At 33.7% G+C, this 57,671-nt stretch carries 47 protein-coding genes and 1 tRNA gene (1 of these 48 running past the window's edge); 28 read left to right on the top strand and 20 right to left on the bottom strand.

Features of this window, described 5'->3' with window-relative positions; translation table 11 throughout:
* Nucleotides 1-86 precede the first annotated feature (86 nt).
* The 3 genes from glsA to AAYQ05_RS20295 form a co-directional block, all read right to left on the bottom strand.
* Nucleotides 87-1,097, bottom strand: coding sequence for a glutaminase A (glsA, locus tag AAYQ05_RS20285; RefSeq protein ID WP_343545099.1), 1,011 nt, complete (start codon nt 1,095-1,097; stop codon nt 87-89).
* Nucleotides 1,098-1,155: 58 nt separating this feature from the next.
* Nucleotides 1,156-1,941, bottom strand: a complete 786-nt coding sequence (locus AAYQ05_RS20290; protein WP_343545100.1) for a DNA/RNA non-specific endonuclease — start codon at nt 1,939-1,941, stop codon at nt 1,156-1,158.
* Between the two features lie 93 nt (nt 1,942-2,034).
* Nucleotides 2,035-4,218: a carboxy terminal-processing peptidase gene (locus AAYQ05_RS20295; protein ID WP_177211147.1), complete on the bottom strand. Its 2,184-nt coding sequence runs from the start codon at nt 4,216-4,218 to the stop codon at nt 2,035-2,037.
* Between the two features lie 212 nt (nt 4,219-4,430).
* Between AAYQ05_RS20295 and surE the strand changes: the two genes are divergently transcribed.
* The 5 genes from surE to AAYQ05_RS20320 all read left to right on the top strand — a co-directional run bounded on the left by surE (nt 4,431) and on the right by AAYQ05_RS20320 (nt 9,230).
* Nucleotides 4,431-5,210: a 5'/3'-nucleotidase SurE gene (gene surE, locus AAYQ05_RS20300; protein ID WP_278019697.1), complete on the top strand. Its 780-nt coding sequence runs from the start codon at nt 4,431-4,433 to the stop codon at nt 5,208-5,210.
* On the top strand, nt 5,203-5,472 hold the full coding sequence (locus AAYQ05_RS20305; RefSeq protein ID WP_177211148.1) for a hypothetical protein: 270 nt from the start codon (nt 5,203-5,205) through the stop codon (nt 5,470-5,472). Before surE ends, AAYQ05_RS20305 begins: the two co-directional genes overlap by 8 nt.
* Before the next feature lie 63 nt (nt 5,473-5,535).
* Entirely contained in the window at nt 5,536-6,657 is a 1,122-nt protein-coding gene (gene lpxB, locus AAYQ05_RS20310; protein WP_343545101.1) for a lipid-A-disaccharide synthase, read from the top strand.
* Between the two features lie 6 nt (nt 6,658-6,663).
* Nucleotides 6,664-7,149 carry a C40 family peptidase gene (locus AAYQ05_RS20315; protein WP_343545102.1) on the top strand — a complete coding sequence of 162 codons (486 nt, stop codon included), beginning with the start codon at nt 6,664-6,666 and terminating at the stop codon, nt 7,147-7,149.
* Between the two features lie 50 nt (nt 7,150-7,199).
* A complete protein-coding gene (locus tag AAYQ05_RS20320; protein ID WP_343545103.1) occupies nt 7,200-9,230 on the top strand; it encodes a ComEC/Rec2 family competence protein in 2,031 nt (676 codons plus the stop codon).
* A 4-nt stretch (nt 9,231-9,234) separates the two neighbouring features.
* Here the strand turns inward: AAYQ05_RS20320 and AAYQ05_RS20325 are convergent, their stop codons facing one another.
* The 6 genes from AAYQ05_RS20325 to AAYQ05_RS20350 form a co-directional block, all read right to left on the bottom strand.
* Nucleotides 9,235-9,684, bottom strand: coding sequence for a thioredoxin family protein (locus AAYQ05_RS20325; RefSeq protein WP_343545104.1), 450 nt, complete (start codon nt 9,682-9,684; stop codon nt 9,235-9,237).
* 262 nt (nt 9,685-9,946) lie between these two features.
* Nucleotides 9,947-10,399, bottom strand: a complete 453-nt coding sequence (locus AAYQ05_RS20330; protein WP_281634664.1) for a thioredoxin domain-containing protein — start codon at nt 10,397-10,399, stop codon at nt 9,947-9,949.
* A gap of 214 nt (nt 10,400-10,613) precedes the next feature.
* Entirely contained in the window at nt 10,614-11,081 is a 468-nt protein-coding gene (locus AAYQ05_RS20335) for a thioredoxin family protein (RefSeq protein ID WP_343545105.1), read from the bottom strand.
* A gap of 47 nt (nt 11,082-11,128) precedes the next feature.
* On the bottom strand, nt 11,129-12,613 hold the full coding sequence (locus tag AAYQ05_RS20340) for a peptide MFS transporter (RefSeq protein WP_281634663.1): 1,485 nt from the start codon (nt 12,611-12,613) through the stop codon (nt 11,129-11,131).
* 3 nt (nt 12,614-12,616) lie between these two features.
* Nucleotides 12,617-14,293 (bottom strand): peptide MFS transporter, encoded by a 1,677-nt coding sequence (locus AAYQ05_RS20345; protein WP_343545106.1) that lies wholly within the window; start codon nt 14,291-14,293, stop codon nt 12,617-12,619.
* 38 nt (nt 14,294-14,331) lie between these two features.
* Nucleotides 14,332-16,503 (bottom strand): S9 family peptidase, encoded by a 2,172-nt coding sequence (locus tag AAYQ05_RS20350; RefSeq protein WP_343545107.1) that lies wholly within the window; start codon nt 16,501-16,503, stop codon nt 14,332-14,334.
* A 180-nt stretch (nt 16,504-16,683) separates the two neighbouring features.
* Here AAYQ05_RS20350 and AAYQ05_RS20355 point away from each other — a divergent pair, with 180 nt between their 5' ends.
* Nucleotides 16,684-17,997, top strand: coding sequence for a hydroxymethylglutaryl-CoA reductase, degradative (locus AAYQ05_RS20355; protein ID WP_343545108.1), 1,314 nt, complete (start codon nt 16,684-16,686; stop codon nt 17,995-17,997).
* A gap of 95 nt (nt 17,998-18,092) precedes the next feature.
* Nucleotides 18,093-19,001: a GYDIA family GHMP kinase gene (locus tag AAYQ05_RS20360; RefSeq protein ID WP_343545109.1), complete on the top strand. Its 909-nt coding sequence runs from the start codon at nt 18,093-18,095 to the stop codon at nt 18,999-19,001.
* Between the two features lie 18 nt (nt 19,002-19,019).
* On the opposite strand, the gene AAYQ05_RS20365 is transcribed toward AAYQ05_RS20360, so the two are convergent.
* The 6 genes from AAYQ05_RS20365 to AAYQ05_RS20390 form a co-directional block, all read right to left on the bottom strand.
* Complete coding sequence (locus AAYQ05_RS20365; protein WP_343545110.1) at nt 19,020-19,460, bottom strand: hypothetical protein; 441 nt, start codon at nt 19,458-19,460, stop codon at nt 19,020-19,022.
* Nucleotides 19,461-19,719: 259 nt separating this feature from the next.
* Nucleotides 19,720-21,819, bottom strand: a complete 2,100-nt coding sequence (locus AAYQ05_RS20370) for a peptidylprolyl isomerase (protein WP_343545111.1) — start codon at nt 21,817-21,819, stop codon at nt 19,720-19,722.
* Nucleotides 21,820-21,926: 107 nt separating this feature from the next.
* Nucleotides 21,927-23,183, bottom strand: a complete 1,257-nt coding sequence (locus AAYQ05_RS20375) for a hemolysin family protein (RefSeq protein WP_343545112.1) — start codon at nt 23,181-23,183, stop codon at nt 21,927-21,929.
* A 202-nt stretch (nt 23,184-23,385) separates the two neighbouring features.
* The gene (gene lptC / locus AAYQ05_RS20380; protein ID WP_343545113.1) at nt 23,386-23,943 is read right to left on the bottom strand and encodes an LPS export ABC transporter periplasmic protein LptC; all 558 of its coding nucleotides are present in this window, start codon (nt 23,941-23,943) and stop codon (nt 23,386-23,388) included.
* A 51-nt stretch (nt 23,944-23,994) separates the two neighbouring features.
* Nucleotides 23,995-25,224 (bottom strand): BamG family beta-barrel-assembly machinery protein, encoded by a 1,230-nt coding sequence (bamG, locus tag AAYQ05_RS20385; protein WP_343545114.1) that lies wholly within the window; start codon nt 25,222-25,224, stop codon nt 23,995-23,997.
* Nucleotides 25,217-25,951, bottom strand: coding sequence for a type III pantothenate kinase (locus AAYQ05_RS20390; RefSeq protein WP_343545115.1), 735 nt, complete (start codon nt 25,949-25,951; stop codon nt 25,217-25,219). Before AAYQ05_RS20390 ends, bamG begins: the two co-directional genes overlap by 8 nt.
* 99 nt (nt 25,952-26,050) lie before the next feature.
* Here AAYQ05_RS20390 and AAYQ05_RS20395 point away from each other — a divergent pair.
* The 3 genes from AAYQ05_RS20395 (at nt 26,051) to AAYQ05_RS20405 (ending at nt 28,164) form a co-directional block, all read left to right on the top strand.
* A tRNA-Phe gene (locus AAYQ05_RS20395) sits at nt 26,051-26,123 on the top strand.
* Nucleotides 26,124-26,423: 300 nt separating this feature from the next.
* Nucleotides 26,424-27,917, top strand: a complete 1,494-nt coding sequence (locus AAYQ05_RS20400; RefSeq protein ID WP_343545116.1) for an MFS transporter — start codon at nt 26,424-26,426, stop codon at nt 27,915-27,917.
* A gap of 10 nt (nt 27,918-27,927) precedes the next feature.
* A complete protein-coding gene (locus tag AAYQ05_RS20405; protein ID WP_177211167.1) occupies nt 27,928-28,164 on the top strand; it encodes a DUF6814 family protein in 237 nt (78 codons plus the stop codon).
* Between the two features lie 106 nt (nt 28,165-28,270).
* Here the strand turns inward: AAYQ05_RS20405 and AAYQ05_RS20410 are convergent, their stop codons facing one another.
* From AAYQ05_RS20410 to AAYQ05_RS20425, 4 genes are all read right to left on the bottom strand, one after another.
* Nucleotides 28,271-31,147, bottom strand: a complete 2,877-nt coding sequence (locus tag AAYQ05_RS20410) for an alpha-amylase family glycosyl hydrolase (protein WP_343545117.1) — start codon at nt 31,145-31,147, stop codon at nt 28,271-28,273.
* 80 nt (nt 31,148-31,227) lie between these two features.
* Entirely contained in the window at nt 31,228-32,043 is an 816-nt protein-coding gene (locus AAYQ05_RS20415) for a SusE domain-containing protein (RefSeq protein ID WP_343545118.1), read from the bottom strand.
* A gap of 26 nt (nt 32,044-32,069) precedes the next feature.
* Entirely contained in the window at nt 32,070-33,677 is a 1,608-nt protein-coding gene (locus AAYQ05_RS20420; RefSeq protein WP_343545119.1) for a RagB/SusD family nutrient uptake outer membrane protein, read from the bottom strand.
* 37 nt (nt 33,678-33,714) lie between these two features.
* On the bottom strand, nt 33,715-36,696 hold the full coding sequence (locus AAYQ05_RS20425) for a SusC/RagA family TonB-linked outer membrane protein (protein ID WP_343545120.1): 2,982 nt from the start codon (nt 36,694-36,696) through the stop codon (nt 33,715-33,717).
* 236 nt (nt 36,697-36,932) lie between these two features.
* Between AAYQ05_RS20425 and AAYQ05_RS20430 the strand changes: the two genes are divergently transcribed.
* From AAYQ05_RS20430 to AAYQ05_RS20495, 14 genes are all read left to right on the top strand, one after another.
* Nucleotides 36,933-37,964 (top strand): LacI family DNA-binding transcriptional regulator, encoded by a 1,032-nt coding sequence (locus AAYQ05_RS20430; RefSeq protein ID WP_281634647.1) that lies wholly within the window; start codon nt 36,933-36,935, stop codon nt 37,962-37,964.
* A gap of 177 nt (nt 37,965-38,141) precedes the next feature.
* A complete protein-coding gene (locus AAYQ05_RS20435) occupies nt 38,142-39,497 on the top strand; it encodes an MFS transporter (protein ID WP_281634646.1) in 1,356 nt (451 codons plus the stop codon).
* A gap of 18 nt (nt 39,498-39,515) precedes the next feature.
* Nucleotides 39,516-40,169 (top strand): beta-phosphoglucomutase, encoded by a 654-nt coding sequence (gene pgmB, locus AAYQ05_RS20440; RefSeq protein WP_343545121.1) that lies wholly within the window; start codon nt 39,516-39,518, stop codon nt 40,167-40,169.
* Between the two features lie 139 nt (nt 40,170-40,308).
* Nucleotides 40,309-42,612, top strand: a complete 2,304-nt coding sequence (gene mdxK, locus AAYQ05_RS20445; protein WP_343545122.1) for a maltose phosphorylase MdxK — start codon at nt 40,309-40,311, stop codon at nt 42,610-42,612.
* 30 nt (nt 42,613-42,642) lie between these two features.
* Nucleotides 42,643-44,757, top strand: coding sequence for a glycoside hydrolase family 97 protein (locus AAYQ05_RS20450; protein ID WP_343545123.1), 2,115 nt, complete (start codon nt 42,643-42,645; stop codon nt 44,755-44,757).
* Nucleotides 44,758-44,863: 106 nt separating this feature from the next.
* Nucleotides 44,864-46,729, top strand: a complete 1,866-nt coding sequence (locus AAYQ05_RS20455) for a glycoside hydrolase family 13 protein (protein WP_343545124.1) — start codon at nt 44,864-44,866, stop codon at nt 46,727-46,729.
* Between the two features lie 197 nt (nt 46,730-46,926).
* Entirely contained in the window at nt 46,927-48,588 is a 1,662-nt protein-coding gene (locus AAYQ05_RS20460; RefSeq protein WP_343545125.1) for an alpha-amylase family glycosyl hydrolase, read from the top strand.
* A gap of 182 nt (nt 48,589-48,770) precedes the next feature.
* The gene (locus AAYQ05_RS20465; protein ID WP_343545126.1) at nt 48,771-49,448 is read left to right on the top strand and encodes a glycerophosphodiester phosphodiesterase; all 678 of its coding nucleotides are present in this window, start codon (nt 48,771-48,773) and stop codon (nt 49,446-49,448) included.
* 110 nt (nt 49,449-49,558) lie between these two features.
* The gene (locus AAYQ05_RS20470; protein ID WP_343545127.1) at nt 49,559-50,767 is read left to right on the top strand and encodes a BaiN/RdsA family NAD(P)/FAD-dependent oxidoreductase; all 1,209 of its coding nucleotides are present in this window, start codon (nt 49,559-49,561) and stop codon (nt 50,765-50,767) included.
* Between the two features lie 6 nt (nt 50,768-50,773).
* A complete protein-coding gene (locus AAYQ05_RS20475) occupies nt 50,774-51,421 on the top strand; it encodes an HAD family hydrolase (protein ID WP_343545128.1) in 648 nt (215 codons plus the stop codon).
* Nucleotides 51,422-51,994 (top strand): Crp/Fnr family transcriptional regulator, encoded by a 573-nt coding sequence (locus AAYQ05_RS20480; protein ID WP_343545129.1) that lies wholly within the window; start codon nt 51,422-51,424, stop codon nt 51,992-51,994. It abuts the gene before it with no gap.
* Nucleotides 51,995-52,056: 62 nt separating this feature from the next.
* Entirely contained in the window at nt 52,057-52,722 is a 666-nt protein-coding gene (locus AAYQ05_RS20485) for an MBL fold metallo-hydrolase (RefSeq protein ID WP_343545130.1), read from the top strand.
* A gap of 85 nt (nt 52,723-52,807) precedes the next feature.
* Nucleotides 52,808-53,530 (top strand): BamP family beta-assembly machinery protein, encoded by a 723-nt coding sequence (locus tag AAYQ05_RS20490; protein WP_343545131.1) that lies wholly within the window; start codon nt 52,808-52,810, stop codon nt 53,528-53,530.
* 9 nt (nt 53,531-53,539) lie between these two features.
* On the top strand, nt 53,540-54,262 hold the full coding sequence (locus AAYQ05_RS20495; RefSeq protein WP_343545132.1) for a BamP family beta-assembly machinery protein: 723 nt from the start codon (nt 53,540-53,542) through the stop codon (nt 54,260-54,262).
* 43 nt (nt 54,263-54,305) lie between these two features.
* On the opposite strand, the gene AAYQ05_RS20500 is transcribed toward AAYQ05_RS20495, so the two are convergent.
* Nucleotides 54,306-54,782 carry a TspO/MBR family protein gene (locus AAYQ05_RS20500; RefSeq protein WP_177211192.1) on the bottom strand — a complete coding sequence of 159 codons (477 nt, stop codon included), beginning with the start codon at nt 54,780-54,782 and terminating at the stop codon, nt 54,306-54,308.
* A 152-nt stretch (nt 54,783-54,934) separates the two neighbouring features.
* Here AAYQ05_RS20500 and AAYQ05_RS20505 point away from each other — a divergent pair, with 152 nt between their 5' ends.
* From AAYQ05_RS20505 to AAYQ05_RS20520, 4 genes are all read left to right on the top strand, one after another.
* Nucleotides 54,935-56,023: a diphosphomevalonate decarboxylase gene (locus tag AAYQ05_RS20505; protein WP_343545133.1), complete on the top strand. Its 1,089-nt coding sequence runs from the start codon at nt 54,935-54,937 to the stop codon at nt 56,021-56,023.
* Nucleotides 56,024-56,051: 28 nt separating this feature from the next.
* Complete coding sequence (locus AAYQ05_RS20510; RefSeq protein ID WP_343545134.1) at nt 56,052-56,402, top strand: four helix bundle protein; 351 nt, start codon at nt 56,052-56,054, stop codon at nt 56,400-56,402.
* 30 nt (nt 56,403-56,432) lie between these two features.
* Nucleotides 56,433-57,371, top strand: a complete 939-nt coding sequence (locus AAYQ05_RS20515) for a mevalonate kinase family protein (protein ID WP_177211194.1) — start codon at nt 56,433-56,435, stop codon at nt 57,369-57,371.
* A 70-nt stretch (nt 57,372-57,441) separates the two neighbouring features.
* Nucleotides 57,442-57,671, top strand: partial view of a DUF502 domain-containing protein gene (locus tag AAYQ05_RS20520; protein WP_343545135.1) — the 5' end (the start) only. Its footprint extends 361 nt past the window's final position; 230 of the gene's 591 nt are visible here — the first part of the coding sequence; it begins with the start codon at nt 57,442-57,444; its stop codon lies beyond the right edge, outside the window.

The following is a 57,671-nucleotide window of genomic DNA, read 5'->3' on the forward strand; positions in this document are numbered from 1 at the left end:
AAAACCAGCCAAGAAAACCTGACTGGTTAATATAAATTTTTATTGTAAAATCTGTCAATCTATTTTAGGACGACTCAATATAAAACCTACTTAGGTTCAATCCAATAAGGATTCTCTTTAAGTTTTTCTACAACATATTGAATAACTTTCTGAGCTTTTAAACTATTTCCAGATTCATCTAATGGCGGCGAAATAACAGCAATTCCAAATTTACCAGGACATATCGCCAGCATTCCTCCTCCTACACCACTTTTTGCTGGAAGTCCCGAATTAAAAAGCCAAATTCCAGAATTGTCATATAGCCCCGCAGTTGCCATTACAGGTAAAGTATACATTACAGTTGCCTGACTAACCACCTTATTTTTTGTAATAGGATTAACGCCTCCATTTGCCAATGTGGCCGCCATCGTAGCAAGATCCTTTACATTTACATTCAATGCACATTGTTTAGTATAAATGTCTGTTGCTTGTACTGGATCAAAATACATTCTATTATAAGCCAATAACAAATGTGCAATAGCTTGATTTCTCAAATTATCACCAGCTTCACTTATATAGACAGGACGATTCATAGAAAGCTGCCTTCCGGCAAAGTCGCTCTGAACTTTCTGGATTTCTTTCCATTTTGCTACAGAATCATTACCTCGAATAAGACTTGTAGTTGCAATCGCTCCAGGATTTACGAGAGGATTTATTTTATCGCCTTTATGCATTTCTACTGCAACAATAGAATTAAATGGCAATCCAGTGGCATTTACGCCTACTTTGTCTTGCAAAAACTGCGGCCCTTCTTGTTCAATTACTTTTGCCATCGTAAATACTTTCGATATACTTTGAATTGAAACCATTGATGTTATATCTCCTTTTGTATAGACAGCTCCTTCTGAAGTAACAATTGCAATACCAAAAATATTAGGATCAACATTGGCTAGTTCTTTAATATAGTCAGCATTTTTTCCTTCTTTTAAATCTTTAAATTTATTAAAGGCCTCGTTAAGCGTATTTTCTATATTTTGTTTATTCAGTATTGTTTGGCTATAGCCGTGGTTTATGATAAAAGCAATCATTAAACCAGCAAAAATCAATTGCTTGTTCATTTTAAAAAAAGGCATTCTTATTTCTATTCTAGATTAATTATAGGTAAACAGTATTTAATTAAAAATCTTTACTGCTTTTTAAGTTTTTAAGATTTGGAAAGAAATCAATTCCAGTCATTTTTTCTAAAGTTTCGATTGGAACAACAAAATCATAAATGGATTTATCACTTTTTTCATTTGGTACTAAGAAAGCAATTGCCTTATGATCTTTTCCTGATTTAGCTAAAACAATTTTATAAAAATATTTAGGAACCGCAACTTTCTCTGTTCCAATTTTTTTATCCGAATCTTTCGCAATTCCACCAGTTACGACATAAATATCATTGTATTTTCCTGCCCAATAGCGAGTCTTCTGCTCGATTCTATTCCAAATTCCTGCATTAAATTCTTTTTTCTGTGGAGAAATATTCGACGTATAAAAAGTATCATTATATGCATCTTTATTGAACTCCATATCACCAGCAGGACAAAGATGCCCTTTATCATAACCTGATTTTTTATAATTTCTCCAATCAGCCGAACCTGTTGTTACTTTTGGATCTTCTATAAAATAAGGTCTTTTGTAATCATTGTTTTTTAAATACTCCTTTTTCAATTCGTAAGCAACCCACTCTGCCTGTTCAAACTTTTCATTATAAGAAAGCGTGTAATATTGGTGCTTTACAATCTGTTTAGTTGTCGAAGTCGGGAGATAAGCAATTGTGTATAAAGAATCTTTGTGAGTAGAAATCCCTTTAAAAGAAACCACTTCATTACCATTTATCTCTTCCTTAATTTGCGCATTTTCTTTTTTACATGATAACAATGCAAAACTCAGCAAAATTAAACCTACACAACCTTTCATATTTCTATTTTTAAAAGCGAACTTACAAAAAAAAACGCTCCATAAATTCAAAATTTATAGAGCGTTTTTAAACAAATTAAATTCTTCTCGAACTTAAGACTTCACTAGTTTGTCCTTTTTCATTTTAGGATTAACTGTAGTTTTTACCAAACTTTTTGTTTGCAAATCATCTAATACATTTAAAGCCTCTTCTACATAAACATCTTTAGATAATGCTTGGTGCCATGCGTCTCTTTTTTCTTTTAAAGAAGCATCAGCTTTCATTTCTTCTTCTTCATAAGGAAGTGATGTAAAAATCAGATCGTTTTTGTAATCAGAAATTGGCTTATATTTTTTTCCTTCGTTTTCAACTTGTTCCTGAGTCTCTTTAAAACTCTTAATATTCAAGCTATAAACGTTTTCTTTATTTTTAACATCAATCCATTTTGCATTATCATCAATTAATTTAAACTGAGGATTTTGTGCAATTCTGTTTCTACTGTTATTGATTGCTTTAGAAAAATTCTCATTAGAAGTCCATGTGCTGTAATCAGCTGGATCAATTTTATCCCAAGGCATTGCATTATCAATATCTCGCTCGCCCATTTTAAGGTAAGCATAACGATCTGGCATTACAACATCGCTATGAACTCCTTCAAGCTGAGTAGAACCACCGTTTATTCTGTAAAACTTCTGTCCTGTAATTTTCAATGCACCAAGATCTCCATAATTTGCATTACGCACAAATTGATTCAAATCTAGTACATTTTGAACAGTTCCTTTTCCGTAAGTCTGTTTACTTCCGATAATTACACCACGTTTGTAATCCTGAATTGCCGCTGCTAAAATCTCAGATGCCGAAGCAGAAAAACTGTTTACCATGATAACCAATGGACCATCCCATTCGATTTTTTTGTCTTTATCGTATAAAACTTCTTTCTTTTTACCAGCAGATTTTACCTGAACGATTGGTCCGTCTTCGATAAATAAACCTGCAATATCAACCACTGTAGAAAGAGATCCTCCACCATCATCACGAACGTCTAAAACAATACCGTTAACGTTTGCTTGTTTCAATCTTTCTACTTCACGAGCAATATCTTTTCCTGCATCACGTCCGTCTTTATTTTCAAAATCGATATAGAACTTAGGAAGATAAATTACGCCGTATTTCAAACCATTTTTCTCAACAACACTAGACTTAGCATATGTTTCTTCAATTTCAACAACATCTCTAATAATAGAAATCACTTTGATAGAACCGTCAACTTTCTTAACTGTCAGTTTTACTTCGGTTCCTTTGTGACCTTTAATTTTTTTCACAACATCATCCAAACGCATTCCAACAACATCTACCGGCTCTTCGTTTCCTTGAGCCACTTTTAAGATTAAATCTCCAGCTTCAAGCTGTTTTCCTTTCCAAGCTGGACCTCCAGAAATCAATTCATCTATTTGAGTAAAATCGTTTTTCTTAGTCAAACGAGCTCCGATACCTTCAAGTTTTCCACTGATATTTACATCAAAACGATCTTTTTCTTCTGGTGCAAAATAACTTGTGTGTGGGTCAAAACGAGCCATAATAGAGTTTAAATACACAGAAAACCAGTAGTCTCTATTCAAATCCTTAATTACGCTAAAATTATCATCTAGAGATTTTAAAGAGCTTTCACGAGTTTCTTTTTCTAAAGTTTCAAAAGATTTTTCTTTGTAAGCTGGATCTTTTTTCTTCTTTTCTTCTTCAATTTTTTGTTTTGTAACTAAAGAAGAAAGAGTAGATAATTTAATCTGTTTTCTCCATCTTTCATTAATCTCATTTAAATTCTTTGCATACGGGATTTTCTCATAATCCGCATCAAAAGTCTCATCTACATTATAGTTAAATGGCTGACTTAAAATCGTTTTATAACGTTTTTTACTTTCTTCCATACGCTTCATTAACCTTGTATAAGTAAGGTTAAAAAACGTAATATCTTTATTTAAAAACTGATCATCCAACATTAATTCATACTGTTTGAACTCATCAATATCAGACTGAAGAAAGAACCTTTTTGAAGGGTCTAAAGCATCAATATAATCCTTAAAAATACCTTTTGAAAACTCATCATTTATTTCTGCTGGACTATAATGTCCTTTTTCAATAACAAATGCTAATAATTCTAAAAGTGTCTTGTCTCTGTTCGGATCTGGGTCGATTGTCCTATCGGCATTCATCTTAAATGCAAATAATGTAAGCGATAAGCACAATACGGCTATGAGTATCTTATAATTTCTTTTCATAAACTTTATAATAGCATTCATCAATTTTTTTATCTAAGTTACGTTAAAAACTATGCCACGAGAGCTAACGCTTCGATAATTTTTTGTTAAAGATATAAAAATGTTTAATTCGTAAAAAAGTTCTTTACCTTAGTTGACAAATTTTACAGTATTTGTGACTTATCGCAAATAATTGTGATTAATTTTGTTCTTAAAATCTTACAATTGTTAAAACTACACATAATATTTATTAAATGAAAGCTGAGAAACCACTTATATTAGTAACTAACGATGATGGTATTTTGGCTCCCGGAATTAGAGCCCTAATTAGCGTTATGGAAACAATAGGCGATGTCATTGTTGTTGCGCCAGACAAACCTCAAAGTGCAATGGGACACGCAATCACAGTCAACAATACTTTGTTTATAGATAAAATTTCAAAAGACGATGACACAATTGCAGAATACAGCTGTTCTGGAACTCCTGTAGATTGCGTCAAATTGGCCGTAAACGAAATCTTGAAACGCAAACCCGATTTATGTGTTTCTGGAATAAATCACGGATCGAATTCTTCGATCAATGTCATTTATTCTGGAACCATGAGTGCTGCTGTCGAAGCTGGAATAGAAGGCATCCAAGCAATAGGATTTTCTCTTTTAGATTTTGACTGGAATGCAGATTTTGAGCCTATAAAATCTTTTGTAAAAAAAATCACTTTAGAAACTTTGGCTAACAAACTCCCCCCTGGAGTGGTTTTAAACGTTAATTTCCCTAAATTAAAGGAATCTGAAATTAAAGGCATTAAAGTTTGCCGTCAAGCGAAAGCGTATTATGCGCAGAAATTTGACAAAAGACAAACTCCATTCGGGAAAGATTATTACTGGCTTGCGGGCAAATTTGTAAACGAAGATAAAGGTGAAGATACCGATGAATGGGCCTTGGCAAACGGATATATTTCGGTAGTTCCGGTACAATTTGACTTGACTGCCCACCACTCTATTCAGCAACTTAATACTTGGAAATTAAATGACTAAAGAAATACTGATCGGTTTTATAATCGGAATTTTTACGGCTCTTTTAGGAAGTTATCTCTTCATCACTTTTTTTACCACATTTGACATTTCACAAGGATTTCAAATGATACGAGAATACGGATATCTTGGAAAAATAATTACCATAGGAACACTTTTAGATCTTGGCGTATTTGCTATTCTTTTAAAGAGAAACAAAGAATATATGGCTCGAGGGGTAATTTTAGCTGTGATTGTATTGGCAATTTCTACATTAGTTATTTAAATCTTATCTTTGCTAAGTTCCCTTTAACGGTTACAACTTTAGCACATTTACAAAAAAACCAACATGAAATATTACATAATTGCAGGAGAAGCCTCTGGAGATTTACACGGTTCAAATTTAATGAAAGCATTATATGTTGAAGACCCAGAAGCAGAAATTAGATTTTGGGGCGGAGACTTAATGCAAAAAGCAGGCGGAACTCTGGTAAAGCATTATCGCGATCTAGCATTTATGGGCTTTATTGAAGTGGTTTTCAATTTAAAAACCATTTTGAACAATATCAAAATCTGTAAAAAAGACATCACAGAATTTAAACCAGACGTGATTATTTTTATTGATTATCCTGGTTTTAATATGCGAATTGCAAAATGGGCAAAAGAATTAGGCTATAAAACACACTATTATATTTCTCCTCAAATTTGGGCTTGGAAAGAAAACAGAATTAAAGCCATCAAACAAGATGTCGATAAGATGTTTGTGATTTTGCCTTTTGAGAAAAGCTTCTACGAAGACAAGCATCATTTTCCTGTAGATTTTGTTGGACATCCGCTTATTGATGCCATTCAGAATCAGCCTGCTTTTGATGAAGCTTTATTTAGAAAAGAAAACAATCTAGGTAAAAAACCAATCATTGCTGTTCTGCCAGGAAGCCGTAAACAGGAAATTACAAAAATGTTAAGCGTGATGTTGAGCGTTGTAGATGATTTTCAGGATTACGAATTTGTTATTGCGGGCGCTCCAAGTCAAGAATATGAATTCTATCAGCAATTCTTAAAAAACAAAAACATCGCATTTGTTTCAAATAAAACGTACGATTTGCTTCGTTCTTCGACAGCTGCGTTAGTAACTTCTGGAACTGCAACTCTTGAAACAGCACTTTTTAAAGTACCAGAAGTGGTTTGTTATAAAGGAAGTGAAGTTTCTTATCAGATTGCAAAACGAATTATCACCTTAAAATACATTTCTCTAGTCAATTTAATTATGGATCAAGAAGTGGTAACTGAATTAATTCAAGGAGATTGCAACAAAAAACGAATTAAAGAAGAGCTTCAAAAATTATTAGAGCCTAGTCATCGCAATAAAGTGCTACAAAATTACGATATATTAGAACAAAAACTTGGCGGAGTTGGCGCGAGTAAAAACACAGCAAAACTCATTGTCGCCGATTTAAAACAAACTAATTAATCTATTTTGAAAAGAATACTGCTTTTTCTGCTTTTAGCAATTGCTTTTACTTCTTGTAAATCAACCTCTTCGGTTACAAACAAAAATGAATCTAAAAGGGAAAACAGAACTTTAGTAAATAGTCTAGTTGAAAAAGCTACTGACAATATTGGTGTTCGATATAAAGCGGGAGGCACCACAAAAAGCGGATTTGATTGTTCTGGATTGGTTTATACTACTTTTGAAAGCGAAAGCATCAATCTTCCGAGAAGTTCTTATGAGCAGGCAAAAATTGGAAAAGTAATTCCGTTGAGCGATGCAAAAAAAGGCGATTTAATTTTCTTTAAAACCAACAAAAGCAGACAAATTAATCATGTTGGATTAATTACAGAAGTCAATTCTGATGAAGTAAAATTTGTTCATTCTTCGACTTCAAAAGGAGTAATTATTTCCTCTACCAAAGAACCTTATTACAAAAACTCTTTTGAACAGGTTAACAGAGTAATTCCTTAAAAAGAATATCTTTTACTATTTTTCTTACAAATATTTAATACTTTTATGCCATGAAAGTATTAGATTTTCCGTTAGTAAAAATTACGTCAGCCTTTATAATCGGCATAATTGCTTCGTATTATCTTCATTTTTCCATCTCGCTGGTTTCCATTTTTGTCTCGATTAGTTTTATAGCATTTTCTGGAGTTTTCATTTGGAATTTAAAACGCAATAAGAAATCGAAATTATTCGGAATTTTGAGTTACATTTTATCTTTCTACATTGGAGCATTAACACTTTTATGCCATACACAAAGTCTTCAGAAAAATAATTATACACACTGTCAAATTGCTTTTAAGAATCCGCAATCTATCACATTAATCTTAAGAGAAAAATTAAAAAGCAACGATTTTAGCGATCGATACCTTGGCCTCATAAAAACAATCTCAGGTAAAGCATATTCAGGAAAAGTAATTGTAAACGTTCAAAAAGATAGTACCCAAAATACTTTATTGATAGGAAATAGCATTAAACTTGAAACTGTACTTCAGCAAAATAAACCAAACAAAAATCCAAACCAGTTTGATTATAGCAGGTATTTGGCAGACAAACAAATCTACGCACAGATTTATTGCCAGAAGAAAGAAATTCTGGTTAGCAAAACGATTCAAAAAGACATTTGGCACTACTGTGCAAAATTGCATTCCAGAATAATATCCAATCTCGAAAAATCAAAATTCAACAAAGCTGAAATGAATGTTGCCTTGGCTCTAATTTTAGGACAGCAACAGGAGATTTCACAAGATATTATTCAGGATTATCAATATTCTGGAGCAACGCATATATTATCTGTTTCAGGGCTCCATGTAGGCTTTATAATGCTTTTCATCACTTTTATCCTTAAACCTATTCCAAACACCAGAAAAGGCTCTTTCTTTAAATTGGCATCAATCTTAATTTCATTGGTCGGTTTTGCTATAATTTCTGGTTTATCTCCTTCGGTTTTAAGATCTGTAGTTATGTTCTCATTTGTTGCAATCGGAAATCATTTACGTACAAATGGCAATATCTATCATACTTTATTAGTTTCTATTTTATTGATATTACTTTTTGAACCCTATTTTTTATTTGATGTTGGTTTTCAATTAAGTTATATCGCCTTATTCTTTATTCTTTGGCTACATCCTATTTTAAAAAACCTTTATAAACCAAAGAACAAATTGACAGTTTATATTTGGGAGGCTTTGACCGTTTCTTTTGCGGCACAAATTGGTACTTTGCCTTTATGCCTTTACTATTTTCACCAATTTCCAGGTCTCTTTTTTGTCACTAACATCATTATCCTTCCCGTTTTATCTTTTATTATGATTGCAGGAATAGTAGTTATGATTATCGCCATTTTTACAAGTCCACCGTTATTCATAACATTGATTTTTGAAAAAAGCATTTATCTTTTAAACTTAATGATTCATGCTGTAGCATCTGTCGATTCATTTGTTATTAGAGATATCCGTTTCAACTTCTATCATTTATGGGCATTCTCACTCTTTACAATTGGCTCAATAATCTGGATTAAAAAACCAAACTACAACAAATTGATATTGGTATTTGTCTCAATCATTACGATCCAAATTTCTTTTATTCTAACTAAAATCGAAACTGAAAACAAAGAAGAATTAATTGTTTACAATGAAAAAAGCAATACAATTATTTCTGAACGTTTAGGAAGAAACATTACACTTTATACCCGAGATACAATTCAGAAGAACATCAATACAAGAACTATAAATTCTTATCTCGTTGGAAATTCAATTGCTCTGTCTAAAATCAAAGAGATTAAAAACGTGCTTTACTTTAAAAACAACAAAATTCTAATAATTGACAGTGCTAAAGTTGTTCCTGAAAAAATTCACCCAGATATTTTAATCCTTACTCAGGCTTCAAAATTAAATCTAGATCGAGCACTGGAAAATATTCATCCAAAAGTTGTTATTGCAGATGGTTCAAATTCTAATTCGATTCAGAAATACTGGAAAAAAAGCTGTCTTAAAAAAAACATCCCTTTTCATTCAACAAAAGAAAAGGGATATTATCAACTATAATTTTTTATTCTGGATTTAAAATCGAATTAGATTCAGAAATCCAATTCTTAACTCCAGAAGCTTTATAAGCAATAAGTCCCAGTTTATTAAAATTGGTTTTTCCTTTCCTGACCGCGACTTCAGAGAAACATACTTGGGGAATATCTTCTATACCAAAAGCATTCTTTAATCTTAAATTTTGCTCTTTAGCAGTTTCAGATGCAGTAGGATCAGAAAGGTCAAGTTTTAACAAAATAACGTTTTTACGCGCCCATTCCTCAAAATCGCGAGTAGAGAAAATTTCATTCTGCAACTGAGGATTAACACCTTGAGCAGTAAAAAAAATCAATAGAGGTTTTCTTTTTTCAGCGCTCACAGCCACAGCATCATTAATGTCTGTTTTCCATATTACATTTTGAGAATTCATGTAAAACGGACTTAAAAACAGCAATAGGATAAGTAATTTTTTAGGCATATAATTGGGGTTTTGGTAGGTTAATACAACTAAATTAATACAAAAACACAATCCTATAAAAAATTTAAGCTATTAAAAATCAACCTTTAAGCATTAAAATGAAATTGATAATAAAAAGGTTGTTTTTTAACAAATGTAAAATAAACACTCCTCGAAATAATCAAATTCTTTACATCTTATTTTTAGATCAAAAAAAATCCCTCTCTGCATGAAACAGAAAGGGACTAAAAAAATTAAAATAAAAGTCGAATGAAATCGTTTACTATTCTGCTGGATGTAAAATTGCATTAGATTCTGCAATCCACGCTTTTGCTCCTCCAGGTTTGTAGGCTATTTTTCCTAAAGCACTAAATGTAGTTTTGTTTTTTCTTACTGATGCCATTGCAAAACATACTTCTGGAAGATCCTGAACTCCAAATGCATTTTTCAATTTTACGTTTTGCTCGCGATCACTATCTGAAGCATTCATATCAGATAAATCTAATTTTACTAAGACCACGTTGTCTCGTGACCACACAGCAAAATCAGGTGTTTTAAAGATTTCATTTTGAAGATTTTCTGGTACACCTGAGGCAGTGAATAAAATCAACATTGGTTTTTTCTGGTCATTACTTATAGCAATAGCATCTGTCATGTTTGTTCTCCATGCTAAGTTTTGTGCTTGCATCATAAATGAACCTAAAAAAAACAGTAGGATAAGTAATTTTTTAGTCATATAAATTGGTTTTGGTTAGATTAGCAAGACGAAATTAACATTATATTTTAGTTATCCAAATTTTATTAGCACAAAAAATACATTATGTGTTTTTTTAGATATAATAAAATAAATAATACTCAATTTACTAGAGTTTTCTAAAGAGCTTTTCCTACTAAACAAAAAAAAATCTCTTGCAAAGCAAGAGATCTTTTCATTATCTTTTAATTAAAAACTACATTTTCTTCGGATGCACTATTTCTTCCGCAACAGTTAACCATGCTGACGGCCCGCCGGCAACATATCCTGTTTTACCAAGACCTTTAAAGTTTACCCTACCATCTTTTGTTTCTGCACTAGTAAAGAAAACCGTCGGAAACCCTTGAATTCCAAAAGCTTGTTGCAATTCGTTATTCTGACTTTTAAGCTCTGGTGTCTGAGGAACGGATCTAGGATAATCTAACTCAACTAAAACCACATTGTCTGTTGCCCATTTTTTAAACTCAGCAGTCTTTAAAACTTCATTTTGTAAACGAATACACCATCCGCACCAATCACTGCCTGTAAAAAACATCAGCATAGGCTTCTGCTCTTTATTGCTCACAGTAATTGCTTCTCTAACATCTGTATACCATTTTAATTCTTGTGCCTGTAGATTAGCAGCACCAATTAAAAACAAAGCAATAAGTACTATTTTTTTCATAATGGGAAATTTTTCACAAATTTATGCAAAAAGTTATTACAACATAATTATTTAACTTCTTGCATTAATTTTCTAATTAACGGGGTAAAAACAATTAAAACAACTCCAGCAATTAAAGAATATAGTGCTAATTGATAATATCCGTCTGTATAAGCAATAAGTTTAGACATTAATGTAGTTCCAGTATTGGCATCAGATATTTCAGCTCCTAATTTCCCAGCAGCAAACTGACCAAATGCACTTGATAGGAACCATAATCCCATCATCATTCCAAATAATCTTTTAGGCGATAATTTTGTAATTACCGACATTCCGATTGGACCAATACACAACTCTCCAAGCGTATATACAAGATATCCTAAAGCAAAAACATCTAGAGAACTTAATCCGTCTGCATCAACAAAAAATCTAGCAGAATAAAAAATGAAGAAACCTGCCGCAAGCAAAACAAATGATAAACCGAACTTAATAACAGTATTAGGCTCAATTTTTCGTTTAGCCATAAATATCCATAACAATCCTACCAACGGGCTAAAAATAACAACATACAATGAGTTGATACTATTATTTACCACATTTGGATCAATATTAAAAAACAGCAATTTGTTAGATAAATTATCTTTTGCAAACAATGACAATGAACCTCCAGATTGTTCCGAAATTGCCATAAACATAAAGTATCCAAAAATAAACACAAATGCAGCCAAAAGTTTTCGCTGCTGTTTTCCATCTTTTAGCATTATCAATTCATATGCAAAGTACCCTAATGCCACTATTCCCATAGTATACATAAAGTACTCTGTAAAATCAGAATTGATAACCATTATATAAACTAATGGTATTACAACAAAAGAACCAACATATACCGCAATTTCGTAAAGATTACGTTTTTTAGGCGCTTGATTTTCTAATGGAGAATTTCCAATTGGCGCTAAATGTTTTTTCGTTAAAAGAAAAGTAATAACTCCAATTACCATAACAATTGCTGCAGAAAGAAAGCAAAGACTCCAAGAATAGTTCTTTCCTAAATAAATAGGAATTGCTCCACCAAGCATTCCACCTATATTAATTCCCGCATAAAACAATCCATAACCAGCATCACGACGGCCGTCGTTTTCATGATACAACTCACCTACCATCGAAGAAACGTTTGGTTTAAAAAAACCTGTTCCAATAATAGAAAGTGTTATTCCGTAGTAAAAGAAATCATGCGGAGAAGCTGCAATAAGCAAGTTCCCAAGAATCATGACAATTCCTCCAAAAAGAAGCGATTTCTTAAATCCTAAAATTTTATCAGCAAAAATTCCACCAATAAAAGTAAATGCATATACAAAAGCTTGAATTGCTCCATATTGCAAATTTGCTTTTCCTTCCACTAGACCTAATTGGTCTACCATAAAAAAAGCCAGAACCCCACGCATTCCGTAGAAACAAAAACGTTCCCACATTTCAACCAAAAACAAGTACCACAATTGTTTTGGGTACTTGCCTTTAAAATTTTGAATTTCTTCTAAAGTAATATTGTTTTCCATTTTTTATCTAACACCGTGCATTAATTTTTTCAAGAGTGGTGTTAAAGCAAACAATAAAATTGCTGCAATACCAGTTAGCACAACAAATACCATAAAGAATTCATATAAATTATGGATTTCAAATCCTGCAAAAATTGGGTTTTGAGCACTAATTTGATGGTGATCCAATAAAGATAATTGCTCTGCCGATAACGTTACTTTTTTATCTAAAACCGCTTGAAGATCGATTCCTAATTCTTTTGCTTTTGCAAATTTATCACCAGTTGCAGGCAAGATAGAACCCAAAGTTCCTCCTAAAGCATATCCTGATGCATTAGATAAAAAGAATACTCCGTATAATAATGATGCAAAACGTTTTGGAGATAATTTACCAACCAAAGACAAACCAATTGGAGATAAACACAATTCAGCACATGTATTTAAGAAATATAATAAGATTAACCATTTAACTAGCAATAAACCAGAAGTTCCGATATAAGAAACCTGAGTAGCAATCATAAAGAAACTCACAGAAATTATGACTAGACCAACTGCTAATTTTACCGGAGAGATCGGCTCTTTTCCTTTAGCTCTTAAAGTATCCCAAAGAATACTGAAAGGAACTGCTAAAACCACAACAAACATTCCGTTAAAAATCTGAACCATCGATGGCGGCATTGCCCAACCAAAGAAATGTCTGTCTGTTTGGTTATCTGCAATAAAAGTTAAAGATGAACCTGCTTGCTCAAACGCCGCCCAGAAGAAGATAATAAAGAACGACACGATATAGATTACAATAATTCTATCTCTTTCAACTTTAGTCAAAGAAGTATCAGATATAATTAATCCTGCTAAAGCTAAACCACTTGAATAAATTAAAGTATAAATTAAGTTCTGACCTACAACATAATGAAAAAAGAATCCTAAAGCGATAAACGCAACTCCTGCAACTGCCAAAGCCTTATTAGAAAAGTTTGCTTTTTGCGCTTCTCCTTCTTCAAAATCTGAAGCATCATTTTTAGAAGGAAGTCCTCCTAATGGTTTTCCTTCCGGAGAAACTACATATTTATTTTTCAGGAAATAGAAAAGGACTGTCCCTAACAACATTGCAACAGAAGCCGCCAAGAATCCCCATCTAAAAGCATGAATATCTCTAATTCCTCCTGCATCTTTAACATCTCCTAACAAAGGACAGATAGACTGGCCTAAAAATGCTCCGATGTTAATTCCCATATAGAAAATAGTAAAAGCACTATCTAATTTGGTTTTTTCTTGTTTTGGATATAAACTTCCAACCATACTAGAAATGTTTGGCTTGAAGAATCCATTACCAAAAACAATTACTCCTAACGCAGAGTACATGATAATTTTTGCTAAACCTAAATTAGATCCAAAAACGCTTCCGCTCGTAAACAAAAGCAATTGTCCTATTGCCATCAATAATCCTCCTAATAAGATACAATTTCTGTTTCCTAAATATCGGTCAGCAACAAAACCACCTAACATTGGTGTCAAATAACAAAGTCCAAGAAAACCTCCATAAATTAATGACGCCTCCTCTTCTTTCATCAATAATGAATTCACAAGAAATAAAGTCAATAAAGCTCGCATTCCATAAAAATTGAACCGCTCCCACATCTCCGTTCCAAACAATACCCAAAGTCCTTTTGGATGCGCAGTTTTCACTTGATTTTCTCCCATATTATTCGTTTATTTAATTAGGTTAAATTATTTTTAGATTATAAATTTTCTTTGATAAAGTTGGTCATTTTAGTATAAAGCTGAACTCTTGTTTTCCCGCCATAAATGCCATGATCTTTATCTGGATAAATTTGAGAATCAAATTGTTTATTTGCCTGAATTAAAGCTTCCATCATTTGCATTGTGTTTTGAACATGAACATTGTCATCTCCAGAACCGTGAATCAACAAAAACTTTCCTTTTAATTTATCGACGTGATTGATTGGAGAGTTTTGATCATATCCGCTTGCATTTTCTTGCGGAGTCTGCATATATCTTTCTGTATAAACACTGTCATAAAATCTCCAGTTTGTAACTGGCGCAACAGCAATTGCCATTTTAAACACATCATTTCCTTGGAAAATACAGTTAGAAGCCATAAATCCACCGTAGCTCCATCCGAAGATTCCAATTCTTGAAGCATCAACATAAGGATAAGCACCAATTACTTTTGCCGCATCGATTTGATCTTCAACTTCGTATTTTCCTAATTCTTTTTGAGTCACTTTTTTGAAATCAGCTCCTTTAAAACCAGTCCCTCGTCCGTCAACACAAGCTACGATATAACCTTGTTGTGTTAAAGAAAGGAACCAGTAATCATTAGAATTATTCCACTGATTTGCCACCTGCTGAGATCCTGGTCCTGAATATTGGAACATGAAAACAGGATATTTTTTTGAAGGATCAAAATCTTTTGGTTTTAAAATCCATGCATTCAATTCATTTCCTTTTGCTGTTTTTAAAACAAAATATTCTTTTGAAGGAAGATTATACGCTTTCAATTTATCTGCAAGAGCCTGATTGTTTTCGATAACCTGAATTTCTTTTCCAGTTTTAGCCTCGTTTAAAGTATACGTTGTAGGCTGTGTATTACTTGAGAAAGTTGTAATAAAGTATTGGAAGTTTGGACTAAAAGTTGCTGCACTTGTTCCTGTTTTTGAAGACAAACGCACTTTATTTTTTCCGTCTAAACCAATTCTGTAAAGATCTCTATTGATAGAACCATTTTCTGTAGACTGATAGAAAATAGTTTTTGTTTTTTCGTCGAAACCGTAGTATGAAACCACTTCCCAGTTTCCTTTTGTAACTTGATTTTTAAGCTTTCCGTTTTTATCATATACATAAATATGATTAAATCCGTCTTTTTCGCTTGTCCAGATAAAACTGTTGTCTTTTAAGAACGTCAAATTATCATTGATATCTACATACGCTTTATCTTTTTCATTTAAAACTACTTTTGCAGTTGCTGTATTTCCATCAATAAACAATAAATCTAAATTATCTTGGTGACGGTTTAAAACCTGTGCCGAAAGTACATTTGCATCATTTGTCCATTGCATTCTTGCAATATAGAAATCATTATATTTTCCTAAATCTACTTTTTTTGTTGCTCCCGCAGCTACATCATAGATATGCAATGATACTTCAGAATTTTTTTCTCCAGCTTTAGGATATTTAAAAGTCTCAATTTTAGGATATAGATCTTTATGGAAGATTGACATTGAAAACTCAGGAACCTGGCTTTCGTCAAAACGGATGTAAGCTACTTTTTTACTGTCTTTACTCCAGTCGAAAGCACGAACAAATGCAAACTCTTCTTCATAAACCCAATCAGTAATACCATTTATAACAGCATTTTTCTTCCCGTCTGTTGTAATAGCCGTAGATTTTTTTGATGCTACGTCGTACACATATAAGTTATTTTCTTTTGCGTAAGCGATTTTTGTTCCGTCAGGTGAAAATGTTGGTTCTTGAATTTGAAAATCAACAAGTTTAGTCAGAGATTTTGCTGCAATATCATAAAGGAAATAATCTGCAGTAAAAGAGTGACGGAAGATTTTAGAAGAATTACAAGCAATTAAGATCTTTTTTTCAGAAGCATCAAAAGTGTAGCTATCAATTCCGCCTGCAAGTTCTTTGAAGTTTTTAGTATCGATAAGATTTGATACTTTTTTCAGGGTAGCAAAATCGTATAAATCAATCTGCATACTTCTGCTCGCCTGATCAACATTTAAAACAGTATATTGATTTGTATTTTTCAGCGATTGTAGTTCATCCATTCCTTTTGCCCGGAAAGTACCGCTAAAAACATTTTCGACAGTTATTTTCTGCTGTCCAAAAACAACCGCAGTTAAGAATAAAAGTACTGCAGTAAATTTGCTTGTATTCATTAGAATTATTTTAAATATAAAAAGAGCCCAATTTTAGTAAAAAAAATAAACATAATACACATTTTAAGTGTTAAATGTTAAAAAAAATAACGATTGCGTACTTTCATGTCTGAAATAGATTGCAATCAAAACTCTTAAAATAGTATCTTTGCCACAACATTATTATTTAATACATTGAGAATGAACAACGCTGTTGCCGGATTTTCTAAATTATCCAAAAAAGAAAAAATTAATTGGATTGCAAATGAATATTTTTCAAATCCTGAAGAGGCACAAAATATTATAAGAAATTACTGGAATTCAGACGAAAAGCTTCAGCAGCTTCATGATGAATTTATAGAAAACACCATTACAAACCTTTATATCCCACTTGGAGTTGCACCTAACTTTTTGATCAACGGAAAATACAAAACCATTCCGATGGCAATTGAAGAAAGTTCTGTAGTAGCAGCAGCTTCAAAAGCAGCAAAATACTGGTCAACAAGAGGTGGTTTTAAAGCTACAATTATCGATACCGAAAAAATTGGTCAGGTTCATTTTACTTATAGCGGAGACGCAGAAAAATTAAATAACTTTTTTGACCAGATAAAACCAAAATTCTTCTCAGAAACGCAAAGCATTACCAAAAATATGCAACAACGTGGCGGAGGAATTTTAGACATCAAACTAAAAGACAAAAGAAGTTTACTAGAAAACTACTATCAGCTTCATGCTACTTTTGAAACCAAAGATAGTATGGGCGCCAATTTCATCAATTCTTGTCTGGAGCAATTTGCTACAACTTTAAAAGAAGAAGCTCAAAATTCTGATTTATGCCAAAATGGAGAAAAGTTAGAAGTTATCATGAGCATTCTTTCTAACTATGTTCCGCATTGTCTTGTTAGAGCTGAAGTTTCTTGCCCAATTGAAGATTTAGCAGAAAAACACATAACCAATCCGCAAGAATTTGCAGAACGTTTTGTTCAAGCAGTTCAAATTGCGGAAATAGAACCTTTTAGAGCGGTTACACATAACAAAGGTATCATGAATGGCGTAGATGCTGTCATTCTAGCAACCGGAAATGATTTTAGAGCTGTAGAAGCTGGTGTACATGCTTATGCTGCCAAAAATGGCCAGTACGCAAGTTTATCGCATGCGAAAATAGAAGATGGAATTTTCACTTTTTGGCTTGAAATTCCGCTTGCAGTTGGTACCGTTGGCGGTTTAACCTCTTTGCATCCTTTAGTAAAACTGTGTTTGGAAATTTTAGAAAAACCATCTGCTCCAGAATTAATGGAAATTGTTGCTGTCGCTGGTTTAGCGCAAAATTTCGCCGCATTGCGTTCGTTAACCACAACAGGAATTCAGGAAGGACACATGAAAATGCACCTTAACAATATTATAAATCAATTTGAAGCTACCGATGAAGAACGTCATTTAATTAAAGCGCACTTCAAAAAAACAGCCGTTTCTCACAGTGCTGTGGTAGAATTTATTGAGAATTTAAGAAAATAATTAGAAGCTAATCCCGCTATCCGTTTCAATCTTTTGCTTTTTTAAAGAAAAAAAGCAAAAGGATTTCCACTGCTATCGGGGCTAAAAAATAAACCATGAAGAATACCTTTTACAGTAACGGAAAACTTTTTATTGCTGGAGAATATCTAGTTTTGGATGGAGCAGATGCATTTGCGCTACCAACAAAATTTGGTCAGGATTTAGTAATTGAAGACTCAGAAGACAAACAAATTGAATGGAAAAGCTACGATTACGATAAACACTTGTGGTTTGAAGAAACTATTTCATTTGACGAAGTTGTAAAAGGTTCAGACTCTCACATTGACACTGTAAAATCAACTTTAGTTAACATTTTACACGAAGCGTATATTTTAAATCCAAAATTTATCGATAATGCTAACGGATATAAAGTAAGCACACATTTGAGTTTTCCAAAAAATTGGGGACTAGGAACTTCTTCGACTCTTATCAATAATATTGCACAGTGGACTGAAATCAATGCTTTCACCCTACTAAAAAACAGTTTCGGCGGAAGTGGTTACGATATTGCATGCGCACAAAATAATACGCCTATTTTATACCGTATAAAAGATAATTTCGTACAACAAGTTGAATTTAATCCAGATTTTACACAACACCTTTATTTTGTGTATTTGAATAAAAAACAAAACAGCAAATCTGCCATATTCTCCTACAACAACCACAAAGGCAATCATTTAGCAGCTAGTGTTGCAGAAAACAATAAAATCACAAATGAAATTCTTCACGCCAAAACATTAAAAGAATTTGCGTCGGCGATTCAGAAACACGAAATTCATTTAAGTAAAGTGTTAGAAATGCAGACCATAAAAGAGGCTATTTTTCCTGATTTTAATGGTGTAATAAAAAGTTTGGGAGCTTGGGGAGGCGACTTTATTCTGGTAGTTTCTAAAGAAAATCCGAAAGAATATTTCTCCAATAAAGGCTACGAGACAATTTTAACTTATGAAGAAATGATATTATAATTCATTTCAAAAAAGCTATTAGTTTGCTTTTTTATTGTTTTTAACTTCTTTTGTCTCCAAACGGCGAACCGATTTGTCTTGTTCATTTGACTCTATAAGTCTATTATGCAAACGTTCTGCCATTTTTTCGATGCTATTGGTAATCGAATCGTAAACTACTTCCATTCTACGGTGTTTCTCTTCTTTTACAGCTCTTAAAACATCTTCGACAAAAACTTTATCATATTTTTCAGCAACAGAATCATGTGTATTTGTCAATCTAATCACATAGTCATTGCTTAAAATGGTTACTTTAAAATGTTGCTCTTCATTACTCAAATAATATTTTCCACCCAATTCATCAACATTGATGTCGGTGCTGCTCACTTTTAAAAGCTCTGTAATAATACCATAGATGTGGCTCTCTATTTTGGTATATACTCTCGGCTTCTTTTTAAAAATTTTAAAAGTAAAAAACATTAAATAGGCGATTTGTTTATTAGCTCATTATTCTTCTTTACTCTATTTCCTCGCAAAAGCTAAAAATATGTTAAAGTAAAAATCGAGCAAATTAACTGTAATAATTTGAAAATCACAAGTTTTTTAAATTAAATTTCGATAATCCCTATATACTTTAAGAAAATTAACACAAAGTAGATTTTCTTAATTTTATATAAAAAAAAAGAAACCCGAAACATTAATATGTTACGGGTTTCTTTTTATGATAAATTACTTTTAATTAGTAATTAAATTGTAATCTGTTATCTTCAATTTTAGCATTGTTTTTTAACGCTGGCAATACTCTGTTTACATCAGATGCGCTTTGAGCTTTTACTTTCTCTACGTAAGCTGCGTGATTAGCAATTGCTGGAGCTTTTACTGTCTTAACGTTTTTAACTACATAAACACCGGTATTTCCTTCAATTGGAGCAGAGATTTTATTTGCTGCTAATGCAAATGCATTACCTACTACTCTTGGCTCTTGTCCAACTCCACCAGGTAAAACTGGATTATCAAGAGTTACATCTGCAGCTTGCTGAACAGCAACTCCAGCAGCTTTAGCAATAGCCTCAAGGCTTGAACCTTGCATTTTTGCTTTTAACAATTCTGCTTTTTTCTTGTTTTTCAAGATTGGCTCCACATAAGGTCTTGCCATATCAACAGAAACTAAACCTGATTTGTTTTCACCTTTATATTGTGCGATAACGTGTCCGATGTTTGCAATTTCGAAACGTTTTACATCACCTTTACTTGTTTCTTTATCAAAAGCCCATCTTACAATGTTACGTTGGTTTCCTAGTGGTCCAAACGCTTCATCCATAGCTTTTGCATTAACAGCTGGAGCAACTTTTAATCCTAATTCTTTTGCTGCAGCATTGAAGTCTTTATCAGCAGCATCCATTTCAAATTTAGTTGCTAATGTAAATACTTTATCAGAAGTAGCTTCAGATGGCTCAATTTTTTGAGCAATTGTAGCTAAACGAATTCCGTCTTGTTTGTCTGTAATTTTGATTACGTGAAATCCGAAAGGAGTTTCTACTAAACCAACTTTACCAATTCCGTTGCTGAATACAAAATCGTTGAAAGGTTTTACCATTTGGTTTGGCCCAAAATATCCTAAGTCACCACCTTGCTGTGCAGATGAATCATCAGAACTTGTAAAAGCTAACATCATAAAACTATCTGGATTAGCTTGAACTTGTGCTAAAATTTCTTCAGCTTTAGCTTTAGCTTCTTCTTTAGTTCTTTTTTCTTTTTGGTTTGGAGTTTGAGATCCTTCGTAACCAATTAAGATATGACTAGCTTTTGCATTAACTCCAGGTTTAAATCCTTGAGATTTAGAAATTGCATAGTATCTTCCGTAAACATATGGCCCGTAGATTGCTCCAGCAGGTAAGCTGAATAGTTTGTCAGCATCGACTGCTGGCAATGCATTTTTAGGAACATAAGTAGAATCGTAAGGAACATCAGAATTTGCATTTACAAATTCAGCAATGTTTGTAGCATTTTTAAATCCTGGCAATGTATCGTTTTTACCAGTTTTTGCATTGTAAACAACACTTCCTGATAATAGCGCAGTTAATTTAGCTTTAATTTCAGCCTCATCTTCTTTAGATGCTTTATCTTCAACTAAAACGTATTGAATTTCGCGAGTTGCATCTGCTTTGAATTTTTTCTCGTTTTTCTTCATGTAAGCTACGATCTCATCATCAGAGATTTTTACTTCGCTATCTTTAATAGAAGAATAAGGAGCTGCTGCAAAAGCAAAGCTTACTTTATTAGCTTCCATTTCATACTTTAATTTTCCTTCACTAGCAGTTGTGTAAAGACCTGATTTAATTAAAGTATTATAGATTTGAAATTTTGCATTCAATTCAGCATCTTTCTCTTTTTGAGAGATGTATTGTGCCGCTTCTGGGTTTGATTTAAAATAATCTTTGAACTTAACAACATCAAACATTCCTGCTGCGTTTAAGAACATTGGGTTTTTACCAATATTTGGATCTGATTTTAAAACCTCTAAAATGTGTTTTTCACCAACTCTCAATCCTAATTTATCAAACTGTGATGATAATAAAGCGATTGAAACTTCTTGATCCCAAACTCTGTTTGCAGCTTCAGTGGAAGTTATTCCTTGTCCACTTTTTTCAACATTACTAACTTTAATTCTAAAGTCTTCAAATGAAATATCTTTTCCATCGATGCTTCCTACATCTTTTGAACTTTGACCGAATGTTCCTCTTGTAAATAGATCTTGTATTATAAATGCAAATAATGCAAGTGCAATAACTCCTATCAATAAAGCGGAACGCTGTCTAATTTTTGCTAAAACTGCCATTTTATTATCGTTAATTTTATATTCAGTTTGCGAAAATACAATTATCTAGTTAATAACAATACAACTAGCGTTTTATTTTCAACATTTTTTTTCATTAATTTAAAAAATCACTCTTTAATTGTCATTTTGACTAGTTCTATTTTCTTATTTGAAGCCTCTTCAATAGAAAAATGAAACTTATCTATTACAATTTTATCTCCTTTTTGTGGGATTTCTTTAGTGTGATTTACAATAAAACCCCCTAATGTGCCATAAGAATCTTCTTCTGGAATCATTAATTTATAGGTTTCGTTCAAATACTCAACGTCTAATCTGGTAGAAAACAAATACTTCCCTTCTCCTAATTCTTCTTCTATTAATTCTTCATCCAAATCGTGCTCATCTTCAATTTCTCCAAAAAGCTCTTCGACAATATCTTCAATTGTAATAATTCCAGAAGTTCCTCCATATTCATCTAAAACAACTGCAATATTTTTTCGTTTTTTGATCAATAAATTCAGGACGTCCTTAATCAAAATTGTTTCTGGCACAAATTCAACTGTCATTAAAACCGACTTTATCGTTGCTGGCTTTTTAAACAAATCAAACGAATGAACATATCCAACAATATCATCTAGTGAATTCTGGCTTATAATAATCTTTGAATATCCCGTTTCAATAAACAAAGCTCTAAGATCATCAACAGTATCAAAAAGATCAATATCTACAATTTCTGTACGAGGTGTCATAATATCACGCGCCTTTACACCCGAGAATTCTAATGCATTCTGAAAAATCTGAATTTCAGAATCAACCTCTTCATCTTCTTCAACAGTACTCATTTGTTCTGTTATATAATTCCCTAACTCTATACGGCTAAACAAATGGATTTGATTTCCTTCTGTTTTAAAGAATTTACTTAACACAAAATCTGCAATCCAAATGAAGAAAGTAGAGATATAATAGCATAATCGATAGAACAGATAAGCTGGAAGCGCCAGAATTTTAATTAAAGAATTGGCATAAATTTGAAAAAACACCTTAGGAAAAAACTCCGAAGTAAGCAAAACCACAAATGTGGCAAGAAGTGTCTGAATAAGTATATTCCACCAATCAGAAAAAATCAATCCAAAATAAGCCATCCAGCTTAAAATAAGATCGCCCATAAAAAAGCCATAAATCACCAAAGCCACATTGTTGCCAATAAGCATGGCAGCAATAAATTTGGATGGATTTTCGGTTAGCTTGGTTAAGATTCGAGACAGGAAATCATCTTGTTTCTTTTCGATTTCAAGATAAATTTTGTTGGCGGATGTAAAAGCAATTTCCATCCCAGAAAAAAAGGCAGCTAGTATTAAACATATTATTATAATACTAATTTCCATTTTTTATTGTTTTTTGTTTCGGTCGTTGTGCCTATTAAGAAATCTTCTTCTGAAGAAAAACATAAAAATAGCCATCCCTGCAATCACAAAATAGAAAGGATAGCTCTCATCACCCTCATTTAGTTTTACAATACCATCATAAGTAAAGAAAACTGCAAAAAGGATGTAAACGTATTGTGTATATTTTAAATAACCCATAATATTATAATTCTTCGTTCGATTCAATTTCACCACTTATTCGCTGCGAATTGATCACTTTAAAATCTTTGCTAAAATCTATTCCCTGACCATAGGAAACTCCTTTTGTATCGGTCAATTTAAATTTTCTTTCCGTATAAAACCATTCGTTTTTCTGATCGAAATACAACTGTTCTGTTTCCAAAACTTGTCCCGCTTCTGAAGTGATTTTTACCTTTCCTATTAAATCAATAATCCCAGTATTCTTATAAGAAACTGCGTAATTACCTCTTATAAAGGTACGTTTTTGCTTTTTATCATATAATGTAACATCGATTCCTTTAGGAAATTCTGTAAAAGGAAAATCGAGATTTGAATAATCTAACATTTTTGGACTTATCAAAACTCCTGTAATGCGTCCAGAATCTGTATATTTAATATTTACAGTATCAGCATCGCTGGCAGGAACAAATTCCGAGAAGTTAATTTTCTGAACTTCTTTAAAATTACTTTCGCATCCAAAAAATAGTGTCACAGTAAAAACTGTGACAGCTATGAGACTATATCTTTTTGGTAAATTCATTTGCCAAATGTAGTAAATTGTAATGAGCTTCGAAAAGATAATATGTTTTGATTATTGGTATTTGCTCTTCACAAACCATTTATCGTTGAAAGAGAAACTTACGCTAAAATTCACATAATTTTCCTGCACTAAATCTGCAGCTGTTGTACCACGCTTACCAAACTCAATTCCGAAGTTTACATTTGAATAAGATTGTGGAATTGGAACTCCTACACCTAATGACATTCCGATATCTTTAATTGATTCGTTATTTACAATCAAACCGATTTTTTCGTATTTCAAACCAGCTCTATAGGTAATTCTGCTCATATAGCTAGTAAAAGATGCGTAGTTTGGAAGGTAATATCCTCCAACAGCATATTTAGAATAGCTTTCGTATCTTACATTGTTTGCAGCATTGTAATAATTCTCTAGCTGCCCATCTCCTTGAAAAGTCATATTTGCTCCCACAAGCCATTTTCTAGCTTCACCAACTCCTACTCCGATACTTAATTTGTTTGGAAGTTTTAGCTTTGTTGATTCTGTAGGAAAGCCATAAGGCTCTGGATCTCCTTGAACTGAAATAACTCGCGTATTATCTGAATTTAAATTACTTGCAAAAGAATAACTCAAACTAGAGAATATGCTCATCTTTTTATAGATCTTTTTTTGGTACATAGTCCCGAAACTAAATGCCATACCTGAAAGTTCAGAAGTATTTACTTCTGCTGTTCCATTTTGAACTCCTGTAACAGCTTCGACACTTGTTGTAGTAATTTTTCCAAAGTTATACTGTGCATCTACTCCGATATTCCAGTTTTTCATTATTTTGTATGACAAACCAAAATACACCTTATTTACACCACCTTTTCCATCAAGCTGTGAACTTGTTGCTCCTTCAGTTGCAGAATTGTCGTTACGGATTTTATACCCAACCGAAGTTACCGGTATCAAACCGAATGAAGCACCAAATTTTCCCATTGGGATTCCTAATGCTAAATAATCAAAAGTAGAGCGCTGTGCTTTTTCTGATGCAGAATCCGTTTTTAAATTTGAAGTAGCAAATGTTCCTCCAACTGTAAAAGTTGTCTGAATTAAGCTGGCATAACTTGCCGGATTTTCTAAATTTAAGTGAATCGTATCCTGCTCTACTGCAACTCCTGCCATAGATCTGTTCTCAAGAGTTCCCTTGAATCTCACATCTCCTATTCCGAAAAAAGAATAAGGCGAAGCAGTACCTTGTTGAGCGAATGAAACGAACGATATAAGCAAACAAGCGCTTAGTATTACTTTTTTAATCATTGTCGATTTTATATTGATATGTTTGGCTCAAACTTTCTAAAAGGAAATTTGAATTGGCAAATATGGTATTTTTTAATCGTTTAGCCAAAAAATCTGCATCGCCTCCCGTTAAAATTATGATAAAATTTGAAAACTCTTTGCGATATTCATCGATAAAACCGTCAATCTCATAGACGAAACCGTTGACAACACCAGAATGTATGGCTTGTGCCGTAGAGTTTCCTACATAAGAATCAGGCTCTTCTAAGGTTAGTAACGGTAGTCTGGCCGTAAAATTATGCAATGATTCGTATCGCAAACGTAGACCTGGAGAAATGGCTCCTCCTAAATAATTGTCTTTTTCGTCGATAAAATCGTAGGTAATGCAAGTTCCAGCATCTATAACTAAACGGTTTTGTTTTGGAAATTGAAGCGTTGCTCCTGCTGCCAAAATCATTCGGTCTATTCCTAAAGTTTTTGGAGTTGCATACTTATTATGGAAAGGAAAAATATCTTCGTGGGTAAAAAAATGAACTTTGAGTCTATTTTCGAAGGACAAAAATGATTGTTTTTCGATACTTCCTACCGAAGCAACAACCAAATCGGAGCATTTTGGATATTTTTCTAAAATTTTTTCAATTTTTTTTTCAAGTTCTTTTTTTTCAAAAACAAAATTCTCCAGAGTAGTATTTCCCTCAAAGACAGATGCTTTAATTCTAGTATTTCCGACATCAACCGTTAAAATCATATTTCCTTTTTTGCTTTTGCGAAGATACGAATTGATTTTTTCTAAAAAATGTTTTGCACAAACCAAAAATGATTATATATTTGCACCCGCAACAAGCACGGTACCTTAGCTCAGATGGTAGAGCAATGGACTGAAAATCCATGTGTCCCTGGTTCGATCCCTGGAGGTACCACAAAACCCGAATAGAAATATTCGGGTTTTTTGTTTTTTATACTTTTCTGTTTTATTTAACCGCAAAGTACACAAAGAAAAAAAGCGCAAGGTTCGCAAAGTTTAAAAATAACTTTGCGAACCTTTGCGTAAATCTTTGCGGTTAAAAACCTCTTCAAATTTACTTTAGTTCTTAAATCCAAAATGTCAACAAATTAATAGTTTTTGTTAAAAAAGTATTGACTGAATAAAAAAATATCTTCTATATTCGTAAAACTGTATTTTTCTTTTTCATTCATTAACAAGATCTCAAAGCAGTTTTATGAGCAAAACTTCTACTAAAGGCATTTGGAAAGTAATTTCGGCCTCTTCAATGGGCACCATGATTGAATGGTACGACTTTTACATTTTTGGCAGTTTGGCTGTCGTAATTTCAACAAAATTTTTCCCTAGTGACAATCCAACCGCAGCATTTTTATCTACTTTAGCCACATTTGCCGCTGGATTTGTAGTTCGGCCATTTGGAGCTTTATTTTTTGGAAGGCTTGGAGATATTATTGGCCGAAAATATACTTTTATGGCTACCTTATTATTAATGGGCGGTTCAACCTTTTTGATAGGCTGTATTCCAAGCTATGAAACAATTGGTTTTCTAGCTCCTTTATTGGTTTTGATTTTACGCTTACTACAAGGTCTTGCTCTTGGAGGAGAATATGGCGGCGCCGCCACGTATGTTGCCGAGCATGCTCCACCGGGAGAAAAAGGATATTGGACTTCATGGATTCAGACTACTGCTACCGTTGGTTTATTTATTTCTCTGATGGTTATTCTAGCTACCAAAAATATACTTTCTCCTGAAGCTTTTGATCTTTGGGGATGGCGCGTTCCTTTTTGGGTTTCTATTGCTATGGTTGGAGTTTCCTATCTGATTAGAAAAAATATGGATGAATCTCCTGTTTTTGCAAAGGCTAAAAAAGAGGGAACGACAAGTGCTAATCCGTTAAAGGAAAGTTTTGGAAACCGATACAATTTAAAATTTGTGCTTTTGGCATTGTTTGGAGCCACCATGGGACAAGGTGTTGTCTGGTATACGGGACAATTTTATGCGATGAGCTTTATGAAAACAGTAATGAATGTCGATTCTTCGCAGGTTGATGAACTATTAGGTATTGCTCTTTTAATTGGAACCCCATTTTTTATTGTTTTTGGATGGCTGAGCGATAAGATTGGCCGTAAATATATAATGATGTTCGGAATGTTGATTGCTATACTATCATACAGACCTATTTACAAGATGATGTACGATACGACTGATGTAAGCAAGAAAACAGAGATTCTTGAAACTCCAAGAATTAAAACTGAAAACAATGCTGACGGAAGTTCGATCACAATTACAGAAAAAAAATATACAGATGGAACAACCGTGGTGGAGAAAAAAACGTACATGCACAAAAAAGATGCTCAAACTAGCATTTCAGTAACAATTAATTCAAGCGATAAATGGACATTAACCTTCTTAGTTTTTATTCAAGTACTATTTGTAACAATGGTTTATGGTCCTATTGCAGCTTTCCTAGTCGAAATGTTTCCAACCAAAATTAGATATACCTCTATGTCATTGCCTTATCATGTTGGAAACGGAATTTTCGGAGGTTTACTTCCAGCTATTTCTACTTATTTTGTATCTCACGCCAAAACAGCTGGCAAAACCGATTTTTATCTCGATGGATTATGGTATCCGATTATTATTGCAGGAATCTGCTTTGTAATTGGAATGATTTATATTGACAACAAAAACAAAACTACTCACCTTTAAAATTTAAAAAATGAATGCGATTAAACAAGTTTTAGGGGCTTTATGGATTGCTTTAGCGGCTGCAGCGGCTTATTTCTGTGTCTTTGAATTTGGTTTACCTAAACTGCTTTCGGACCAACAAGACGATCTGGTATTTGGTGCCATTATTTTATTTATACTTACACCGCTTATTGTTATGGGTTTAGGAACATTTGGATATTATTCTCTAATTGGAGAATACAACGATACGAAAAGAAAAAACAAATAAAACCTATCTTAAAAAAATCGAAAAGGGCTGTCTGCAATGTGCAGAACGGCCCTTTCTCATTACTAACCTAACCAAATTTTTAATCTGTTAAGATTTATTTTTAAGTTTATCTTTTAATAAACTTCATCACCTGAGTTTTGTTGTTTTCGTCAGAAGCTTTTACAACGTACAATCCTGATTGCAATTCACTTACGCCAAATTGAGAATCTGGAACGCCTTTAGAATTAAAACTTTTGACCAGCTGGCCTGAAACAGAATAAATTTGAACCTTTACAAAACCTGCATTTAAAGTAAAATAATCTGCAACTGGATTTGGATAGAGATTAACAGAATTCCCCTTTTCAAAATCTTCTATCGCTAAATTTGCGACTTTGTTACCGTAAATTCTATATTCTCCTGCTGGAAGATTTATAGCAGCATTTACATCTGTTACTGCAATAGTAGTATTATCCATTAAATTATACCAAGTTCCGGCATACGGAAAACCAGTCGCAATGTTTTGAGCCGTAGTATCAAAATTGGCTAAAATCAAAACGTCTTTCAGCTGTGCAGAAGTCAAACTGCTGTTTGTAATTTTGATGTTTACTGCCAGAGAAGCAACATTCGCCATTGTTGCTGTTCCTAAAAATACTGGCTCAGTTTTTTTAAGTGTAATCATTTTAGCCCAATCGTTATAAATTTTATTACGATTAGAATTCCCTAGCCAATTGTTTACCCACTGAGGTTGTGGTTTAGTATCTAATTTACAATCTCCCCCTGTAGCGTCTGAGTCTGTATTTACTGAATTGTCATTACAAGTAAAAATAGAACTCTCCCAGCCTAGCTCCCCAAAATGCCAGATCATTTTTGGCCCTGGAACCATTAATGAAACCGCACCAATTGCCGACATTCTAGACAAAGCTGTATTTAATGTTTTTACATTATAAGCACCATTTACAGCTCCATACTGTACATTTTTATACATCAAACGTTCTTCGTCATGACTTTCAGCATAACCCATTAAACGATTGGCAGCAAAACCACGATTTGCACTATTCATTCTATAAATATTGCTTTCAGAAGCATATCCCATCGACAATTGATTATACTCTTTTGTCATTTTCCCCCACATCATAACACCTTTACTTGGTGTTTCTGTTACCCTGTAATTAGCCCACTCTTTTTCTTCTGCGTCTGTTCCTAAATGTTCAAAAATGGTATAATGCGTTGGATCTATTGCCCAAGAAAAATCAGCATATTTTTTCAGAATATCAACACGATCTTGTTTGTAAGCATCGGTGCAAGCACTATCGCCCGCTGTACATAATTGTGTAAATCCCTTTGTTAAGTCCCAACGGAAACCATCAATTTTATATTCTTCAATCCAATGTTTGATCACTCGATTTACATAATACTGCGTTTTTAGTGATTGATGATTAAAATCTTCTCCTACACTATAACTATGTTTTGCTACTGTATTAAAATAAGGATTCTCTGCAGTCGGCGATCCAAAACCATCTCCATCTGGATCATTCATCCACATTCTCACCATCGGGTTTCTTCCGAAGGCATGATTTAATGCAACGTCAAGAATTACTGCAATTCCGTTTTGGTGACACAAATCAATAAACTCTTTTAGTTTATCCGAAGTTCCGTAAAACTTATCCAAAGCCATATGAAATGAGGTATTATAACCCCAGCTTTCATTGCCTTCAAATTCCATTACCGGCATTAATTCGATTGCATTTATTTTTAAATTTTTAAAATAATCTATTCTATCAATCAAACTCTGATAACTTCTTGACGCATCAAAATCACGAACCAAAACTTCATAAACGACTAGTTTCTCTTTTTCAGGTTTTTCAAAATTGGTTACCTGCCAATTGTATGGAGTCTGTCCTGTTTTTAAAACTGTCACTTCAAAATTTTGTCCCGCTGGATAAACGGGCATATTTGGATATTTTGAAGCAGGAATTGAAGAATCATCATAAGGAGACAATACTAATGTAGAATATGGATCTGCAATTTTTACCAATGATGACGAATTGGCAATTGGCGTAGTGTCTACAACCCAATATTGATAGGTATTGCTGACACCAGAAACCAATCCTGTTAATTCCAACCAGAATTTACCCGTAGTCGGATCTTTTTTCATGGCATAAGCAGATGTTGGCTGCCAGTTATTGAAACTTCCTGCAACATAAACAAAGTCTTTTAATGGCGCATCCAGAACCAAAGTTGCTTTTGTAGGATCTGCAGCATTATAATTAATTCCATCCTCAAGACCCGCTGGCATAGCTTCAGAAACTGTATTTGGATTTACGACCACTCCAAATTTCTTTGAAACGGCTGTAGTTCCTTGTGTTGCAATCAATTCATAAGTCTGATTCCCTGTAATATTAGCATGTGTATAAGAATAACTTGAAGTACTTGCGTTTGTATTGATTGTTACTCCGTTAGATTTCAAAGTGTAGCTTCCAGCTCCACCTGTATTTGTTGCCGTAATATTAAAACTTGAACCAGAGTTAATAATCGTTGTACTGTTTTCGGCTGGCGAAGTTAATGTTACTTGAAAAGATCCTACTTCAACTATAATGTCTTGTGACTTTTTATCGCCCGTTCCGTCTTTCGTTTTAACCAAAAAACCAATTCTTCCTATTCCGTTTCTTGCGAAATAAGCAGAAGGGGTAATTGTTTTAGTATATGTATCGGTTCCTGCATTATAGGTAAATTCACTTGCTTCGTTGGATGAAGTCCAAGTTCCATTAGAGGGACTATCTGATTGATTAATATCATTTACATCAAAAGACCATGACCAAAGATATAATGCATTAGTGGTACTGATTCCCCATGAAGTTTCATTAACACTATTGCCATTAATTGTAATGGTAATAGGCATCGTATCTTCAAAAGTAGAAGGATTTATTGAGTAAGTAACTGTTTGAGGCTGGGCAAAAACGGTTACTACCATCAATAAAAATATTGATAGTAAAATTTTTCTCATAATCTTGTGGTTTGCGGTTAGTTAGTCTGATTAAAAAAGGGCTATCTGGAGATAGCCCTTTTTGTATAACACATTAAAAACTAGTCTAATGTTATTTTTTTCGCACCATTGTCAATAGTTAAAACTCTTGGTCCAGTTGGTCCAGTATATTTAAAGTTACTGTCACCGTCACCCGCGTTTACTAATTCGTCATCAATAGTATAACCTAATCCAGAGTAGTAAGTATAGTTGTGGCTTGCATCCCAGTTACCATTACTTGTAAAGTTATTTCCTAAGAATTCTCTAAACGCTTCTCCGCTTTTAAGAACAACTGTTACTTGATAAACATCTGTTTTACCAACTACTAATGGGAATTCAGTTTCAGCATCACCATCCCAAGACCATCCTCCTGGAGTAGCAGCACCAACTAACCAGTGAGAAGTTGCTAATGGTGTGTGATAAGGAGTTGCTTTAAAAGTATAGAAATTAGAATATTGCGCTTCTGCTCCAGTACCAACTGTAGCTTTGATACGAATATCAACATTGTTTTCTTCTTTCTCAATAAAACCTCCATTAACCAAAGCAGAGTTTAATTCTGCAACAGTTAAAGCTTTATAACGCGCTGTAGTAGTAGTAACAGTGACTGGTGTCGCAAATTTTGTTCCCGCTTTTGCAATCTCGATAGTATAATTGATAACCGTTGCTGTACCATCATACTTTGCATAATCCCAAATTACTGTTGTAGCAATCTCATTTTCATTTTCTTTTGTAAGAACAATGTTGAAATCATTTTGAGGGCTAAGCAAAACTGGTGCTGATTCTGGTGCAATTACTGGTCTTTCTTCTACATCGTCTGCATTACATGACACCGCTAATACACCAATAAATGCGATTAAAATTTTATATATATTTTTCATTTTGTCTATTTTTTTATAAAGGTTAGTTAGTATCCTGGATTTTGTTTTAAAGTTGGGTTAGCTTGAATAGCTCGTGACGGAATAGGCATCAAATCTCTGAATGAGTCTGTACCACTACCATTTTTAACGCCACCTTTCCATTGCCAGATTTTAGACGATCCTGTGAATTTACCAAAACGAATCAAATCTGTTCTTCTATGACACTCCCAAAATAATTCGCGAGCTCTCTCGTCTAAAATAAAATCCAAAGTTAAATCTGTAGTCGTAATAATACCTGCACTAGCTCTTAATCTAATTTTATTTACATATTCTAATGCTAATGCAATATTACCTGTAGATGCTCCTCTAAGAGTTGCTTCAGCATACATTAAATACACATCCGACAATCTAAACATAGGGAAATCTGTATCAGGAATATTATTTCTTTGTGCTGCAGATCCATCAGAATTTATGTTTGAATATTTTGTAACTGCATAACCATTTGTAAACACTCCATAATCGGTAACATCTAAAGTTTGTCCATTGGTATAAAAAGTTCCTCTTTTATCCAAAGCTGCATTTACATCAGGGAATAGTCGAACAAATTCAGGTCTTGTTCTAATACCAGACCAGCCTCCGTCCATACCTTGATCAGCTGCCACCATGCTTCCTCCAATAGATGCGTGAAGAATAAAACTCATTCCTCCTCCTGTTGCTCTAATAGCATTACCATCTCCAACAACTGGGAAGATAACTTCATTTTGAGCTCCATTTCTATCATTATCCGCAGCAAACAAATAGTTATATGGTACATTTGCAAAAGCGTACGAAGAACCTGTTATAATTTCATTACAAACTGTAGCAGCTTCACTATATCTTTCTGTTCCAATATAAACTTTAGCATTTAAATAAATTTGTGCTAACAAAAATTTAGCTGCAGTTTTATCAACTCTTCCATATTCATTTGCTTTAGAAGGCGATAAAGTATTATCGATATCCTTCAATTCAGATTCTATAAAAGCAAAAACTTCTGCTCTGGTTTTTTGTTCTGGGTAGAAGAAACCAACAGGGTCTTTTTCAGTAGTAATTGGCACATTCCCGAACAAATCCATTAAATTATAATACGAAAATGCTCTTAAAAAACGAACTTCTGCTCTAAATCTCTCAACTTCTGCTTTTGTTGCTGTATCAACACCACGCTCAGTTAATTTTTCATCTGTCGTTTGTCTCAAGAACTCATTAGCAACGCTAATTTCATAAAATGCTCTTGAGAAAATCCCGTATAAAAACTGGTTACTTGGACTCCATTTTTGTCCATTTATCGCTGGCAAACCATCATCAGACCAAGCAACAATAGCTTCATCAGTAGGAAACTCCTGAGTAACAAAAAGCAAACGCAAATAACTGCTAAAATCACCCCCAAGACCTGAAATATCAGGTTGCCCGTCACCATCATTTCCTCCTACATACAAACCTGCATATAATTTTGCCAATACTTGCTTGTAAGATGCAGGATCTTTAAAAAAGTCATCCGAAAGAAACTCATCATCATCTGTTGGCTTCACATCTAAATCGTTCGTACACGAAGTAAGCGTCATATTTAATCCTAAAATTAATAGGAAAAAATAAGATATATATTTAAATGATATTTTCATTTTATTGATTTTTAAAATTTTATTTTTCAATGTACTATTAGAAATTTGCATTTACTCCAAACAAGAATGTTCTAGCTCTTGGGTAAACGTTATTGTCTATTCCGTTGAATTTTTCAGGATCCAAGCCATTGTATTTTGTAAGAACAAAAACATTTTGAACTCCCGCTGTAAATCTTAGTGACGCTGCTTTTAATAACGTTTTATTAAAAGTATATCCTAATACAATGTTATCCAACTTAATGAAAGAAGCGTCTTTTATAAAGTAATTTGAATAATTACGCTGTGTTCCATTAGAGTTACTTTCAGTAGTAAAGCCAGTATTAAAGTAATCTGTAGTTATGTTAGCTAAATCAGATTGTCTTCTTAATCCTGCTTCTAAATATCCTTTATCAGAGCTTACGTTATCGAAAATATAATTTCCTAAACTAGCTCTCCAGTTCATTGAAAAATCGAAATTTTTGTAATTCAAAGTAGAGTACAATCCAAAAGTATAATCTGCTGTTGGCTTGTGAAATTTGTAACGGTCAGCATCTGTAATAACTCCGTCACCATTTCTATCTGCATAAGCACCTTGAATTGGTCTTTTGTTTGCATCATATAATTGCTCAAATACAAAGAATGAATTTGGCGCATATCCTTCTGAATGTATTAAAATTTGGTTTCCAGTTCCTCCAGCAATATTATCTCCTGTCAAATATCCTTGGAATCCAGGAATTGTATTTCCTAAATCAGAGATTTTCTGGTCAATGTAAGTTGCATTAACTGCAACATTCCATGTTAATTTATCATTTTTAATAATATCAGACTGAAGGCTGAATTCCACCCCTTTTGTTCTTACACTACCAATGTTACTATAACCTTGGTTTCTAATATTTGCTCCATCTGGCACAGGAATATTTGCTAATAAATCGCTTGATTTTTTATCAAAATAGTTAACCGAACCAGTCAATCTTTCATTAAAAAATCCAAAATCAACTCCTAAGTTCATCTCAGCAAGATCTTCCCATTTTATATCTTCATTATATCCTTCAGGTCTTGCAGCTCTGTAAATAACTCCGTTAAAAACATATTGCGTATTAAGTGTCCCTAAAGTCACACGACGTAAGTAATCGTATGCAGGCGGAATATCTTGTTGTCCTGTAGTACCATAACCTACTCTTAATTTCAAACTAGACAAAGTCTCATTATCTTTTAAGAAAGCTTCTTCTGCAACGTTCCATGCAAAAGCTCCTCCCGCAAAATTACCCCATCTGTTTTCTTTAGAAAAACGAGAAGTTCCGTCTCTTCTGTAGTTTACAGTTAATAAATATCTACTGTCGTATCCTAAATTCAAACGTCCAAAATACGATTGCAAGTTAACGTCTGGATCTGTAGTAACATCTGCAGGCGGATTTGGCTGTTTAATATCTCCTGAATTAAATCCTTCACGCTGGAACAGCTGATAGTTGTATCCTGCAGTAGCATCAATTTTAAACTTTCCTAAATCTTTAGTATAATTAAAGTAAGTATTTAAGTTTTTGTTCTGACGGTGATCTGTATAATGCGTATATCCTCCTAAATTAGTCCAGTTCCCTTTATCAAATGTTGTAGGCTGATATCCTAAAATACTCTCAGTACTTATAGCATTATAACCATCACTATCAAATGCATCGATACCTGCTTCTGCAACGATTCTCAAATCTTCAAAGAAATGGAATTTATAATCTAATCTAATATTACCCCATTTTCTTGTAGAAGTTGCTCTTCTGTCTTCTTGATTTAATCTTGCCACAGGGTTTCTTGCTGGCAATAATGGTACATTTCCATTTGGCTCAAGCCATTCAAAGTATCCTCCATAACGAGAACCTGACTGATAAACTGGCTGTGTTGGATCGAATATGATTGCACTACTAATTACCGCTCCTTCATTTTGAAATTGATTTTTTCCAAAAGCTAAATTTCCAGTAATGTCAATTTTTAAGTGATTGTCAAAAAGAACTGGATTCAACGATAACGATGTCGTAGTTCTTTCAAAAGAAGTGTTTCTTAATATTCCAGGATTATCAACATTTCCAACAGATAAACGTGCTGGCAATTTATTGAATAAAGAACCGCTTACAGAAATATTATTGTTTGTTGTTAAAGCAGTATGGAAAATTTCATCTTGCCAATCAGTATTTGCCGTACCTAATAAAGCCTTTTGGGCCGCAGTACCTTTTTCATTTACTAAAGCACGATATTGATCTGCACTTAATACGTCAACAGTATTAGCAACAGTATTAATACCAACCTGAGAGCTAAAGTTAACTTTTACACCGCTTTTTGTACCTTTTTTAGTTGTAATAACAATTACACCATTTGCAGCACGAGAACCATAAATTGCAGCTGCAGAAGCATCTTTAAGAACAGTAAAAGATTCAATGTCATTAGGATCAATTGTAGACAAAATACTAGTTGCACCATCAGGAACTGAATTACTCATTGGAAGTCCGTCAATAACAATTAATGGTTCATTAGAAGCACTTAAAGAAGATCCTCCACGAATTCTAATATCTGCCTTTGCTCCAGGAGCACCGCCTCCAACAACATTTACACCAGCAATACGTCCGCTGATTAATGTCTCAGGAGTTACGTTAATTCCTTTATTAAAGTCTTTTGCAGCAATTTGAGAAACAGATCCTGTTGCATCTTTTTTCTTCACAGTTCCGTAACCAACTTGCACTACAACTTCTTTAAGCTGATTGGTGTCTTCTTCTAAAGTAACGTTAAGTGTTTTTTGACCGGTGTACTCAATTGTTTCTGTTTTGTAGCCAATAAAAGAAACAACAATCTTGTTACCATTTTTAACATTTGATAGCTGGTAATTTCCATCAAATCCAGTTGATGCACCGTTTGGAGCACCTTGTACATTTACATTTACTCCTGGTATTGGCTGCCCTGTTGTTTTATCAACGACAGTTCCTTTTAAAGTGTTCTGAGCCAACACTGTAAAAGGCAACAATAGGAATAAAAATAACAACTTTTTGTAAATTGTTTTCATACTTTTTGTTTAAATTAGTTTTGAGTTTTTGAACGTTAGTTAAGTTTTTAATTTTACTTCGAATTTCAAAATTATGAATTTATTAACATGCTCGACAGCAGGCACTTTTTATTGCTTTACGAAAACGTGGTAGTGTTGAAAACTTTCTATTTTTTGTAATCTTTCAGTGTTAAAATTGCAAATACCAAAAATATTATACACCTTTATTATTAATTAGATTTTTTTCGATTAACTACATGAAACGCAAAATAACCCTCAAACAAATTGCAAAGGAACTTGACGTATCGATTTCAACTGTCTCAAAATCACTCAGAAACAGTCTCGAAATTGGAGAAGAAACACGCCTAAAAGTGCAGGCTTTTGCAAAGTTTTACAACTACAAACCCAACAATATTGCCCTTAGTTTAAAAAACCGAAAAACGAAGAGTATAGGCATCATTATTCCAGAAATTGTACACTATTTTTTCTCTACTGTCATCAACGGAGTAGAACAAGTTGCAAACGAATACGGATACAGTGTAGTAATCTGTGTATCAGACGATTCTTTCGATAAAGAGGTATTAAATATGGAAATGTTAGCCAACGGGAGCATCGATGGTTTTATCATGTCGCTTTCTAAAGAAACACAGTTTAAAGGTGACTTCCATCATATAACCGAAGTAATCAACCAAGGAATGCCTGTAGTTATGTTTGATCGCGTAACTAATGATATTCTTTGCGATAAAGTAATTATTGATGATAAAGCCGCAGCTTATGAAGCGGTTCAGAGCTTAATTGATAACGGCCGCAAAAAAATCGCCTTGGTAACTACGGTAGATTATGTAAGTGTCGGAAAACTGAGAACTGATGGCTACGAAAAAGCTTTATTAGATAACGGATTACCGTTTAATGAAGATTTAATCATAAAAATTGAAGATGTAGATACTTGCGAAATAACTATTTCTGAGCTTCTACACGCCAGAGCTTTTGATGCTGTTTTTGCTGTAAATGAGCTTTTTGCCGTTACAATTATTAAAACAGCAAACAAAATGGGATTAAAAGTTCCTGAAGATTTAGCTGTTATTGCATTTACTGATGGAATTATTTCTAAATATTCTACTCCAACCATTACAACAGTAAGCCAGAGCGGTGAAAAAATGGGCAATAAAGCAGCTAAAATGCTTATCGAAAGACTTGAAGCCGAAGAAGATGATGACGAAGAACATACCGAAAATTACACCACAGAAGTTATCGAAACCCACCTCATAGAACGAGAATCTACTGACTAATTTTCTTAAAATCAATACTTTCTAAAGCCATAAAAAATATTTATGGCTTTTTTATTAGCATATATAAAAAAATAATTTATAATTTTACGCCCGTCAAGGCTTTTACTTTTACTTCGAAAAAACAGTAAGTTTTGATAAGCAAAGCGCTTATCGTATAATTTTTTACAAATTACGATAATGGAAAAGCGTAAATTAAGTTTCTGGGAAATCTGGAATATGAGTTTCGGTTTCTTAGGAATCCAAATGGGGTTTGCACTTCAAAATGCAAATGCTAGCAGAATTCTTCAAATCTTTGGTGCCGACGTACATGAACTTTCTTGGTTCTGGATTATTGCTCCTCTTATGGGATTAATAGTACAGCCAATAATTGGTCATTACAGCGACAAAACTTGGGGAAAATTCGGCAGACGAAAACCTTTCTTTTTAGTGGGAGCCGTTCTAGCTTCTGTGGGATTAATTTTAATGCCACAAGCTAACATTTTCATTTCTGTATTACCCGCTTTATGGGTTGGAGCAGGAATGCTAATGATTATGGATGCCTCTTTCAACATTGCTATGGAACCATTCAGAGCGCTTGTTGGAGATAATTTAAGAACAGATCAGCGTACTGCTGGATTTAGCATTCAAACTTCTTTAATTGGTTTTGGAGCCGTAATTGGTTCTGCATTGCCATACATTTTAACCAAGTATTTTGGTGTGCCAAATAGCACAGTTCCAGGAAGTGTACCGTTAAATCTAACCTTGTCATTCATCATTGGTGCGGCGGTTTTAATCGGTTCCATCTTAGTAACTTTATTTACAACCAAAGAATATTCTCCAGAAGAATTGGCAAAATTTGAAGATCCGCAAAATGACGCAATTTCTGATTCAGAAGAAAAATCAAAAATCACAGACATCTTTACCGATTTTGCAAAAATGCCAACTACCATGCGTCAGCTTAGCTGGGTGCAGTTTTTCTCTTGGTTTGGATTATTCGGAATGTGGGTTTTTACAACTCCTGCGATTGCGCACCACATTTACGGTCTGCCATTAGAAGACACTTCTAGCCAACAATATCAAGATGCCGGAGACTGGGTCGGAATTCTATTTGGTGTTTACAACTTAGTTTCTGCTATTGTTGCATTGTTTTTCCTTCCGTACATCGCTAAAAAAATTGGCCGAAAAGCAACACACTCCCTTTCGCTAATAATTGGAGGAATAGGTTTAATATCTATTTATTTCATGCCAAACGAAGACTGGGTAGTATTGCCAATGATCTTAATAGGAGTTGCTTGGGCGAGTATCCTAGCAATGCCATACGCTATTCTTGCAGGTTCAATTACACCTAAAAAAATGGGGGTTTACATGGGAATATTCAACTTCTTTGTTGTTATTCCACAAATTGTAAATGCTCTAATCGGTGGTCCAATTGTAAAATACCTTTACAATGGAGACGCAATTTATGCCTTAGTTACAAGCGGAGTTAGTTTTCTAATTGCTGCTGCTTTAGTTTCTAAAGTAAAAGATGTAGACGACTTTACTCAAAAATCATAATAAAGAATTTTCCATACAATGAGCAAAAAAGCATTCATATTCGATCTTGACGGAGTGATCGTTGATACCGCTAAATACCACTTTTTGGCTTGGCAAAAAATTGCCAAATCGTTAAATATCAATTTTACACATGAAGACAACGAACTTCTAAAAGGTGTTAGTCGCGTTCGCTCGCTAGACATTATACTTGGGTTAGGAAATGTTCAGGCTACTCAAGAACAAAAAGACAAATGGTTAATTCAAAAAAACGAAGATTATTTATCTTATTTAGTTGACATGGATGAAAGTGAGGTTCTTCCAGGAGTTTTAAAAATTCTAAAACTATTAAAAGATAAAAACCAAGGAATTGCATTAGGTTCTGCCAGTAAAAATGCAAGACCAATTTTAGAAAAAACAGGGGTTCTGTCTTACTTCGATGCTATTGTTGACGGAAACGATGTCAGTAATGCAAAACCAGATCCTGAAGTATTCTTAAAAGCGGCTCAATTATTAAACATTGATCCAAAAAATTCAATTGTATTTGAAGATTCTGTTGCCGGAATTCAGGCAGCAAACATCGCAGAAATGGTAAGTGTGGGAATTGGTGAGGAAACAATTTTACATGAAGCTGAACACATTTTTAAAGATTTTACCCAAATCGAAACAAGCTTTATTGAGAAATTAATTGGTTAATTAGAAAATGTGTCAATGAGATAATTAATCTCACCGACAAATTTTCTAATGCTGCAATTACTCAAATGAATGTAAAAGTTATTAAAAACCAAGGCAATTATCTAATTATCAAATTGCCGAATTATCTAATTAAAAAGAGATGAACCAAGATTATATAAAACCAGACAATTGGTCAATTATAGAAGAAGGATTTGATGCGGAGAGAGTAAAATCTTCTGAAAGTCTTTTTAGTATCGGGAACGGCGCTATGGGACAACGCGCCAATTTTGAAGAAACGTATTCAGCAGAAACTTTTCAAGGAAGTTATATTGCTGGAATTTATTATCCAGACAAAACAAAAGTGGGCTGGTGGAAAAACGGATATCCGAAATATTTTGCCAAAGTACTTAACGCTCCAAACTGGATTGGAATTGACATTGAAATCAACGAAGAAAATCTTGATTTAAACACGTGTACCGAAGTTAGAAACTTCCGCAGAGAATTGAATATGAAAGAAGGTTGGTACAATCGTTCTTTTGAAGCAGTTCTTAAAAACGGAACTGAAATTTCAGTAAACGTTCGTCGTTTTCTTTCGTTAGATTTAGACGAAGCCGGAATCATTAAATACGATATTACACCTTTAAACAAAGATGCAAAAATCGTTTACAAACCTTATGTTGACGCTGGTGTAACCAATGAAGATGCGAACTGGGAAGAAAAGTTCTGGGAACCGCTTGAAGTTAAAAAAGCTGCAAACGAAGCTTTTGTAACGGCTCAAACGTTTAAAACGCATTTTAAAGTTACGACTTTTATGCACAATACGATTTTGGCAAACGGAGAAAATATCAACGTTTCGCCATCAACAATCGATTCAACTGTAGATAAAGTTCAGTATACTTACGGAACTATTATTGCAAAAGGGCAAACCTCATCAATTCAAAAAATTGGTGGATATACGGTTTCTTTAAATCACGAAAATACTTTGGCTGGAGCCGAAAAAGTAATCAAATCTGCTGTTGCTTTAGGATATGACGCACTTCTTCAAAACCAAATTGAAGCTTGGGCAAAAATCTGGGAAATGTCAGATATTACAATTGAAGGCGATGTAAAAGCGCAGCAAGGTATTCGTTTCAACATTTTTCAATTGAACCAGACGTATTCAGGAAAAGATTCTCGTTTGAATATTGGTCCAAAAGGTTTCACCGGAGAAAAATACGGCGGATCTACTTATTGGGACACTGAAGCATATTGTATTCCGTTTTACATGGCGACAAAAGATCAGCAGGTTGCAAGAAACTTGTTGACGTACCGCTACAATCAATTAGATAAAGCGATTGAAAATGCTAAAGATAATTTAGGTTTCAAAAACGGCGCTGCATTATACCCGATGGTAACCATGAATGGTGAAGAATGCCATAACGAATGGGAAATCACGCACGAGGAAATCCATAGAAATGGTGCGATTGCTTTTGCTATTTACAACTATAACCGCTACACGGGTGATTACTCTTATATTCCAGAAAAAGGATTAGAAGTTTTAATCGGAATTGCACGTTTCTGGCACCAAAGAGCTTCTTTCTCAAAAGATAAAAATCAATATGTGATTTTGGGAGTTACAGGTCCAAACGAATACGAAAACAACATCAACAATAATTTCTACACCAATTATATTGCAAAATGGTGTATTGATTTTGCTACAGAACAAATTGGAAAAGTAGCTTCAGAATATCCTGCAGATCACAAACGCGTTCTTGAAAAAGTGAATCTTTCTTCTGAAGAAATCAAAGAATGGAAAAAAGTAGCTGATGATATGTATTTCCCAATTTCAAAAGAACTTGGAATCTACTTACAACAAGACGGATTTTTAGACAAAGATTTAGTTCCTGTAAAAGATTTAGATCGTTCGCAACGTCCTATTAATCAAAAATGGTCTTGGGATCGTGTTTTACGTTCACCTTATATCAAACAGGCTGACGTTTTACAAGGTTTTTATTTCTTCGAAGATCATTTTTCGAAAGAAGAATTAAAACGCAATTTTGAATTTTATGAATCATTTACGGTTCATGAAAGTTCACTTTCGCCTTGCGTGCACTCGATTCAGGCTGCTGCTTTAGATAAAATGGACATGGCATATACATTTTATTTAAGAACTTCTCGTTTGGATTTGGACGATTATAATAAAGAAGTGGAAGAAGGTTGTCATATCACCTCAATGGCCGGAACTTGGATGAGTATCGTGGAAGGCTTTGGAGGAATGCGTGTTAAAAATGACCAATTGCATTTCTCTCCAAAAATCCCAAAAGAATGGAACGGTTACTCTTTTAAAATTAATTTCAGAAACCAAATTTTAAAAGTAGCTGTAAATCATAACGAAACAACTTTTACTGTAGACGGCGATCAAGATTTAACAATTATTGTGAACGGAAACCCCGTCGTTGCTGGTAAATTTGCACAAATAAAATAAATTACAATACATCTAAAAAACTAAAAAAACATGAAAAACTTATTTTTCGCAAGTTTAATTTTGTTCGCGTTTAGCACCGTAGCAAAAGCGCAGCAGTTAAAATCACCCGAAGGCAAGTTCGTAATGGAATTTTCTCTTCAAAACGACGGAACTCCAACGTACAATTTAAAATACAAAAACAAAGAAGTTGTAAAAACCAGTAAACTTGGTCTTGAACTTAAAGATGATAAAAAATCTTTGTTGAATGACTTTACAGTTGTTGATACTAAAACTTCAACTTTTGATGAGACTTGGAAACCAGTTTGGGGAGAAGTAGATCACATCAGAAATCATTATAATGAATTGGCTGTGACTTTAAACCAAAAAGGAACAGACAGACAAATCATTATCCGTTTCCGTTTATTCGACGACGGTTTAGGATTCAGATATGAGTTTCCAGCGCAAAAGAATCTTACTTACTTTGTAATCAAAGAAGAAAGATCTCAATTTGCGATGACTGGAGATCATACGGCTTTCTGGATTCCTGGAGATTACGATACTCAGGAATACGATTATACAAAATCAAAATTATCTGAAATTAGAGGTTTATCTCAAAAAGCGTATACAGCAAACGTTTCGCAAAGATCTTTTTCGCCAACAGGAGTTCAAACTTCTTTGATGTTAAAAACTGCTGACGGAATCTACATCAACTTACACGAAGCGGCTTTGATAGACTATTCTTGTATGCACTTGAATTTAGATGATAAAAACTTAGTTTTCGAATCTTGGTTAACGCCAGATGCAAAAGGAGATAAAGGTCACATGCAAGCGCCAAATCACTCTCCTTGGAGAACGATTATCGTGAGCGATGATGCTAGAGAAATCTTAGCTTCAAAAATGACTTATAACTTAAACGATCCTTCAAAAATTGAAAATACTTCTTGGATTAAACCAGTAAAATATGTTGGCGTTTGGTGGGAAATGATTACAGGAAAAAGCTCTTGGTCATACACAAACGATTTTCCAACAGTTCAGTTAGGAGTTTCTGATTTCTCAAAAGCAAAACCAAACGGAACGCACGGAGCAAACAATGCGAACGTAAAAAAATACATTGACTTCGCTGCTGCAAATGGTTTTGATGCCGTTTTAGTTGAAGGATGGAATGAAGGCTGGGAAGACTGGTTTGGACATTCTAAAGATTATGTTTTTGACTTCTTAACGCCTTACCCAGATTTTGATGTGAAAGGTTTGCACGAATATGCAAAATCTAAAAATGTAAAAATCATCATGCACCATGAAACTTCAGGATCTGTTCGCAACTACGAGCGTCATATGGATGCGGCTTACAAATTCATGAAAGATAACGGATACGATGCGGTAAAAAGCGGTTATGTTGGAGATATTTTGCCACGAGGTGAAAATCATTACGATCAATGGATTGTAAACCACTACCAATACGCAATCGAAAAAGCAGCTGATTACAAAATTATGGTGAACGCTCACGAAGCAGTTCGCCCAACAGGAATTGCAAGAACGTATCCAAACTTAATTGGAAACGAAGCAGCAAGAGGAACAGAATACCAAGCTTTTGGTGGTTCTAAACCAAATCACGTAACGGTATTGCCATTTACACGTTTAATCGGTGGTCCAATGGATTATACTCCGGGGATCTTCGAAATGGATATCAGCAAAATGAATCCAGATAACAAATCGCATGTAAACAGTACAATTGCAAACCAATTGGCATTATATGTTACTATGTACAGCCCATTACAAATGGCTGCTGATACTCCAGAAAACTACAACCGTTTCCCAGATGCATTCCAATTCATTAAAGATGTAGCTGTAGATTGGTCAGAAAGTAAATATATCGAGGCTGAGCCAGGAGATTTTATCACTGTTGCTCGTAAAGCAAAAGGAACAAACAACTGGTTCGTTGGAAACGTAAACGGAGAAACGCCACGTACATCAAACATCGATTTCAGCTTCCTTGAAAAAGGAAAAAAATACACAGCTACAATTTATGCTGATGCAAAAGATGCACATTACAAAACAAATCCGCAAGCTTACACCATCAAGAAAATTGCTGTAACAAACAAATCAAAATTATCTCAGTTTTCTGCTCCAGGAGGAGGATATGCGATAAGCATTATTGAAACAAAATAATTTTAATTAATCATATAAGAAATGTAAGTCCATTTAAATAGAAATCTCCCCAGTTTTTGCCTTAAATGTTCTTACATTTCTTATATGGTTTAAATTCATCTTTACTATGAATAACCTAAAATTCAACCACACATTCTACAAATTAGTTTTAATGGTTCTGTTGTTTTCCGCTTCCACGAAAGCGCAAATCCAAAAAGTAGAACCACCATTTTGGTACGCAGGAATGAAAAATTCGGAACTGCAGATTATGTTCTACGGAAAAAATATTGCACAATATGAAGCTTCGGTTTCTAATAATGTTGCAATTAAAAATGTAGAAAAAACAGAAAATCCAAATTACCTTTTCGTAACTATTGATACAAAAGATGTAAAAGCACCTGAATTAGTTTTCTCCTTTAAAAACAATAATAAAGTTGCTTTTAAACAAAAATATGTTCTTAAAGAAAGAAGAGCAAATTCGGCAGAAAGAAAAAGCTACGACGCCTCTGATTTGATTTACTTAATCATGCCGGATCGTTTTGCTAACGGAAATCCGAAAAACGACAGCGACGCTTCTTTAACTGAAAAAGGAAATCGTCAAGATCCAAGCGGACGTCACGGTGGCGATATAGAAGGAATCATCAAAAACTTAGATTATATTTCGTCACTTGGTGCAACTGCAATTTGGAGCACGCCTTTATGCGAAGACAATGACAAACAGCATTCATACCATACTTACGGACAATCTGATGTTTACAAAATTGATCCACGTTACGGAACTAATGACGATTATGCTCGTCTTTCTGCAGAAATGCACAAAAAAAACATGAAATTGGTTATGGATTATGTGACCAATCACTGGGGAATTACCCACTGGATGATGAAAGATATTCCGACCAAAACATGGTTCAATCAATTTGAAACTTTCACACAAACACATCACCGTCGTGAAGTTATTACCGATATTCATGCTTCAAAAATAGATCAGGAAGTTTGTGTTGACGGCTGGTTTGTACCTTCAATGCCAGACTTGAATCTTAGAAATCCTCTTGTTGCAAAATACTTAACTCAAAATGCCATTTGGTGGATTGAATTCGCAAATCTTGACGGATTCAGAGTGGATACTTATAATTATTCGGATAAAACTGCTATGGCAAATTGGGCAAAAGCCATTACAGATGAATATCCTAATTTTAATATTGTGGGAGAAATCTGGATGCACAATCAGGCGAATTTAGCTTTTTGGCAGAAAGACAGTAAAATTGGCGCTATCGAAAACTACAATTCGAATTTACCAAGTGTAATGGATTTTACCCTTCAAAGTCAGATAACTTCTGCTTTCAGTGAAGATGAACCAAACTGGGACAGCGGATTGATTAAATTCTACAACAATTTTGCAATGGATTTTTTATATCCAAATACCAATAATATTTTGGTTTTTTCCGAAAATCATGACACAGATCGTATGAATGAAAAGTTCAAATATGATTTACCAAAATACAAACTTGCAATGACTTTATTAGCAACAGTTCGTGGAATTCCTCAAATTTATTACGGTTCAGAAATTGGAATGGGCGGTGATAAAGGTAAAGGTGGTGATGCCGATATTCGTCAAGATTTCCCAGGCGGATGGGCTGGCGATAAAAACAACGCTTTTACAAAAGAAGGAAGAACTGCCGAACAAGCTGCCTATTTTGATTTCTCTTCAAAATTGTTCAACTGGAGAAAAACAAACGAAGCAGTTCATTTCGGAAAAATGACACATTATATTCCAGAAAATAACACTTACGTTTATTTCAGATATACTGATGCTAAAACGGTTATGGTTGTTTTCAATAACAATGCAAAAGAGCAGGTTGTAAAAACAAATCGTTTTAAAGAAAACATCAAAAACTTTAAATCTGGTAAAGATGTTATCACAGGAAAAACATTCGATTTAGCTTCTGAAATTACTTTAGAACCAAAATCAGCTTTGGTTTTAGAATTGGAATAACAAAATTTTCTCTCTCGCAGATTTTACAGATTAAGCAGATAATTTAAAAAAGAAAATCTGCCGAATCTGCGAAATCTGCGAGAAACTATTTTTCCGCCACGAATTCACGAATTATTTTTTACAGTCTTTAAGAATAAAAATTCGTGAATTCGTGGCTATTTTTTTCAACACAATCCATCCTAAATTATTCTAAAATAATGAAAAAATACTCTTTCCTTTTTTTACCTTTAGTATTCTTAATAATGAGTTGTTCTGGCTCAAAATCAGTTACAATGAATAATACTTCAAAAACACCTTTCGTTTGGGAAGGAGCAAATGTTTATTTTTTACTTACAGATCGTTTTTACAACGGAGACACTTCTAACGACGTCAATTTCAACCGAACCAAAACTCCCGGAAAACTACGCGGATTTGAAGGCGGTGACATCATCGGAATTGCAAAAAAAATTGAATCAGGATATTTTGAAAAATTAGGAATTAATGCCATTTGGCTTACGCCGATTGTAGAACAGATTCACGATGGTGTTGACGAAGGAACTGGGCTTACATACGGCTTCCATGGCTATTGGGCAAAAGATTGGACGGCTTTAGATCCAAACTTTGGGACAAAAGAAGATTTGGCCAATTTGGTAAAAAAAGCACATGAAAAAGGCATCCGAATAATTCTGGATGGCGTAATTAATCATACGGGACCTGTAACTCCAGAAGATCCTGTTTGGCCTTCAGACTGGGTTAGAACAGGCGTTGTCTGCGATTACAAATCGTTCGAAAATACAACGATGTGTACTTTGGTTGATAATCTTCCAGATGTTAGAACAGAAAGTACTCAGGAAGTAGCGCTCCCTCCTTTTTTAATTGAAAAATGGAAAAAAGAAGGTCGTTACGAAAAAGAAATCGCTTCATTAGACGAATTCTTTAAAAGGACAGGTTATCCAAGAAGTCCAAAGTATTACATTATAAAATGGCTCACCGATTATATTCTAGAATTCGGAATTGATGGTTACAGAGGAGATACTGTAAAACATACTGATGAAAACGTCTGGGCAGATTTCAAAAAAGAATGTGAGTACGCTTTTGAAACTTGGAAAAAACATCATCCGATGCAAGTTCTAGATCAGAATCCGTTTTACACCATTGCCGAAGTTTACGGCTACGGAATCAGTGGCGGTCAGGATTATGATTTTGGAGATAGAAAAGTCAATTATTTCCAAAATGGTTTTAACAGCATGATCAACTTTGAATTCAAATGGAATGCTGCCCAAAACGATTACGAAGGTTTATTTTCTAAATATTCAAATGCACTTAACAATGATTTAAAAGGATATTCTGTCCTTAACTATATGTCTTCTCATGACGACGGACAGCCTTTTGATGCCAACAGAACAAAAAGCATTGAAACAGCAAACAAACTATTGCTTTCTCCTGGAATGTCTCAGGTTTATTATGGAGATGAATCAGCTAGATCTTTAGTTATTGAAGGCACTCAGGGCGATGCTACTTTACGTTCTAATATGAATTGGGAGGATATTCAAAATAATCCTGAAACACAAAAAACACTTTTGCATTGGCAGAAATTAGGCCAGTTTAGACGAAATCATCCTGCGGTTGGTGCTGGAGTTCATAAACTAATTAATCCGTATCCTTATACTTTTTCCAGAACGTTTAATAAAGGTTCTTTTACAGATAAAGTAGTTATGGGAGTAGATTTACCAAAAGGCAGAAAAGAACTTCCAGTTGGTGATGTCTTCCCAAACGGAACAAAACTAAAAGATGCTTATTCAAATCAAGAAGTCGAAGTTATTGATGGAAAAGTGATTATCGACAATGAGTTTGATATTGTTTTACTGGAAATGCTTTAAAATTTAACCGCTAAGTTTTACGCAAAGGTCGCTAAGTTTTTTTAGCCACGAATTCACGAATTATTTTTGATAATCTTTGAAAATAAAAATTCGTGAATTCGTGGCTATTTAATTTTCACTAATTTATTTGCGAACCTTGCGTAAAACTTTGCGACCTTTGCGGTTAGAAAAAATACTGCAAAATGCTAAAAATTGCACATCGAGGCGCCAAAGCCTACGAACCTGAAAATACTTTACAAGCTTTTCAAAAAGCCCTAGACTTAAATTCAGACGGAATTGAACTTGATGTTCATCTAAGTTCAGATGAAAGTATAATCGTAATTCACGACGAAACCATCGACAGAACAACCAATGGAAAAGGTTTAGTGAGTGATTTTACTCTAGCAGAATTAAAATCATTTTTGATTGATGGAAAGCATCAAATCCCAACTTTAAACGAGGTTTTTGATTTGGTTGACAAAAAATGTTTAATCAATATCGAATTAAAAGGCTTAGGAACTGCACCGAAGGTTGTTGCATTAATTGAGAAATATATCTCAGAAAAAAACTGGAAATACGAGCATTTTATTATTTCAAGTTTTGAATGGAATATGCTAGAAGAAACCTCAAACCTAAATCCGAATATCCCAATAGGTGTTTTAACAGAAGAAGATATAAATACCGCTTTGGCTTTCGCCAAAAAAATAAAAGCAAAAGCCATTAACCCCGATTTTAATTTATTGAATGAAGAAAATGTGCAACAAATGCAGGAAAAAGGATTTCTGGTTTTACCTTGGACAGTAAACACAGAAGAAGACATTCAAAAAGTAAAAAGTTATCAAGTAAACGGAATTATCTCTGATAATCCTGACAACATATAAAAATAAGCTACGAGAAACTTTGTCAAAGTTTAAAACTTTGACAAAGTTCATCAGGGTTCAATAAATAATTCGTGATCCCGATAGCTATCGGGAGTGGCTAACAAAAAAATATGATCAAAAATTTCGACATAATAATCGTTGGCGGAGGCGCTGCAGGTTTTTTTACCGCAATTAATATTGCAGAGAAAAATCCGAAACTAAAAATTGCCATTTTAGAAAGAGGAAAAGAAGTTCTTTCTAAAGTTCGTGTTTCTGGTGGCGGACGATGCAACGTGACGCACGCTTGTTTTGAACCTAATGAATTAGTAAAGTTTTATCCTCGAGGCGAAAAAGAACTTCGAGGCCCATTTCATCAATTTTGTTCTGGTGATACCATTGAATGGTTCGAAAAACATGGTGTCGAATTAAAAATCGAAGAAGACGGTAGAATGTTTCCTGTTTCTAATTCATCACAAACCATTATAGATTGTTTCTTAAAAGCAACCGAAAAATTAGGTATAAAAGTTTTGACAGGACAAAGTGTACAATCCATTTTCAAAAAAGAAAATCATTGGAAAATTGATACACAAACGGATAATTATGCTGCCGAAAAATTAGTTATGGCAACGGGAAGCAATCCTAAAATATGGGAAATGTTACAGGAGCACGGACATGCTGTTGTAAGTCCCGTTCCTTCCCTATTTACTTTCAACATCAAAGATTCCAGAATTAAAGAATTGCCAGGCGTTGCTGCACAAGTTACCGTAAATGTAAAAGATACCAAACTAGAATCGACAGGCCCTTTGTTAATCACGCATTGGGGAATGAGCGGGCCCGCAATCTTAAAACTTTCAGCTTGGGGCGCACGCATTCTGCACGACAAAAATTATCAATTTACCATTTTCGTGAATTGGCTAAATGATGTTGATTTTGAAGATGCTGAAAAGATCCTAAAAGAATTAAAACAAGAACACGCTAAAAAAGCGGTTTCTAAAAAATCTCCTTTTGATTTTCCAAACCGTTTGTGGGAAAGTTTAGTTTTAGCTTCGGGAATTGATTCGGAAACAAAATGGGCTGATTTATCGAAAATTCAATTGCAAAATCTAACTTCACAATTAACAAAAGCCGAATTTAAAGTTAACGGAAAAAGTACCTTTAAAGAAGAATTTGTTACCGCTGGCGGAATCGATTTAAAAGAAATCAACTTCAAAACCATGGAAAGCAAAATTCACGAAAACCTTTATTTTGCTGGCGAAATTGTAAATATCGACGCCATTACAGGCGGATATAATTTTCAGAATGCCTGGACAAGCGGGTTTATTCTGGCTCAAAATATTTAATACAAAATGAAATTTAAAGGAATTATTTTTGATTTAGACGGAACGCTAGTCGATTCATTACACGATATTTCAGATGCGATGAATAAAGTACTTACCGCTCTAAGTTACCCAACGCATGATTACGATACTTACCAATATTTTATCGGAAGCGGTTTACGAAATTTGGTAAGCAAAGCATTGCCAGCCGCAAACAATTCTGATGATGAAATCGAAAGTTGTTTTGAATGTATGGTTGATGAATATACTAAAATCTGTACACTCAAAACAAAACCGTATGACGGAATTGTTGAACTGCTTGAAAAACTGACTTCTCAAAACATCAAAATGGCGGTTTTCTCCAACAAAGCCGATGAATTGACCAAGAAAATAGCAACAGAAATATTTCCAAATCATTTTGATACTGCAATTGGTTTAAGCACAGAAGAACTTAAAAAACCAAATCCGTTTGAAGCGATTGAAATCAGTAAAAAATGGAATTTAAAACCAGAAGAAATCCTTTTTGTGGGTGACTCTGATATTGATATGAAAACGGCCGTAAACGCCAATATGTTTCCTGTTGGTGTAACTTGGGGTTACAGAACAGAAGATGAATTGAAATCTAGCGGGGCAAAAGTGGTTATTAATACTGCTTCAGAATTAATCGAAATTTTATAAATGCATCCTTCATTACAAAAACAAATCCTATCGATCGCTTCGTTTTCTGAAAATGAAATCGAAAAGATCGATTCTTGTTTTGAATATGAATATTTTACAGCCAAAGAATATCTTTCATCAATGGGAAAAATCAGCAACAAGATTTTCTTTATTGTTGAAGGTTTAGCACGAGTTTATTACCTCAAAGACGGAAAAGAAATCACTACGTATTTAAGTTGTGATGATGGCTTTATAGCTTCGTATTCCAGTTTTATAAATCAATCTGTTTCTTTTGAAAATATTCAGTGTATTGAAGATTGCGAAGTCCTTTCGATTACTTTCGAAAATATGCAGTTTTTGTATAACGAAATTCCAAATTGGGAACGTGTCGGAAGAATTCTTGCCGAACAGAACTACCTATGTATGGCTGATCGTGTTTTAAAACTGCAAATGATTCCTGCCAAAGAAAAATACCAGACTTTTTTATCATCGGCTCCAGCCAAAATAATACAGCGAACACCTTTAATTTATATCGCTTCTTTTCTCGGCATTACGCCCGAATCGTTGAGCAGGATCCGTCAAGACATTTCTTAACATTTATCAAGTGAATTAAGATTCTGAATTCAAATCTTTGTCAAAATAAAATTTGAAAAAAGATGAAGAATATTGCCAAAGATGTTTACCAAATTACTTTGTTCCCAAGAAACGCAATCAATTGTTATTTAATCGAGGATGTTTTAATTGACGCTGGAATTAGAACTTCTTCAAATAAAATATTAAAGTCGATAAAAGGCAAATCCATTGCCAAACACGCCTTAACACACGCCCATGCCGATCATCAAGGAAGCAGTAAAATAATCTGCAAAACCTTGAACATTCCTCTTTTTTGCAGCGAACCTGAAAAAGCATTTGCAGAAAACGGAAATGTAATTACAGAATATCCAAATCCGAATCATATTATTTCGAAGTTTCAGAAGAATTTCTGGGCAGGAAAAGGACATCCAGTTTCTCAAACATTAAAAGAAGGCGATCAGATTGGCGGATTCATAGTTATCGAAACTCCAGGACATTCAACCGGACATATTTCTTTTTTCAGAGAAAAAGATGGTGCTTTAATTGTAGGCGATGTGATGACCAATATGAATTTATTGACAACAAAAGTGGGCTTGCACGAACCTCCCCATTTATTTACCGCTGATAAAGAAACCAATAGAAAATCGATTCTAAAATTGGCTTCGCTAAAACCAAAAATACTTTGTTTTGGTCACGGACCTGTTTTATTTAATAATGGAGAACTGGAAAAATTTGTTCAAAACATGTGATGGCTTTATTAACAAGAATTTACATATTCCGTAAGTTTTCATTAAGACTATTCTAATAATTTTACTCTCAACTAATTAATCCTATATGAGAGTAAAATTACTTACCACAATTTCTATTTTCACTTATCAGCTCAGCATTTCTCAAACAGAAAAACTATTAAACGGAAAAGTTCTTGCACAGAATAAGCCACTTAACAAAGTGGAAGTAATTAATAAAACTGCGAAGACCAATACAAGAACCAATGAATTGGGAGAATTTTCGATTGTGGTAAAAGCAGAGGACAGCGTGCTTTTTTTCTTGAAAAATTATTTTTTTTCAAGATTGAAAATTTCTCAGGAAAACATCAATCAAAACAATATTATTGTGAATATGGTTTTGAAACCTGAAGAATTGAATGAAGTTGTAATAACGAAAGTCGAATTTGATAAAATTAAGCTTGATCCTGATGCCGTTGCAGATGTTTTAATCAGCAAAAATGCCAAAGATTTATTCTGGAATACAGGAGTTAACGATAACTCAATTAGAGAAGGTCTTCGAACTTCATTCCCTTTAAAGGGTAAAGCGAAGAAAAAAAATGAACTTGACGACGATCGTGTTAAGAAGTTAATACTTGCCTATTGCCCTCCCGCTTTTTTCATCAAAAATTTAAAACTAAAACCCGAAGAAAAAGAACTTTTTATTGATTTTTGCGATACTGACCCCAAATCTAAAACACTTCTGGAAGATCCAAATGTATTGACAGTTATGGATTTTCTATATGCTAAAAATGAAGAATTTAAAAAATTGAATTCAGAAATTAAAAACTAACAGCATTGAATGAAAGCAAAATTACTTACTACAATTTCTTTTCTTACTTATCAACTTAGTATTTCGCAGACAGAAAAACTACTTAACGGAAAGGTTATTTCTCGGGAAAATGCACTTCAAAATGTAGAAGTCATTAATAAAACAGCCAAAACCAGCACGAGAACAAATGAATTTGGAGAATTTTCAATTTTAGTGAAAGAGCAAGACAGTATATTGTTTTTTTCCAATAATTACTTATTTACAAGATTGAAATTAACCGCGAAAGATCTAGAAAAAAACTATCTCATTGTCGAAATGACTCCAAAAGCTGAAGAATTGGAGAATGTTACGGTTTCTAGATCCGTTTTTAATAAAGCTGAAATTAAAAAAATCGCCAATAATAAGGAAAAAATAAAGGAGATTAAAAATCGTAAACAATTTGACGAAGTGGCTTCAAAATTGAATGTTTATGATGGGAGGATCAAAAATGGACTAGATTTTAGTTACCCCATTTTTGATAAACCGAAGAAAAAAATTGAGCCTCGTGATGACCGTTTTAAGAAACTCGTCATCTCTACTTGTCCTCCGGATTTTTTTATCGAGAATTTGAAAATAAAACCCGAAGAAAAAGAAATTTTCTTAAACTTTTGTAATGCCGATTCAAAATCTAAAACCCTTTTAGAAAAATCAAATGATTTAGAATTGATAGACTTTCTATTAACTAAAAATGAAGAGTTTAAGAAGCTGAAGTAGCTTAACTTGAAACAAAGAAAAACCTGAAACTTGAAACTAAATTTTACTTATTCAACCACCAAATACTAGCATTCAAAACTGTCGCAAATCCAACCCAAGCCAAATATGGAATTAATAAATAACCTGAAATTTTATTGATTTTGATGAATTTCAAATACGTTTCATAAATCATTAGCCATAAAAGAACAATTTCGATTAAAGCCAACATCGGATTTTTTAATCCAAAAAATAAATAAGACCAAATTGAGTTTAAAATCAATTGAATGATAAAGAACAGCAATGCTTTTTTAACCTCTTCTGTATTTTCTTTTATTCTATCCCAAACCAACGCCGCTGCAATTGCCATTAAAATATAAATCACAGTCCAAACTGGCATAAAAATCCAGTTCGGCGGATTAAAAACTGGTTTTTCCAGCATTACATACCAAGTTTCAATGCTTGGTTTTGTAACTACTCCGGCAGAATATCCTACTGTTAAACAAATTACTAACGCTATAGCGATTTTTACGAACTTATTCATTGTATCAAATTTTGAATTCAAAAATAGTCAAAAGAAAAGTTTAAACCATATAAGTGATGTAAGTTCATTTTAGCAAATTCCGCTTATAATTTCTTATATAACTTATATGGTGGAAAAATGAAAAAGTTATCTTTGCCAAAATTTATACTTTCATGTTTACAGCAGCCGATTTTATACCAAATCCATATACTTCGACAATCGAAAACGGAAACTTTGAATGGAGCGCTCCCAGCAACATTGCATTGGTGAAATACTGGGGAAAAAAAGACAACCAGATCCCGGCAAATCCTTCAGTTAGTTTTACTTTAAATAACTGCAAAACAATAACAAAACTTGTCTTTTCTAAAAAAGAAACTCAAGAAAACTTTTCTTTTGATTTACTTTTTGAAGGAAAACCAAAAGAAGATTTCAAACCAAAGATTCAGAAGTTTTTAGAAAGAGTTGAAGTTTATCTGCCGTTTTTGAAAGAGTATCATTTTACAATTGATACGCAGAATACTTTTCCGCACAGCTCAGGAATTGCATCTTCGGCTTCTGGAATGGCGGCTTTGGCAATGAATTTTATGAGTTTGGAAAAACAGCTGAATCCTGAAATGACTGACGAATATTTCTATCAAAAAGCTTCATTTCTAGCTCGTTTAGGTTCTGGAAGTGCTTGCCGTAGCGTAAAAGGAAATGTGGTAGTTTGGGGAAATCAGGAAAATATTGAAGGAAGCACCGATTTATTTGGTGTTGAATTTCCATATACGATTCATGAGAATTTCAAGAATTATCAAGATACCATTTTATTAGTTGATAAAGGTGAGAAACAAGTTTCGAGTACCGTTGGACACGATCTAATGCACAATCATCCGTATGCTGAAAGACGTTTTGCACAAGCACACGAAAATTTGGATAAATTGATTGCCATTTTTGAAAGTGGAAACTTAGACGAATTCATCAAAGTTGTAGAAAGTGAAGCTTTGACTTTGCATGCCATGATGATGACTTCGATGCCGTATTTTATTTTAATGAAACCTAATACATTACAAATCATAAATGCAATCTGGAAATTCAGAAATGAAACTAAGATTCCAGTATGTTTTACGCTTGATGCTGGAGCAAATGTTCATGTACTTTATCCTGAAAACGTTAGCGAAAAAGTATTACAATTTATTCAGGATGAATTAGTTGTTTTTTGTCAGAATGGTCAGTACATTTGCGACAAAATTGGAGAAGGCGCATTATTAATTGATAATTGATAATTGTCAATTAATAATTTGTAACTTTATGGAAAAGAAAAACATTATTAAAGAAAAATCTTTTGCTTTTGCAATTGACATTGTAAATCTTTATAAAGTTTTAATTGAAAAAAAAGAATTTGTTTTATCCAGACAAGTTGTGCGTTCAGGAACATCTATAGGTGCAAACATAAGAGAATCTGAACATGCTCAAAGTAAGGCAGATTTTATCCATAAGTTGTCAATTTCATTAAAAGAAGCAAATGAAACAGAATATTGGTTAGATTTGCTGTATGAAACAAAATATCTTTCTGATATAGAATTTCAAAATATTAAACCTAAAATTATTGAGTTATTAAGATTGCTTACAAGCATAATTAAAACTTCAAAAAACATATAATTATCAATTGTTAATTATCCATTTTCAATTATGAAAGGACCACTATTTTACTCAAAAATATTACTCTTTGGAGAATACGGAATTATCCGCGACTCTAAAGGACTTTCTATCCCTTATAACTTTTACAATGGCGCTTTAAAAAAATCTGAAGAGCCTACAGAAGAAGCGATTTCATCAAATAGAAGCTTAAGAAGTTTTGCTTCTTATCTTGAAGTGCTACATACTCAGCAACCAGAATTGGTTACTTTCGATTTAGAAACTTTAAAAAATGATGTTGAAACTGGAATGTACTTCGATTCTAGTATTCCGCAAGGATATGGCGTTGGAAGTAGCGGTGCGCTTGTTGCAGCTATTTATGATAAATATGCTACCAACAAAATCACTGTTCTGGAGAATCTGACTCGTGAAAAATTATTACATTTAAAAAATATATTTTCTCAAATGGAAAGCTTTTTCCACGGAAAAAGCTCTGGTTTAGATCCGTTAAACAGCTATTTGAGTATTCCGATCTTGATTAACTCTAAAGATAACATTGAGGCAACTGGAATTCCCACTCAGAGTTTTGACGGAAAAGGTGCTGTCTTTTTGTTAGATTCAGGAATTGTGGGCGAAACTGCTCCAATGGTTAGCATTTTTATGGAAAACTTAAAAGATAAAGGTTTCCGTGCCATGCTTAAAAACCAGTTTGTAAAATATACCGATGCTTGTGTAGAAAACTTTTTACATGGTGACATGAAATCTTTGTTTACCAATACTAAAAAGCTTTCTAAAGTTGTTTTAAATCATTTTAAACCAATGATTCCAGAACAATTTCACGGAATCTGGCAACACGGAATTGATACAAACGATTATTACCTAAAACTTTGCGGTTCTGGTGGCGGAGGTTATATTCTAGGTTTTACGGAAGATTTAGAAAGAGCCAAAGCGTCCTTGAAAGACTATAAATTAGAAGTAGTTTATCAGTTTTAAAGTTAAACCTCTTAATATATTGCTATTGAATACCGTTTCCTAAACATTTAATCTTAAAAAATTATTGCCTATGAAAAGTATTTTAAAGATTCTCAAAGCAACTTTTTTAGGAGGAATTCTGTTTTTAGTACCGCTGGTTGTACTATTAATCGTTTTGGAAAAAGGATATGGTCTTGTACAAAAAACTACCCTTCCACTTGTGAGTACTTTACCAAAAGTAAGCGTTTTAGGTCTTGCAATTCAGGAGCTTGTTGGAATATTAATCATAATTCTAATTTGTTTTATTGCTGGAGTACTGGC

This window comes from Flavobacterium movens (assembly GCF_039581425.1).
GTDB lineage: Bacteria > Bacteroidota > Bacteroidia > Flavobacteriales > Flavobacteriaceae > Flavobacterium > Flavobacterium luteolum.

Excerpts from the sequence above, each read along its gene's own strand:
- glsA (WP_343545099.1), bottom strand. The coding sequence starts at position 1,097 with ATGAACAAGCAATTGATTTTTGCTGGTTTAATGATTGCTTTTATCATA.
- AAYQ05_RS20290 (WP_343545100.1), bottom strand. The coding sequence starts at position 1,941 with ATGAAAGGTTGTGTAGGTTTAATTTTGCTGAGTTTTGCATTGTTATCA.
- AAYQ05_RS20295 (WP_177211147.1), bottom strand. The coding sequence starts at position 4,218 with ATGAATGCTATTATAAAGTTTATGAAAAGAAATTATAAGATACTCATA.
- surE (WP_278019697.1), top strand. The coding sequence starts at position 4,431 with ATGAAAGCTGAGAAACCACTTATATTAGTAACTAACGATGATGGTATT.
- AAYQ05_RS20305 (WP_177211148.1), top strand. The coding sequence starts at position 5,203 with ATGACTAAAGAAATACTGATCGGTTTTATAATCGGAATTTTTACGGCT.
- lpxB (WP_343545101.1), top strand. The coding sequence starts at position 5,536 with ATGAAATATTACATAATTGCAGGAGAAGCCTCTGGAGATTTACACGGT.
- AAYQ05_RS20320 (WP_343545103.1), top strand. The coding sequence starts at position 7,200 with ATGAAAGTATTAGATTTTCCGTTAGTAAAAATTACGTCAGCCTTTATA.
- AAYQ05_RS20325 (WP_343545104.1), bottom strand. The coding sequence starts at position 9,684 with ATGCCTAAAAAATTACTTATCCTATTGCTGTTTTTAAGTCCGTTTTAC.
- AAYQ05_RS20330 (WP_281634664.1), bottom strand. The coding sequence starts at position 10,399 with ATGACTAAAAAATTACTTATCCTACTGTTTTTTTTAGGTTCATTTATG.
- AAYQ05_RS20335 (WP_343545105.1), bottom strand. The coding sequence starts at position 11,081 with ATGAAAAAAATAGTACTTATTGCTTTGTTTTTAATTGGTGCTGCTAAT.
- AAYQ05_RS20340 (WP_281634663.1), bottom strand. The coding sequence starts at position 12,613 with ATGGAAAACAATATTACTTTAGAAGAAATTCAAAATTTTAAAGGCAAG.
- AAYQ05_RS20345 (WP_343545106.1), bottom strand. The coding sequence starts at position 14,293 with ATGGGAGAAAATCAAGTGAAAACTGCGCATCCAAAAGGACTTTGGGTA.
- AAYQ05_RS20350 (WP_343545107.1), bottom strand. The coding sequence starts at position 16,503 with ATGAATACAAGCAAATTTACTGCAGTACTTTTATTCTTAACTGCGGTT.
- AAYQ05_RS20355 (WP_343545108.1), top strand. The coding sequence starts at position 16,684 with ATGAACAACGCTGTTGCCGGATTTTCTAAATTATCCAAAAAAGAAAAA.
- AAYQ05_RS20360 (WP_343545109.1), top strand. The coding sequence starts at position 18,093 with ATGAAGAATACCTTTTACAGTAACGGAAAACTTTTTATTGCTGGAGAA.
- AAYQ05_RS20365 (WP_343545110.1), bottom strand. The coding sequence starts at position 19,460 with ATGTTTTTTACTTTTAAAATTTTTAAAAAGAAGCCGAGAGTATATACC.
- AAYQ05_RS20370 (WP_343545111.1), bottom strand. The coding sequence starts at position 21,819 with ATGGCAGTTTTAGCAAAAATTAGACAGCGTTCCGCTTTATTGATAGGA.
- AAYQ05_RS20375 (WP_343545112.1), bottom strand. The coding sequence starts at position 23,183 with ATGGAAATTAGTATTATAATAATATGTTTAATACTAGCTGCCTTTTTT.
- lptC (WP_343545113.1), bottom strand. The coding sequence starts at position 23,943 with ATGAATTTACCAAAAAGATATAGTCTCATAGCTGTCACAGTTTTTACT.
- bamG (WP_343545114.1), bottom strand. The coding sequence starts at position 25,224 with ATGATTAAAAAAGTAATACTAAGCGCTTGTTTGCTTATATCGTTCGTT.
- AAYQ05_RS20390 (WP_343545115.1), bottom strand. The coding sequence starts at position 25,951 with ATGATTTTAACGGTTGATGTCGGAAATACTAGAATTAAAGCATCTGTC.
- AAYQ05_RS20400 (WP_343545116.1), top strand. The coding sequence starts at position 26,424 with ATGAGCAAAACTTCTACTAAAGGCATTTGGAAAGTAATTTCGGCCTCT.
- AAYQ05_RS20405 (WP_177211167.1), top strand. The coding sequence starts at position 27,928 with ATGAATGCGATTAAACAAGTTTTAGGGGCTTTATGGATTGCTTTAGCG.
- AAYQ05_RS20410 (WP_343545117.1), bottom strand. The coding sequence starts at position 31,147 with ATGAGAAAAATTTTACTATCAATATTTTTATTGATGGTAGTAACCGTT.
- AAYQ05_RS20415 (WP_343545118.1), bottom strand. The coding sequence starts at position 32,043 with ATGAAAAATATATATAAAATTTTAATCGCATTTATTGGTGTATTAGCG.
- AAYQ05_RS20420 (WP_343545119.1), bottom strand. The coding sequence starts at position 33,677 with ATGAAAATATCATTTAAATATATATCTTATTTTTTCCTATTAATTTTA.
- AAYQ05_RS20425 (WP_343545120.1), bottom strand. The coding sequence starts at position 36,696 with ATGAAAACAATTTACAAAAAGTTGTTATTTTTATTCCTATTGTTGCCT.
- AAYQ05_RS20430 (WP_281634647.1), top strand. The coding sequence starts at position 36,933 with ATGAAACGCAAAATAACCCTCAAACAAATTGCAAAGGAACTTGACGTA.
- AAYQ05_RS20435 (WP_281634646.1), top strand. The coding sequence starts at position 38,142 with ATGGAAAAGCGTAAATTAAGTTTCTGGGAAATCTGGAATATGAGTTTC.
- pgmB (WP_343545121.1), top strand. The coding sequence starts at position 39,516 with ATGAGCAAAAAAGCATTCATATTCGATCTTGACGGAGTGATCGTTGAT.
- mdxK (WP_343545122.1), top strand. The coding sequence starts at position 40,309 with ATGAACCAAGATTATATAAAACCAGACAATTGGTCAATTATAGAAGAA.
- AAYQ05_RS20450 (WP_343545123.1), top strand. The coding sequence starts at position 42,643 with ATGAAAAACTTATTTTTCGCAAGTTTAATTTTGTTCGCGTTTAGCACC.
- AAYQ05_RS20455 (WP_343545124.1), top strand. The coding sequence starts at position 44,864 with ATGAATAACCTAAAATTCAACCACACATTCTACAAATTAGTTTTAATG.
- AAYQ05_RS20460 (WP_343545125.1), top strand. The coding sequence starts at position 46,927 with ATGAAAAAATACTCTTTCCTTTTTTTACCTTTAGTATTCTTAATAATG.
- AAYQ05_RS20465 (WP_343545126.1), top strand. The coding sequence starts at position 48,771 with ATGCTAAAAATTGCACATCGAGGCGCCAAAGCCTACGAACCTGAAAAT.
- AAYQ05_RS20470 (WP_343545127.1), top strand. The coding sequence starts at position 49,559 with ATGATCAAAAATTTCGACATAATAATCGTTGGCGGAGGCGCTGCAGGT.
- AAYQ05_RS20475 (WP_343545128.1), top strand. The coding sequence starts at position 50,774 with ATGAAATTTAAAGGAATTATTTTTGATTTAGACGGAACGCTAGTCGAT.
- AAYQ05_RS20480 (WP_343545129.1), top strand. The coding sequence starts at position 51,422 with ATGCATCCTTCATTACAAAAACAAATCCTATCGATCGCTTCGTTTTCT.
- AAYQ05_RS20485 (WP_343545130.1), top strand. The coding sequence starts at position 52,057 with ATGAAGAATATTGCCAAAGATGTTTACCAAATTACTTTGTTCCCAAGA.
- AAYQ05_RS20490 (WP_343545131.1), top strand. The coding sequence starts at position 52,808 with ATGAGAGTAAAATTACTTACCACAATTTCTATTTTCACTTATCAGCTC.
- AAYQ05_RS20495 (WP_343545132.1), top strand. The coding sequence starts at position 53,540 with ATGAAAGCAAAATTACTTACTACAATTTCTTTTCTTACTTATCAACTT.
- AAYQ05_RS20500 (WP_177211192.1), bottom strand. The coding sequence starts at position 54,782 with ATGAATAAGTTCGTAAAAATCGCTATAGCGTTAGTAATTTGTTTAACA.
- AAYQ05_RS20505 (WP_343545133.1), top strand. The coding sequence starts at position 54,935 with ATGTTTACAGCAGCCGATTTTATACCAAATCCATATACTTCGACAATC.
- AAYQ05_RS20510 (WP_343545134.1), top strand. The coding sequence starts at position 56,052 with ATGGAAAAGAAAAACATTATTAAAGAAAAATCTTTTGCTTTTGCAATT.
- AAYQ05_RS20515 (WP_177211194.1), top strand. The coding sequence starts at position 56,433 with ATGAAAGGACCACTATTTTACTCAAAAATATTACTCTTTGGAGAATAC.